This is a genomic window from Peribacillus sp. NPDC097284, assembly GCF_044761765.1.
Taxonomy (GTDB): domain Bacteria; phylum Bacillota; class Bacilli; order Bacillales; family DSM-1321; genus Peribacillus.
Map to the genome: position 1 here is coordinate 173,014 of NZ_JBIWCZ010000001.1, position 56,808 is coordinate 229,821.

A 56,808-nucleotide genomic window follows, 5' to 3' on the forward strand; every position below is an offset into this window, starting at 1 on the left:
GGAACCCGTCAACATCCTTCTCAGGTGAAATTGCTTCAATAATCGCTTTTTCCTGAATATGTCCAGGTAACGGCAGCTGCACCAAAATCCCATGAATGCTGTCATCCTGGTTTAATTCATCGATGTTCTGTATTAATTCCTGCTGTGTTAAATCCGCAGGTTTTTGGATTAACACGGAATGCATGCCTAAATCTTCACAAGCTTTTTGCTTATTTCGCACATAGGTTTGTGAAGCCTGATTGTCACCGACTAATATAACGGCCAATCCGGGCACAACATTTTTTTCACGTAATTGTTGGACTTCCTTGCTAATATCCTGCCTTACCGACTCTGCAATTTCTTTACCATTAATGATTTGAGCTGACATGTGTAGTTCCTCCCAAGTTAACTTTTGCTAAAGAAATTGCGGAGACCCATACCTAAAATAGCTTTAGTTGCCGACTTTTTCTTTGACTTTGGATAAAACGGCATTCACAAAGCTGCTTGATTGGTCATCACCGAATTTCTTAGCAATTTCAATAGCTTCATTCATCGCAACACTTACCGGGACATCATCACAATGGATCATTTCATAAACTGCGATACGCAGTAGATTCCGATCGATATTTGCGAGTCTTTCCAATGTCCAGTTTTCCAAATTATCTCTGATCATTCCATCAATCTGTTCACGCTTTTCCGCTATCCCTGTAACTAATGTTTCGAAATACTCGTCAGTGGGTGCACCGTTCAGCACACTTTCCATAGCTTCTTCCGGTTCTGACTTGGCGATATCTATTTGGTATAGTGCTTGAAGGGATTTTTCACGGGCTACTCTTCTTTTCATAATCTTACTCCTTTGACATCTACTATTATATATGAAAATGCTAGTACAGACGAACAATAATCAACAATTTATCGAAAATATTAAGTTCTTTATCGTAATTTCTATAGATTCATCTATTTTCCGCTAACAAAAACGTCAAAATACTCTCCATGACATGAACCTCTATGCAATTTCTCATGAGGATTCACGTTAAATTGATTTTTCGCCATTTAACTTTTGTACAACGGATCATGTTATATTTTTTCGAAACTGCCAAAAGTCCCTGCTTAGCTTTCATGATCATATTTCATCTTTTACACTCTAACAGAAAACCCACGTAAATTAAAGGGAAACTTCCATACACCGCCTTATTATGTTCGTATAACAGAATATTATGAGAGCGGGATGGATTCATTGAATAAAGACTCAAAACAAAAACCCGACATATAGTCGGGTTTTTGCAGGTTTTAGTTAGAATGATGCCGATTACACTTCTTGCTCGTAATCCGTTTCATTTTTTGCATTTTCGAAAGCTATTCCAACAACATGAATGTTTACTTCTCCCGCGTCGATAGCAGTCATATTTAGTAACGCTTCACGAATATTGTCTTGAACTTCCTGTGCAATTTTCGGAATAGACACACCAAATTTCATCACACAATATAGATCGACTTTGATCGTTTCACCTGTTAAGTCTACTTTAACACCTTTGCCGTGGTTCTTCTTGCCAAGCTTTTCTACTACGCCTGTCGCAAAATTCCCCCGCATATGTGCTACACCTTCCACTTCCGATGCAGCAATACCCGCGATAACTTCTATAACCTCAGGTGCAATCTCAACTTTACCAAGTCCACTATTGTACTCATCCATTTCGAGTAACTTGCCTTCCAATTCACTCATTCTAAAAGCACCTCCTGTCTTCCTTTACATTATGAGTTCATTACATCATAAATTTCAAGGAATTTGGTATTAAATTCTCCAGAAACAAATTGTTCATGCTGAAGTAACTTAATATGGAAAGGAATTGTAGTCTTAATTCCCTCAATGACAAACTCGCCTAAAGCTCGTTTCATTTTCTCGATTGCTTCTTCTCTTGTCGGTGCATGGACAATTAATTTAGCAATCATGGAATCGTAATATGGCGGTATTGTATATCCTGGGTATGCTGCAGAATCCACACGGACGCCATATCCACCTGGTGGTAAATACATCTGGATTTTCCCTGCGGAAGGCATGAAATTCTTTTCAGGATTTTCCGCATTGATCCTGCATTCGATTGACCAACCGTTAAAGGTCACTTCCTCCTGTGAAAGAGAAAGCTTATTGCCAGAAGCGACTTTGATTTGTTCTTTAATCAAGTCTACACCTGTGACCATTTCCGTAACAGGATGTTCCACTTGGATACGTGTATTCATTTCCATGAAATAGTACTTCCTATTCACATAATCATAAATGAATTCCACCGTACCTGCACCGGAATAATTAACGGCAAGAGCAGCCGTAACGGCAGCTTGTCCCATTTCCGCACGTGTCTCCCCATCAAGGGCCGGAGATGGTGTTTCTTCAACAAGCTTTTGTAAACGTCGTTGAACCGAGCAGTCACGCTCTCCTAAATGAATGGCATTCCCGTGGTTATCAGCCATCACCTGAATTTCAACATGACGGAAGTCCTCGATATACTTTTCAATATATACGCCCGGGTTGCCGAAGGCCGTTGCTGCCTCTTGTTGCGTGATATTAATGCCTTTGACGAGCTCTTCTTCCGTTCTCGCAACACGGATCCCTTTACCGCCGCCACCAGCTGTAGCTTTAATGATGACTGGGTAGCCCATTTCCTTGGCAAGTGCCACACCTTCATCCGTGTCCTTAATGATTCCTTTTGAACCTGGTACGATAGGAACACCAGCTTTACGCATGGTCTCCCTTGCCACGTCCTTAGTTCCCATTTTATTGATGGCCTCAGGACTTGGTCCTATGAATATAATATTACATTCACGACATAGCTCCGCAAAGTTAGCATTTTCTGCAAGGAAACCATATCCAGGATGGATGGCATCCGCACCTGTTTTCTTGGCTGTGCTGATAATGTTCGTTGTATTTAAATAACTATCTTTTGATAGTTTAGGACCAATACAGTAAGCTTCGTCAGCAATTTGTACATGTAGTGCCTCTTTGTCGGCTTCTGAATAAACCGCTACAGTTTCAATACCAAGCTCCTTGCAAGCCCTAATAATCCGGACTGCAATTTCACCGCGATTTGCAATTAATACCTTCTTAATCATTTAGAAACAGCTCCTCATTCAGGCTTTACTAAAAATAATGGTTGACCATATTCTACAAGTTGGCCTTCTTTTACAAGTACTTCTACAATTTCCCCGTTTACTTCCGCTTCAATTTCATTGAAAAGTTTCATAGCTTCCACGATGCAGACAATTTTGTCCGCCGTTACTTTGGAGCCTACTTTCACGTATGCATCAGCATCAGGAGAAGGAGATTGATAGAACGTTCCCACCATTGGGGATGTGATTTTATGTAAGTTTTCTTGCTCATTTATAGGAGTTGCTGGTGTTGCTGCTTCTGGCACTTTAGCTACTGGCTGGGCTGCTGGTGTAGGTGTGACTTCCACAGCCGCTTTAGCTTGTACGACTTCTTGAGCAGGTGCTGGATAAGCTACTGTACCCGCTTCCGTTTTCTTCAGCAAAATTTTGGTTCCTTCATTTTCATAAACAAATTCACCGATGTTAGATTGATCGACTAACTTAATAATTTCACGAATTTCTTGGACCTTCATTTTAGGCACCCCTTGTCTGATTTAATGGAAATTTGAGACAATTCAATATGTATATGTAATTTGCCCATCGTCTTTGGCCTCTGCCGTCTCTAGCACCGGAGCCGTTTCTTTTAAAACACCGAAAGACATTTCACATATCCCTTCTGTAATATAACAGAAGTAAATCCCTCAAAAAATATGTCTAGCAGGAAGTTTCGAATTTTTTAATACCTGCTTCTAATATCATACAATATTAGCTTGTATATATTCAATGATAGATTAGTTGGGACTTGCTATTTACAGTTCTATATTACACTTTTATCTTAAGATTGTGAATTTTTTAAATTTATTTTTAAAATATAATTCGGAATTTTTCCCTATTAAAACGGTAAAAACCATGTAAAACCGCCTTTTTTATTACTTTAAAGGGATTACATTGGATAATGCCGAGGGGAGGTATTTTTATTTTTTGTCTCCTTTTTTTGGAACCACCAAATCGATACCATCCATTTTTTTCCGAAAAAAAAGGCCTTTTCTACTAAAGAAAAGACCCAGCATGCATATTTCCTTTTTCGAAAAACTGTTGTGTATCAGTTTCCACTCACTTTAAAATTATTTTTCCGGTTGGAAATTCACGACTACATTTTGTGCATTCTCCACTTCTTTACGTACAAGGCGTATGATGTTATTAGCTTCCGTCTTCGTTTGTTTATCAGCTTTTACACTCACTTTTACATCCGTTCCATCAACCCGGACAAGCGCAGCATTATAATCCATCGCTACAATTAAGTTTTCAATGATATTTTCCTTCACTTTCGTCTCACTTAATTGTTCGATTTTAGCATAAGCTTCATCTCTTTCTTCAGCGGATAGATCGGTATCCCCCATTTTAACCGTTAACTCTTCATTCAATTTCGCACGTTCGTCCTCAATTTGCATTCTTAATGCCTCAAATTCGTCACCGGAAGCAATGGTTACAGAAGAACCATTATCCCCTGTGGAAGTCTCCGTTTCCTTTTTGCTTTCTTCTTTACTGTCTCCTTTGCTTTCCGTTTGACTTTCTGTCTGATTTTTTTGTTCTTCCGTTGCCGGCAAATCTGCTGCATTTTCTTCAGGAGCCGTTAAATAGTAGACCGAGAGCACCACTACTAGACTTAACATCGTCAATAACCAAACCGTTTGTTTTTTCAATAACATGTTCGTTTTCCCCCTTATTTTTTAGGCATGACAGAAACCCGGTGACTTGACACATCAAGCGAGCGTGTTACAGCTTCGACAATCCATTTCTTAATTTGTATATTATCTGCCCCTTTAGCGACAACGAGGACCCCTCGTACGCTTGGCTTTTGGGTTTCGGAAATGATTGGTCCCTCTTTTTCCCCGTTTTTAATCAGGACAAGCTGTTCATCTACCGAGGTGTCTTCGACCGTTCTTTTTCCGCCTTCCTGGTCGGTTTCTTGAGTCACTTGTTTTTGAGTGGTTTTATTTCTTTCATAGACTTTTTTCTCGGATGCATCCACATAGATTACGACTTTTACATCTTCCACACCTACAATGGATTCCAGGGCTTCCTTCATTTCGTTCGCCAGGTATACTTCATAATCTTTTGTCGACTTGAAGTCGGTCTGGTTTTTCTGACCGAATGTTTCCACATCCTCTTCTTCCTGCTTATTATTACTGAATACCGCTTTATCGCCCGTTATCTTCCCGGCCTGGTTCGTGGTGGTCAATAGATTCCCGGCCATCATGATTCCCACACCCAATAGGACAACAATTAAGGCATAGATATACATCGAAGGTTTTTTATCTTGGGGATCTTTTTGGTCCGGATCTTTGTTCAATAGTTTGTTTAGCCAGGATAATGGACCCTTATCTTTATTCATATCTCAGTCACTCCTCTCCCCGGCGATTTCAATGATTTCTTCATCGACAGACCAACTTGCTGCCAGAAACTTCTTGACGGCTTCGAGGTTCAACATAGTAGGTGTGGTCTTTTCCCGGGTGCTGATGTCCACCTTAGCCACCGTCTCTATCGCGGAGGATGAGTCTCTTTTTTCCGCCTCCTCCAATGAAATATTGATATGCTGTAGTTCTTCTAAGCTCGGACTTTCTTCATTCGTGACTCCGACTTCAATCGAACTGATCTTTACTTGGTACTCCTCCACCAACTCCTCTTCCACTTCTGTCTGTAGGTCAACAGCCATTTGTTCTAAAATATATGCACCTTGGGTAGCTTGTATTTCTTTTTTCTTCATTTCTGTTAAATTTCCTAAATCTTTTTTATTTGGGTTTTCAAATTCACTTGTCACAGTGGAAAGAATTTTATCAAAATCCGTATGAAATAGTCCCAAAATTGGAGTAAGAATTATCGCGATCAATAATAGTCCGATGACCATTTTTGCATATTTTTGCAGTGCTGAACTGGGAAGCAGCATATCGATCACGGTTGCCAGCAATACAAATACGATAATATTTGTTATCCAACCAGCTAAAAAGCTCACTCACACTTCATCCTTCCTAGCGGACCATCAGCGTTATATTCCCGGCTGCGATAATTACGGTGATGCATAAAAAGAACATGAGAGATACGATGGCCAGCGCTGCAAAAATATAAATCATACTCTTACTGATAATGTCGAGACAATTGATGACGGGTCCTCCTCCAAGTGGTTGCAAAAGACTGGCAGCCAACTTATAGACAAAAGCGATCATTAAGATCTTTATGGCGGGGAAAGCAATGATGAGCAGAAGGATGACGACACCTGCCAAGCCCACCGTATTTTTAAGAAGGACTGATGCACTAATGACTGTATCAGTCGCATCAGTGAACATACGCCCTATCACCGGAATGAAATTACCGGTAATGAATTTTGCCGTCCTGATCGTCACTCCATCGGCAACGGCGGATGAGGCACCCTGGACGGAAATCACACCGAGAAATATCGTCATGAAGGCACCCAGGATCCCGATAGCAAAATTACGAAGCAATTGCGCGAGTTGGGTCACTTTGTAATGTTCAGACAATGTGCTGACAATACTTAAAATGGCAGCGAAGAATAAGAGAGGCAGGACGACATATTGGATCAAGATCCCACTGGTATTCATCAGGAACATTAAGATTGGATGAAAGAATGCAGCGGATACAAGACCACCTGAAGCCGCTATTAAAGCTAATAACAAAGGTAGGAGCGCCATTAGAAAGGAAATCATTAGATCAATCGTATCTTTTGTATATTCAATGGCCACATGGAAACTATTCAGTGCCAATATGATCAATACCATATAAACGATCGCATAGGCCACCTTACTCACTGAGCTCTGTTCAAAAGCATTCTGTAGTGCTTGCAGAAACATGCTGAACACGGTCAAAAGAATGAGCGATCCCAGTAATTTACCGTTTACAAGGAGTTCATGAAAGACGAATTTCATTATGCCTTTAAACCATTGTTCGAATGAAAATTTCTTCTCACCGCTCACAAAATCCATAAAACTACCCTTTTGGCTTTCCGGTAAGAAACCGCCATATTCCGTTACGATGTCATCCCAATATTGCTTGAGCTCGTCAACGCCTAATCTTTCAATTTGGGCTTGTACCAGTTCTGATTGCATGATTGGTTCCTGGTTATCCCTCCATGTCTGTTCTTCCTCAGATTGCTTAATGGGTTCATTCTTGATTTCACCATTTTCGGCAGCATGTCCAACAGATGTATGCAGGAAAAAGAATAAAACGAATAGGAAGAATAAGAAAGGCATCTGCTGCTTCATACATTCACCTCAATTGACTAGTTGGAATAGTCCATTAACTAGGGAGCATCTGTATTACCGTTTCAATAATGACCGTCAAAATGGGAATGGCCATGGCCAAGATCAAAATCTTCCCGCTCAGTTCTATTTTGGAAGCTAATGACCCTTGACCTGCATCTTTTGTAATTTGAGAAGCAAATTCAGCGATATAAGCAATTCCGATAATTTTCAAGATTGTCTCTAAATAAACTGTATTCACATTCGCATTCACAGCTATCTTTTCAAGCATCAAAATGATTTCGTATATTTTATCCGCCAGAAAGAGAAAGATTGTACAACCTACAAAAACGACTAACAAAAAAGCAAAATTTGGCTTCTGCTCCTTGACTATCAAGGCTAAAAAGGTGGCTACTAGGGCAATTCCGACGATTTTTATGATTTCAATCGCGATTACCCCCTTTACTGGAATAGGAATACGGACTTAATTTTTTGAAATAGATCCTCTACCACGGAAGCTACCATAAACAAAATATAGATAAAGCCAAAAAGTGTCACCCACTGAGCATATTCCTTTTTCCCTACCTGATCGAGAATCGTATGAAGAAACGCCACGACAAGCCCCACACCCGCTATCTTGAATATGATGTCCACATCAATGCCCATGTTTATCCCTCCCGCATATGCCCTACATCAGCAAAATGATTAATAATAATCCTGATAAAAAGCCTAGGCTCTTCATCATCTTTTCATACTTTCTCTGTCGTTCCAGTGCATCGTTCTCTTCCCGTTCCAAGTGTGCCATCGTTAGCATGATTTGTTTTTGCTGATGATATTTATCACTTCTCCCGAGGGTTTCACCGAACTGAGATAGGATTTCAAACTCCCCTTGCTTTAAAGCAAGGGACTGCCATATCTTTTTCAAGCTAGCGTCCCAAGCCTCTTTTACAGTGGTTTCGCCTGATTCAAGTCGATTGGCAAACGTATGGAAAAAGTGGGAAAGTGGTTTTGGCATTTGCTTGGAGAGCTTCTGGGCTGCTTCTTTCAAAGGGGTCTGCCCATACATGATTTCAGCTTCAAGCGATTGCATGGCGACTTTCAGTTGACGTAACTGGCGGGGGCGCATACTCAATTTCTTGGCGGCTTCAAAGCCCGCCCATGTTGTGGCTAAAATAATGATGGCCGCTCCAATCATCTTAAACATGAGGACTCACGGCTCCACCTAAGAATAATTGGCCACCCGCCGCATCGAACACCCTATAACTCCGGTCTCCTGTCTTACTTCTTTGTAATTCAATAAAGCGTTCAAAAATATTCTGTCTTAAGATTTCCGATACAAAAGGACGTTTTTTCACTTCCTCCAGTGTATGGCCATGCGTAGTGATGATCAGTTTAATTCCTGCGTTTACGGCTTCGAGTACCGCTTGTGTATCCTCTGCCCGTCCAATTTCATCCACAACCAATACATCCGGGGACATAGAACGAATCATCATCATCATCCCTTCCGCTTTGGGGCAGCCATCAAGGACATCCACCCTTGGGCCGAATTCAAGTTGAGGAACTCCATGAACACAACCAGCTATTTCCGATCGTTCATCCACAATCCCCACTTTTTGAGGAGGGATGCCCTTCCGATCGATTCCACTCGAGATCATTCTGGCAATATCACGCAAAATGGTCGTTTTCCCTGACTGGGGGGCACCGATTAAAAGGGTATGCTGCCATTCCCCATTATATAAATAAGCCGTGAGTGGTTCAGCTGCCCCTATCTTTTCACGTGCTACCCGAATATTAAAGGAAGAGATATCCCTTATCGCCTTGACCATCCCATTTTCCAGTATGACCTTGCCCGCTAGTCCTACACGATGTCCCCCGGCTATAGTGATATAACCGCGCTTTAATTCTTCTTCTAGCGTATATAGCGAAAATTGGCCTATAGAATTCAGTAATTGCTCTGCATCACTCGGGGTCACTTCATAAGGGAAAAAGAAAGGATTTCCCCCTACTATCACTTCTAACGGCCTGCCGACTCGAATCCTCAGCTCTTCTATTTTTTCTATCATCATCGGGGTCATCCCTTGGAGATGTGCGCATAGTTTTTTCGGTAGAAAAGAAAGTACCATTTCCATTTAGGCAATCCTCCTGTATACACCACTTTCAATAAAATGTATGCCGGGAATCATATAATGATGACAAGCTAATCAAAGAAGCATCGCCTGAATTCATCTTTGTGACTAAAAAAACATAAAAAAAGCCCGGGATGATTAATCCCGGACTTCTTATGACTTAGGTTAACTTAGGCACGTGATACGTATGAACCTTCGTTTGTGTTAATCAATAATTTGTCGCCTTGGTTGATGAAGAATGGCACTTGAACGGAAAGGCCCGTTTCAAGTACAGCAGTTTTTGTTCCACCTGAAGATGTATCGCCTTTAATGCCTGGCTCTGTTTCAGCAACTTCAAGTTCAACTGTATTAGGAAGCTCGACGCCTAGTGTTTCCGCTTGGAAAGTCAAGATATGTACTTCCATGTTTTCCTTTAAGAATTTCAATTCGCGTTCGATACTTGATGCTGGAAGTTCGATTTGGTCGTATGTTTCGTTATCCATGAATACATGGCTGTCTCCACTTGCATAAAGATACTGCATTTTGCGGTTCTCGATATGTGCTTTCGCCACTTTTTCACCGGCGCGGAAAGTTTTTTCTTGGATGGAACCTGTACGAAGATTACGTAATTTAGAACGTACAAATGCCGCTCCCTTACCTGGTTTAACGTGTTGGAATTCAATAACCTGCCAAATTCCATTATCTACTTCAATGGTTACACCTGTGCGAAAATCGTTTACTGAAATCATAAATTTGTCCTCCTACATGTACATGTTTACAGAATGATTAACTCTTTTGATGAATGAGTAAGTGCTTCGTTACCACTTAATGTAACGATTGTATCATCTTCAATGCGTACTCCGCCAATTCCCGGTAGGTAAATCCCCGGTTCAACGGTAACTGCCATGCCTGGTTCTAAAATGATATCAGACCTTACGGATAATGCGGGACCTTCATGGACTTCAAGACCAATTCCATGTCCCGTCGAGTGTCCAAAGTATTGTCCAAACCCTTTTTCTTCAATTAAATTGCGAGTTAGTGCATCCGCTTCCCTACCCGTCATCCCAGGTTTAATCCCAGCCATGCCGCGTAATTGAGCTTCTAAAACAATGTCATAAATATTAATAAGTTCTTCACTTGGCTTACCGACTGCTAATGTGCGGGTGATATCCGATACATATCCATTATAGTACGCACCATAATCCAATGTGATGAAGTCACCTTTTTCGATAGTCTTATCCGTTGCAACACCATGTGGAAGAGCAGATCGAACACCTGATGCGACAATGATATCGAAAGAAGATGAAGTTGCGCCTTGTTTCCTCATGAAGAATTCAAGTTCATTGGACACATCCAGCTCAGTGACGCCTGGACGAATAAAATCAAGAATATGTGTAAAGGCAGCATCAGCGATAGCAGCCGCTTCCTTTAATATCTTAATCTCTGAAGAAGTCTTTATCAAGCGTAAATTCTCAATTACTCCCGACAACGGCAAAAGTTGAGCTTTGATAGCCTTTTCATAAGCCTTATATGTGGCAAATGTCATATGGTCTTGTTCAAAGCCCAATTTGGTAATTTTCATCTCTTCAACTTGTTTCCCGACTTCTTCAAGGAGTGTTCCTTTATGTTGAACGATTTCAAAACCCTTAGCCTGGGTCCCGGCCTGTTCTACATATCGGAAGTCAGTGATGAACTTAGCCTCTTTCTGTGAAACCAGCACGACACCGGTACTTCCCGTGAAGTTAGTCATAAACCGGCGGTTATATGTACTTGTAATTAATAACCCATCAACGTTCACTTTTTCCATTGATTCGCGCAACCGTTCCAGTTTATTCATTTAATTCTCCCCCTTGCAATTTTCGTAATGGCCTGTAATGCCAATTCATATCCATGTATTCCCAATCCGACAATCTGTCCAGCTGATACCGGGGCAGTAACCGATTCGTGACGGAAACTCTCACGGGCATGTATATTCGAAATATGCACCTCAATAACCGGAACATCAATACCGGCAATCGCATCACGAATCGCATAGCTGTAATGCGTGAATGCTCCTGGATTAATGATGACCCCATCGAATCCATGATCTTCTGACCAATGTAGTTTATCGATGATCGCACCTTCATGATTAGATTGAAAACAGCTCAAGTCCACATCTAACCCTTCTGCTTGCTCATTCAATTGGGCTTCCACATCTTCTAGGGTAGAGGAGCCATAATGAACCGGTTCCCGTTTACCTAATCGATTAAGGTTCGGACCATTAATTAATAAAATTTTTATCATCTTTCCAACACCTGCTCATGGTTAAATAATGCTTTCCATGAATATTCTATCATAATTACAAATTGTCTTACTACTTTTTTACAAACGGCCCGATCAGCTTCCCGATTGATTTTCAGCGATTTCTTTTTGACGCAGATATTCCTGATGGTCATAGGATATAGAATATCCTACAAAAAGACCGTATAATATAAAAATGCAAACACTGGTTATGATGGAATTGGATGACATCTTCGAAACAGCGGGCAAATCTGAAAACATTGGCTTGAAAACAAAAACCAGTAATGCCCAACAAATCACACCATAAATCAGACCAGCAAAAATGCTTTTAATTTTTTTTAAAAGCCCATAATATATGAAAGCAACACCAATGGAGAGGATTCCGAACACTAGCAAAGTCATCATCGTTCCCTGCCAACGGTCAATCCAGGACATATCCGACCAGGAAGTTAAGATGAATTTCGGACTAAACTCCATAAACTTAAAATAATGTGCCGCCACTCCGGCTAAACTAGCAAAGATTCCCCCAAAAATACCAATGGCAAATACATTGGCAAGCAACAAACTTTTATTCTCTTGCTGATGATTACCTGTTTCATTTGTAGACACCTTAAACACCTCCGATATATAGTATGTCCTTTCTTAAATAGGAATATTTTCTTTTTTGGGCCTTCGAGGGTAGATTTACTAGAGGTTTTTGTTATTATTCTGTATGATTAACTCATAAATAATGTACTTTTCTCAAAGGATAATATCCATTCAATGTTGAAGTTTATATGTATAAGAATGTTTCTTCCTGAGATGGTTCATTTATGTTCGTGTTTAGGAATAAGTTCCCCGCTCATCATCAATAGATTGATGAAAGGTCGATTTATAAAAACCTGAACATATTTTGGCTATACATGTTAGCATTCATGAGAGAGCTACGTGAAAAACTATTTAGGTTGGTGTAGAAATGTCTGAGGTTCAAAAACCCGTTTATGGAGGGCAGGCTGTCGTGGAAGGCGTCATGTTTGGCGGCAAGCATCACACAGTCACCGCTGTCCGTCGCAAGGATTCAACGATCGTGTATTACCATTTACCACGAGAATCAAAGCCTGTGATGAATCGGCTAAAAAAAATCCCATTTGTACGGGGAATCGTTGCCCTTATACAATCAAGTGCAAATGGCTCTAAACATCTTAATTTTTCCACAGAACAGTATGAAGAGGAAGCTGAAGGAACCAAAGTAGAAAAGAAAAAAGAAGTCAAGGAGTCTTCAAGGTTTAGTGTATGGTTAAGTGTGGCTGTTATCGGTGTTCTATCATTCCTATTCGGGAAATTGCTGTTCACCCTCGTTCCCGTTTTCCTTGCAGAATTGACAAGACCCATTTTCTCTAGTCACCTGGCCCAGATCCTAGTGGAAAGTTTATTTAAATTGATACTACTGCTCGTATATATTTACGTAGTATCCATGACCCCATTAATCAAGCGCGTGTTCCAATATCATGGGGCAGAGCATAAAGTGATTAATTGCTTTGAAAGTGGCAAAGAATTGAATGTGGCCAATGTCCAGGCAAGTTCAAGGCTTCATTACCGTTGCGGCAGTAGCTTTATTCTATTTACTGTCATTGTCGGCATGTTTGTGTACCTTCTCGTCCCGACCGATCCTCTTTGGCTCCGTGTCGTGGATCGCGTTTTACTTATCCCTGTCGTCCTAGGCATAGCTTTTGAGGTATTGCAGTTGACGAATAAAGTGAGAGATATTCCTGTTCTTCGTTACCTTGGATATCCTGGTCTTTGGCTTCAATTGTTAACCACAAAATCCCCTTCAGACGATCAGGTCGAGGTTGCACTCGCTTCCTTCAATGAGCTCTTAAAGATGGAAAAAAGTACGGAGGAAGGTTTAGACTCGGATGTTATTGTGTAAAACACTTATAACTGACTTTCGGAATAATATGATAAGTATTACTCCCTCTTTACTTTTTGGGAATATTTTGAATGGATAATGTTTAAAATAAGCTAAAAATGCTTATGATGCTCTTAAGGAGGTGTCTTTGTTGAAACGTTTCATATCTATTTTGATATACGGAATCATCGCCCTCGGAGTCTTCGGACTGATAAGCAGAATGGTTACTGACCCAATCGGACTCCTAAAGAATATTCTGATTATTGCCGCGGTCGCTGGGATTATTTATATGATCTACACCGGATTAACAAAGAGTAAGCCAGTGAAAAAAGAGCAACAGGCATTTCGTAAGGCTGCACGTCAGTCGAAAAAGCGGCTAAAGAGCAAAACTTCGAAAAAGGATAATGTGGCTAGCTTTTCGGCAGCGAAAACGTCCAAGAAAGGTTTAGCACGTAAGAAAACGGAGAGTCACTTGACGGTCATTGAAGGAAAAAAAAATAAAAAGAAAAATCGGGCCTCATTTTAGGAGCCCGATTTTTTTCTTTTTAATAGGTCCATCGTTTTAAAAACTCCCTTGTGTAAATTCGTCCACGTTCTATTAATTCCCCCTTCATCTCATCATTCATATTGAAATCCATCGCGGAAATACCCTTCATCGGAATAAACACGATGTTGTTAACATGTTTTTTGGATATATAACGTGAATCGTGAGCATCCTTCATCGTTTTGAACAGGGCCGAGAATAACTCCACTGCGTTTCCTACCTCATGTGGCTTCCATATTTCATCCGCACTCAATCGCAAACCGATGACGGGTCGTTCCTTTCGTATATGTTCAGAATTGAATAACCACATGGGGAAGTTGCTCAATACTCCTCCATCAACGAATAGGGCCGTACTTTTCCCTACATTCAGCTTGACTGGTTCAAAAAAATAGGGAATGCTGCAGCTCATCCTTACCGCTTTAGCCACTGAAAAAGTATGAGGGTCAATCCCATAGTTCTTCAAATCATCAGGTAGGACGACCAACTTCCCATTTGTGATATCCGAAGCGATTATGCGAAGAGATTGAGGGGGAAGATCTTTGAAGGTAACCACATTTCTGATAGCCAGTTTTTGAGCTACCCATTTTTCTAATGCCTCCCCCTTGTATAATCCCAATTTCCAATAAACTAAAAGCCATTTTGCAAAAGGAATCGGTATAAGACCGTGTCTCCTATCCAATAAACCAGATAGGTTTATATCAATAAAGAGTTTCTCCATTTCTTCCCCTGTATACCCAGCTGCTATGAAGGCAGCTATAATAGAACCCGCACTTGTTCCTGCAGTTCTATGAAATGTAAATCCACGTTCCTCCAACTCTTGGAATCCACCCAATAATCCATAGCCTTTTATCCCGCCTCCGGAAAATACGCCGTCAATGATCATAGCTGCCCTCCCCACCCGGTCTATTCATTTTTAAGCAGGAGCAGGGCTTATTATGACTGTTTTGGCGAAACTTTTCTCTTTAAGTAAAGTACTGAACTACAGCTTTCGGAAAAAATTCCTCTATATACTCTCTTATTGTCGTTTCCAACTCTTTTGCTTCTTCATTTTGATAAACGTATTTACCGATTCCATAACGGCCCCATTTATATTTCCGTTTGGTTTCATCCAGTTCCAACTTTGTTTTGGGATAATTTTTTTGAATCACTCTTTTAGCAGGCCCCGTAAAGCGATGTTGTATTAATTCAAACGTTAAATCCGGTATGTCGACTCCTTTTAAGCCCTCGCTCAATCGTTGGAAGAGTTCATAATACCCTCCCTGCCAATCTTCATGCCTATAAATGGGAGCGACGATGAATCCTAATGGGTAGCCCGCACCCGCCACTTTTCGTGCTGCCTCTATCCTCTCGTCAAAGCTTGAGGTACCAGGTTCAAAATTCTTGATCACATACCTTGAATTGATGCTGAACCTGAATCTTGTCTTACCATTATGCTTTGCATCCAAGAGATGATCGACATGATGAAATTTGGTTACAAACCGAAGCACACCATATTCACTTTTGCCAAAGTATTCGATAGCCCGTTTTAATGAATGTGTCAAATGGTCAATGCCGACGATGTCAGATGTACAAGCGGCCTCGAAACGGGTAATTTCTGGTTTTCTTTCGTTCATGTAGTTTTCTGCAGCCTCAAAAATCTCATCCAGATTAACATAGGTCCTTATATATGGTTTGGTACCAAGCGTTGTCTGTAAATAGCAATAATGACAGTGCCCCATACAGCCTGTGGCCAAAGGAATGGCATACTCGGCCGAAGGTTTAGAGGTATCGAATTTCAATGTCTTTCTGATACCTACAACCAGTGTGGATTTAGCTACACGATACTTTTGAAGATCATTATCTCCGGGTAAGTCCCGAATTTGATTATGAGAGGTCGTTTCACGGATTTCGATACCCATGTCCTCGAACTTCTTTTTCAGTTCTCTTCCTAAGGGGTATTCAAGGGCCCGTGGTTCGATATAAACAAGCTGTGGGATAAAGGGTTTCATATCCATCTCCATTCATTGACCGATCCGGTCATAGTTTTAGTTAAACTAGACAACCTATATATAAGGATAGCTTTTGCCACTTCTAAAATCCTCATGATGGTTTTTATTCTGTAAATAATGGAAAGGAGATGCAATATGTCAAAGAAGCAAAATGCATTCCGAAAAGTAACCGAAAATAAAGAAATGACTGTCACAGTTAATGAAAATCCAACTTTACAGCGTATCCCTGGAGACTCTGTCGACAAGTACTCCATTTTAAGAAGTGCAAATCTTGAGCTGGCCGAAAAAGAAATCGGCCAACAAATGGAAAACAACTGACAGATACAACAAAGAGAAAGCCGATTCCTTTAGGATTCGGCTTTCTTGTCGTCCGGTTTCAATGTTTTTTTATTAATGATTTTAAAGACGAGGAATAGCAAGATGAGACCAATCACGGCGGAAATAATATAACTCATGTTTAAATGATTTTTCATTAACACAGACATGAGCGGTGGTCCTGCCGCGACACCGATAAACCTGGCCGCGCTATAAAAAGACGAGATGGTTCCTCGTTGTTCCTTTTCGATATTCTCAGTGATGAGCGCATCCAATGTTGGAAGTAGCGCCCCAATGGCAATCCCCAATATACTCACTAGAATGAGCATGATCACGAGTTTGTCCTTTGTATATCCTACAAATGCCACGCTTGCCGACATCAGTATTAAACTGACCAAAATGATCTTTCTCATCAAAGGAATGCTTCCTTTGATTTTCCTCCCCGCTATATAAGAGGAGATACACAGGAATAATAAAGGGATAGCCAATATAAAGCCTTTTTTCACTCCTTTTAGATGATGCAATTTCTCCAGATTATCCGATAAGAAAAATAGCACCGCAAAAAGAATGAGCATGACGAAAACACCCAATATGAAGACTACGAACAGCCATTTTCCTTCTTTCTTAAAGGTAGCCTTCGTTTTTTTAAAAAATTCCTTGAACTTAAGAGGCTCATCTTCATTTTTTGGAACCTTGATGCAAAAGAATACGAAAATGATTGAGATCAGGCTAAAAAAGGAAATGGAAAAGAACGGAAGGAACCAAAGGACAGCTGCAAACAAAGATCCTAAAATCGGACTTAAAACTTTGCCGAACGTATTTGACGTTTCGATGATGCCAAGCGTCGAGCTGGTCTTTTCATCGTCATCCTTATAAAGGTCCCCCACTAACGGAAGAATAATCGGTGACGCCCCAGATGCTCCAATCCCTTGAAGGATCCGCCCAATGATTATCCAGGTATATGGACTGTCCATTTTCCAGGATGCGAACCCTGCAACCAATCCTCCAACTAAAGCTAATATCAGACTCGGTAGTATGACTTTTTTTCTTCCTATGCGATCAGATAAGTAACCCGCCACGGGGATAAGAAAGATGGACGCGACCGAATAACTGGTGATTATCATACTCGATTGAAATGAAGTGATATTCACTTTCTCTTCAAAAACCGGTAGTACGGGTATAAGCATTGAATTCCCCAGGGTCATAACGAGAGGAATCGAAGCCATGCTTACAATACACCACACGCTAACCTTACTATTACCTTTCTGGTTTTCCATTCAAACACCTCATTAATGTTGATAATGAATAGTCTAACCATAAAACTGAAAATACTTCATAAAGACGTTTTCCAAAAAAAAGGGTTAGGGCGTGCTAATAGGGAATAACACAAAAAGTCGTCGAGGAAAGCTTCTTAGCTTACCTCGACGACTTTTTGTAGCTTTTTAATAAGTTTAAGTATGACATATAAGGTAATCAGCATGATGGGATTCTATATTTTTCGTTAGTAAAAGTTCCTTGTAGACAAACAAGTTGACGATAGTCTAATTAGACTATATAATGATGAAAGTCTAATTAGACTATATCAGTTATCCAAAGGCGTGAAAATTAAATGACAAAATCTTTTTTAATGTTAGGTCAGTCAAATATGGCAGGACGTGGATTCTTGCATGAAGTAGATCCTATCTATAATGAAAAAATAAAAATGCTACGCAATGGTCAATGGCAAATGATGACCGAACCGATTAATTACGATCGTCCTGTTGCTGGTGTAAGTCTCGCAGCATCTTTTGCAGAGGAATGGTCGAAAGTCAATCCTGATGATGAAATTGGCTTAATTCCTTGTGCGGAAGGATGCAGTTCTTTAAATGATTGGCATCCAGAAGGTACCCTTTTTAAACATGCTTTATCTGAAGCTCGATTTGCGCTTGAGTCTAGTGAAATCTGCGGTATTCTTTGGCACCAAGGCGAAAGTGATAGCAACCATGGTCTTCATGAAACATATTATGAGAAATTGGTCCTGATTATTGATACTTTAAGAAAAGAATTAGAACTTGAAGATGTCCCTTTAATCATTGGTGGACTTGGTGACTTTTTAGGGAAAATAGGTTTTGGAAAATACGCAACAGAGTCTCAACAAGTTAATGAACAGTTACTCCGATTTGCTCATACTCAGCAAAACTGTTACTTTGTAACGGCAGAAGGCTTAACAGCCAATCCGGACGGTATTCATTTGGACGCTGTTTCGCAACGAAAATTTGGTTATCGCTACTACGAGGCATTTTCGAAAAAGTGCGATGTCCTAACACCTCTTTCGAATGAAGAACAATCATTAAAAACCAATACTGACTATTCAAAAACAGAACAAATTTATATTCATAGTATGAATATGGCTTTAAGCAAAATCACATACGCTGAATTTGAAGCAAAAATGATGAAGGTGATGCAATCATAATCCCCTTGCTTATACTTGGCCTGCTGATCCAAAATCCTGGAGCGCATGGCTACGAACTACTAACTTTAATGGAAAAACGACATTATAAGTATATCGTTAACTTTACGAAGGGTTCATTTTATTACAACTTACAACAACTTGATGAAAAAGGCTTGATTGAACAAGTTCATCAAACAATTTCAAGCAATGGGCGCGAAACCCACCGTTTTATTATCACAAATTCAGGAATGGAAGAATTCGAAAAATTAATGGTGAAGTTTGGAACTAAATCCGAATATGTCAACTTACAATGCTATGTGGCGTTACTCTTTGCAGATGATTTCGATAAATATAAATTATTAAAATTAATTCAAGCACAAATTGACCAGACTGAAGCTCGAATTGCTCTCCTCGATGATTATCTAGCCATCACAAAAGAATTTCCTGGTAAAATCGATTATTTTCGCCGCATGAACGAAAATTCTCGTTCTCATCATCAAGTGAACTTAAAATGGTTTAAAGAATTGAAAGAAGAAATAGAAGAGCCCAATGCATAAATATAATATCCCCTATCAATATTACTTAGTAAAATTGATAGGGGATATTTATTTAAGGAATCCATAAAAAGGTTTTCAATAATAGAACATTCCTCTACTTGAAATCACACTGAAATCCTCTAGACATTAAAAAACAGCCCTTTGGACTATCTTAATCCAAAGGGCTGTTTTTTTATGAACGATACATCTTTTCATTACTGGTTTAAAGCCCGCACTTCAATTGGGCACCACAATTCGTACAAGTATTGCATCCGCCCATTTCCTGGACTTCACCCTTACGGCAAACTGGACACGTGTTACCCACTTCCGAACCTATCGTTACATTAGTCGAACGCAGTTCATTGATGGTATCAACCAGAACGACTTTTTTCTTTTCTTCCACATCTGTTAAGCCATCCATTTCAAGCTGCTGTTCCATTTGGTTTTCTTCAGCTTTTAATGTAAGAACCTGGCTGTCACGGCTTCCATCTACATAAACCGTTCCACCTTTTGCGCCGCCTTTATATAAGCGCTCGTACACTTTTTGGACCTGCTCGACGGTATACCCTTTTGGGGCGTTAACCGTTTTACTGATTGAGCTATCAATCCAACGTTGAATGATGCATTGAACATCCGCATGGGCTTCAGGAGCCAATTCCATCGCCGAAATAAACCATTCAGGAAGGTTATCAGGATCGGCTTCAGGATGACGATCCAAGTATTCCTGAACGATGTCCGCTTTGACTTCAATGAATTTCCCTAAACGTCCGCTACGGAAATATGTGAACGAGAAGTATGGTTCAAGACCTGTCGAAACGCCGACCATCGTACCTGTGCTGCCCGTAGGAGCCACGGTCAATAAATGGGAGTTCCGGATACCGTGCTCGGCAATGCTTGTACGAATATCCTCAGGCATCTTCTTCATGAATCCAGTATTCGTGAAGCGCGTTCTAAGCTCATTCGTTTCTTCATCCGACGTTCCCTTCAGGAACGGGAAGCTGCCTTTTTCTTTTGCAAGTTCAACCGAAGCCCTGTAAGAAGACGTAGCAATCGTTTCAAACACTTTGTCGACCAGGATTTTTCCTTCTTCTGATCCATACTCGGTTTCACAATAAATTAGCAAATCATGCAGTCCCATGACACCTAATCCAACCCGTCTCTCGCCGAGTGCTTGTTTTTTGTTTTCCTCTAGGAAATAAGGGGTTGCATCAATGACGTTATCTTGCATCCGCACGCCCACTTCAACTGTTTTCTTAAGTTTTTCGAAGTTAACGGTCTTATTATCTTTATCCGCCATCTCAGCTAAATTGACCGCTGCCAGGTTACACACTGAAAATGGAGCCAATGGCTGTTCACCACATGGATTCGTAGCAACGACTTGCTGTCCATAAGCTTTTGCATTCGTCATCTCATTGGCATTATCAATAAAGAATATTCCCGGTTCTGCTGAGTACGTCGCACAAATGTTAATCAGGTTCCAAAGCTCCTTAGCACGGATCTTACGGTAAACCCGGACTTTATGGCCCATTTTTTCCCACTCGCGTACGTCTCCTACATTGTGCCACTCATCATTATAAATCGCCATTTCTTCCGCGTCGTAGCTTTCGACATCAGGGAAGCGCAACTCATACTCCGTATCTTTTTCGACGGCTTCCATGAACTCTTTGGTTAAGCAGATTGAGATATTGGCACCAGTCAAAAAGTCCGGATTGTGGACGCTATACGTTCCGCCTACGCGAACTTTTTCTTCAGCATCCCTAATGATTTTTTCACTGAATCCACCTAGACCCGGAATCTCTTTATAATTAATGATTCCTTGGTACATCGCCGTTTCTTGTTCGGTATGCGGTGTGAACTTCAATTTATCCGATGCATATTTCTTTATGGTTTCATCTTTTGTGTTCTCCATTAGGTAACGAAGAATCCTCGGATTTTGCATTTTTGAAATAATGAACTCCGCAATATCTGGATGCCAATCAGTAAGCATGATCATTTGGGCACCGCGTCTACTTCCACCCTGTTCAACCAAATGAGTCAATTTCGCTATATCATCAAGCCATGAAACAGAACCTGAAGACTTGCCATTGACCCCTTTCGCAAGGGTGTTTCTTGGACGGAGAGTAGAGCCATTCGTACCGACTCCACCACCACGGCTCATGATCTCCATGACTTGCTTTCTATGCTCGGAAATCCCTTCGCGTGAATCTGGTACAAACGGCATGACATAACAATTAAAGTACGTTACATCCGTGTTAGAACCAGCGCCATATAATACCCGGCCGGCCGGCACGAAATTAAGGTCCTTTAATTCTTCATAAAATTTATTGAACCATTCCGTTCTTTTTTCTTCAGTCGTTTCCACTGAAGCCAAACCAGTTGCATTACGCTTGGCAATTTGCTCGTAATATATTTCAAGCGGCTTTTCGATGATATCAAGCGGCCGATTAATGATTCCTGTTTCCACTTCTTCCGGATTATCCAGCACTCCGCGGAACTCTTCATCCACTAAAACCTTTGCCTTTTTCGATTCCCAATCTATTTCGACGATATGGCCAAGACCACGTGCAGGAAATTTCGGATCTTCTTTAATTGTCAATACTACAAAATCGCCAGCAGAGAGTGTGATTTTTTCAGTATCCTTAAAAGAATAACGGTCAAGCATAACTAGACGGGACACGCCCTTATGCATCATTTTCATATCAGCCGTTACAGGATGAACTTGGGGAAATAAAGATATATCTTTATTCAACCTTTCTAGATCAACCTTTAAAGCTTCTTTAATTACAACCGACATAATTCCCTCTCCTTTACATGTTTCAGATCCGTTCTTGTTGCAAAAATCAATATGTAACCTACATGTCCGTTTCGCTTAACAAGTTACACTAAATTTATCATAGCGAAACACAAAATTCAACATGTAGTGTTTAAGTATTTATTTTAACCACTATATATTGTGTTGTGGTTGATTGTCTTTTAATTTTGTCAAACGGTGAATCAATTAATTGAGTTAGTAAAAGGGAGGAAAATGTCGATTTATAATAAAAATTAGACAGATTTCAATGAATTTGAACATTGCATTTTGCCCGCCTCTTTCAAAGCACTGACGTTACAAGGAATACATGCTTGTTCACACAAATCTGAAAAAACTTATTTATTCCCGACTCTCGCTTCCCCTCTTTTTCTACCTCAAAAAATTCCAGTCATCACTTTCATATTTATTTTTGGCGATGTCCTTCACTTCCTGTAATTGCTTTTCACTCAGCACATATGGTTTCAAATCAATCGACAGACCCTCAGAAAAACCGTTTTCAAAGGCTACCTTCGCCTCGGAAATAGTTATTTTTCTACCAGCAATGTCATTGATGGCCACTGCTTTGTTTCTCAGATTGTTTTTCATCTTCTCTTTTACTTTATCATCGGAGAACTTGAATACACTAAATAGCTTCTCCTCATCAAGTTCAAGCAGGATGGCTCCATGCTGAAGGATAACACCTTTTTGTCTCGTTTGTGCGCTGCCCGCAACTTTCCTTCCCTCAACCACCAGTTCATACCAGCTTGGCGCATCAAAGCAAACTGAGGACTTTGGAGATTTCAGCATCTCTTTATCCTGGTCAGTTTCAGGCACAGAGAAATAGGCATCCAGTCCGAGGTTTCTGAACCCCTTTAATATTCCTTCAGAAATCACCCGATATGCTTCGGTCACTGTATTCGGCATTCCCGGATAAGACTCTGGGACAATGACGCTATAGGTGAGTTCATGTTCATGCAAAACAGCCCGACCGCCTGTAGGCCTACGGACAAAACCTAAGCCTTGCCTTTCAACTTCCGCCAAATCGATTTCGGTCTCAGCCCTTTGAAAATACCCGATGGATAATGTAGCCGGGTTCCACCCGTAAAACCGGATCATGGGAGGGATTTCCCCATTACTCTGCCAATTCAAGAGTGCTTCGTCCATTGCCATATTATAAGCAGGTGAACAATCGCCTGAATCAATGAATCCCCATTTTTCTTTCGTCACGATTACCCCTCTTTTCACGTAGGCTTATTAAACCCTCTAAAAAAACTCACAAGTAGTAGTTTACCAGAGTTTAGCAACGTAAAAAAGAAAGTAAGCTATTCCACCAAATATTTATAAAATTTTTTTTGATTATTGGAGAAACCAATTATATAATAGACATTGTCTGTATTCGTTTAGGTAGAAGGGAGTTTTTATGGTTGGATATCTTATATACACTGATTATCATCATAGTAGCCATCGTTGCATATTCACTATTTAATTGGTTCCGTCAACGTAAAATCGTTAAAACCTTAACACAGGAAGAATTTATCTCTAATTACAGAAAAGTTCAATTAATTGACGTACGGGAACCTAATGATTTTGATAATGGACATATCTTAGGGGCAAGAAATATCCCTATGACACAAATGAAGACCCGCTTAGTGGAGATTAGGCAGGACAAGCCTGTATACTTGTATGCTCAAAGTGAAATCATTAGCGGAAGAGCGGCAGCCATGCTATATAAAAAAGGCTACAGAGAACTTTTTCACTTAAAAGGCGGTTTCAAAATGTGGACAGGGAAGATCAAGGCGAAGAAATAAGGCCAATTGCCTAAACCTTCCATCTTATCCGGTTTTGAAACATATCATACTGTTCAATAGGGAACTCATGCTTAACAGGCCAAGCATGTTATTTCCCGAGATACATATGAATTTCACCAACTAAAAAACCCCCCGCCATCTGGCAGGGGTTTTTTCAGCATCATGCTTGATAACGAAGAATTGGTTTTCTAGCGGCCAATGTTTCATCCAGGCGTTTAATAACCGTGGTATGGGGTGCCTCCTGAACGATTTCAGGGGTTTCTTCGGCTTCCTTGGCTATTTGTATCATTGCATCTATGAAAGCGTCCAGTGTTTCTTTTGACTCCGTTTCCGTCGGTTCGATCATCATTCCTTCTTCTACATTTAACGGAAAATATATGGTAGGTGGATGATACCCAAAATCAAGTAGTCTTTTCGCAATATCTAATGTACGGACTCCCAACTGCTTTTGCCTCCGACCACTCAATACAAATTCATGCTTACAATGGCGATTATATGGCAAATCGAAAAATGGTTCCAAACGTCGCATCATATAATTTGCATTGATGACGGCATTCTCCGTAACGGCCTTAAGTCCATCCGGTCCCATTGACCTTATGTACGTATAAGCCCTTACATTGATGCCGAAGTTCCCATAATAGGGTTTGACCCTTCCAATGGATTGTGGACGGTCATAATCAAGGACAAACTGATCGCCCTCTTTTGTCACGATCGGTTTAGGCAAATAGGGAATTAAATCCGACTTCACCCCAACCGGACCTGAACCAGGTCCTCCTCCGCCATGGGGTCCAGTGAATGTTTTATGGAGATTTAAATGAACAACGTCAAAACCCATATCTCCTGGACGCACTTTGGAAAGAACAGCATTCAGGTTAGCCCCGTCATAATATAGCTTTCCACCGGCATCATGGACAAGTTGTGCCATCTCCAGGATGTTCTCTTCGAATAAGCCTAATGTATTTGGATTTGTAAGCATTAATGCTGCTGTATCTGGTCCTACCACTCGCTTCAAGTCTTCAAGGTCCACGAGCCCGAATTCATTGGATTTCACCGTAATCGTCTCTAGTCCGGCAACTGTTGCCGAAGCCGGGTTCGTTCCATGGGCCGAATCGGGGACGATGACTTTCGTACGTTTTACATCTCCATTCGCTTCATGGAAAGCCCTGATCATCATGAGCCCAGTCCATTCACCATGCGCCCCGGCAGCAGGCTGCAAGGTCACTTGATCCATTCCTGTAATTTCCGTCAAATGTTCCTGAAGGTCAAATAACAACTCTAGGGCACCTTGGACGGTTTCTGGGTCCTGGTATGGATGGATATGGGCAAAACCATTGTACCTGGCGACATTTTCATTAATTTTCGGATTATATTTCATCGTACAGGAGCCGAGTGGATAAAACCCAGAGTCCACTCCATGGTTCCGTTTGGATAAAGCCGTATAATGACGCATGATATCAAGCTCGGAAACTTCCGGAAGCTCGGCTTCCTCCGTACGTATATATTCCACAGGCAGGATTTCTTCTAGTGGAGTATCCGCTACATCCATTTCAGGAAGGCTATACCCGATTCGACCGGCTGTACTGATTTCAAAAATGAGTGATTGATCTTGATTATTCATAGTTGATCCCCCAGTTCCTGCGCAAATGCATCGATTTCTTCTTTTGTTCTTAGTTCCGTTACAGCCACTAGCATATGATTTTTCAACTCGGGATAAACGGAGCCCAGGTCAAAACCACCAATCATTTCTTTTTCAAAGAGCCTCTTATTGATATCTTTGTAGGGAAGAGGCAACTTAATGACAAATTCATTAAACGAAGGTCCTTCAAAGACCACTTCAATTCCTTGTGCTTGGAGCGTCTTTTTTGCGTAATGGGCTTTTTGAATATTCTGGACGGCCATTTCTCTGACGCCTTTTTTCCCTAGAGCAGTCATGGCTACAGAGGCTGCCAATGCGTTCAATGCCTGATTGGAACAAATATTGGATGTAGCTTTGTCACGGCGTATATGTTGCTCACGTGCTTGGAGCGTCAGTACGAAGCCCCGTTTTCCATCCTCATCCACTGTCTGACCGACTAAACGGCCCGGCACTTTCCGTAGCAGTTTTTTCGTGACCGCGAAATATCCGCAATGAGGTCCGCCGAATGCGGCTGGAATGCCGAATGGCTGAGCATCACCCGTCACGATATCGGCACCGAGTTTTCCCGGCGGAGTCAATGCACCAAGTGCAAGCGGATTACTCGATACGATAAACATCGATTTCTCGTTATGTATGATTGCTTCCATTTCCTTCAACGGTTCGATGCCTCCAAAGAAGTTGGGGTACTGTACGATGACGCCTGCAATATCATCCGAAGCCAGGTCTTTTAAAGCAGCAATATCTGTGACTCCGTCTTTATGAGGAATCTCGATGACCTCCACCCGTTGACCCTTTGCGTAGGTTTTCACCACTTCCCTTGATTCAGGATGGACAGTAGATGATAATAGAATCTTTTTCCGGCGCGTTTGTCCGGCGGCAAGCATGGCCGCTTCGGCTAAGGCTGTTCCACCGTCATACATCGAGGAATTCGCCACCTCCATACCCGTCAATTCACATATCATCGTTTGATATTCAAAGATGGCCTGAAGCTCTCCTTGAGAAATTTCCGGTTGATAGGGAGTGTAGGCTGTATAAAACTCCGAACGGGATAGGACGTGATCGACGATGACAGGCGAATAATGATCATACACGCCAGCCCCAAGGAAAGATGCATAGTTTTTCAAATCCGCATTTTTGGAAGCCAGTTTCGATAGTTCCTTCATTAAGGCTGGCTCTGATTTTGCTGGTTTTATGTCATATTCACCTTGAAATCGGACATTTTCTGGTATATCGCTGAAGAGATCATCGACGGATGTGACCCCTATAACTTCCAACATTTCTTTTTTATCCTGCTCTGTCATCGGTAAGTAACGATGTTTCATCTTATGGACCATTCCCTTCTATTTTCGTGTATTTTTATAAAAAGGTGTTTGGATAACAATGGCTTTCAGTCTCTTAGAACGGATTTCCACTTCTACTTCCGTGGATAGACTTGAGTGATTTTTATCGATAAGGACCAATCCAACATTTTTATTCAATGTTGGTGACTGAGTCCCTGTCGTCACTTCGCCAATGAGTTTCTCCCCGTTATATACTTTATAGCCATGCCGAGGTATGCCTCTGTCAATCATTTCGATGCCAACAAGCTTACGTGGTGCCCCTTTTTCCTTTTGTTCGGCAAGCACGGCTTTTCCAAAAAAGTCTGACGCCTTATCCGGTTTAACCGCAAAACCAATCCCCGCTTCGATTGGGGTGATGTCCGGCGAAAGCTCTTGACCATAAAGCGGTAGTTTCGCTTCGAATCGAAGGGTATCACGGGCCCCCAGTCCAATCGGTTGTATCCCATCATCTTTACCAGCTTCCAAAATTTTTCTCCAGAGGGCTGGACCATCCTCACTTCGGCAATATATCTCGAAACCATCTTCCCCCGTATACCCTGTACGTGAAACCATCGTGGATATATTATGAATGTGGACATCTTCTTTAAATTTAAAAAAGCCAATTGTGCTTAAATCGGTTTGGTCGGTAATCTTCTGCAATACTTTCTCCGCTCGAGGACCCTGCAGAGCAAGTTGCGCATAATCGTTTGAAACATTATTGATGCTGACACCTTCCACACCATTCGCTTGAAGCCAATTGAAGTCTTTCTCGATGTTGGCTGCATTGACCACAAGCAGATAATCCTCTTCCGCTTTTTGGTAAACGATAAGATCGTCCACGGTCCCCCCATTTTCATAACACATCGCTGTGTATAGCGCTCCTCCCTGTTTCAGCTTGGCTACGTCATTCGTCAGCATCTTTTGTAAAAAAGAAAGGCTCCCGAAACCTTTTACCTCAATCTCTCCCATATGCGACACATCAAATAAGCCACCTCTTGTACGCACAGCTTCGTGTTCATCTTTTATGCCGGTAAACTGCACAGGTAGTTCCCACCCACCAAAATCGATCGTTTTTCCACCGTGCTCACTGTAAACCTCGAATAATGGCGTTCTTTTTAAATTGCTCAAAAAATGACCTCCTTCAATTTTTTTGCTTGTTCTCTTTCACCTGATATTCCTTAAAAAAAGACACAAAAAAGGACAGAGAAAGCCAAAATGGCTTTTTCTCTGTCCTGAAACCTGAAAGTTTACCTATATTATAGGTTTTCCCCTTTGGTGGCCGTCATTAAATAATTGGCGCTCTCCAGAGTCGCGTCCGATAAGAGTTCATTTGCCTGAGAGATTCACTGCTAAGTTTGCTCCTTCGGCGCTACATATGTAGATGGTAGTCTCTCCCCTTATCCTCACCCGCATATTGATGGAAAAGACTGAAAATTCCCCACCTGATGGTCATCCATTTGCGTGAAATGGGTACCAATCTGCTCATTGTTGATCTTTGGATAAAGCACTATCCAAATGCTAATACTATAATAACTAAAATTATTATCCAAGAAGAATATTTTCCTTCTAACTTCAGTACTATTGCAATTTTCTAAATATATTTACATCCTACCCTAAGATACTTTACTCTGCAATAACTTTCGTGGAGAAAGATTTTATTAACCTATAAAAAAGTTCATGGTCTAAAGAAACTAAGAAAATTATGTTTTAAGAAGGAGCAAGAATCAATGAAAATCAATATATCCTTCAGTTCTGATTGGAATGATGAATTTCTGCAAAAGATGGAAAACGACGGTCCATGGGGAAATTGGGATCTTTATAAACTGGCCATCCAAATGGAAGAGAACCTAATTATTCCTGATTTCGAAGGCTTACAAGCGCCTAAGCACCTTCAACAACTGACTCCCCTTCCCCATCAATTAGAGGCTGCACGTCAGGTGGTTGAACAGATGAATGGCAAAGCCATATTGGCTGATGAGGTCGGTCTTGGTAAGACTATCGAAGCGGGATTGATTTTAAAAGAATATATGATTCGGGGACTGGTTAAAAAGGTTTTGATCCTTGTACCCGCATCACTTGTCACCCAATGGGCTTTCGAACTGAATACGAAGTTTCATATTCCTGCAGTCGTTCAAAGGAAGAGTTATGTATGGGAATCATGCGATATCGTCATATCATCCATCGATACGGCTAAGCGAGCCCCCCATCGGGATATCATTTTCAATCAAGAATATGACTTTATCATTATTGATGAAGCTCATAAACTTAAAAATAATAAAACGAAAAATTATGAATTTGTCCAAAATCTTAAAAAGAAATTCTGTTTATTGCTGACTGCTACACCCATTCAGAATAAAATCGAGGAAATCTTTAATCTCGTTTCATTATTAAAGCCTGGACACCTAGGAAATGCCGCACTCTTTTCCGAAAAATACAAAGGGAAAGGCCGGAACATTCTAGAAGATGAGCACTTAAAGGAGCTTGTCAATACGGTCATGATAAGAAACCGACGTGCCGATACTGGAATTGAATGGACGAAACGGCGTGTAGAGACGATCATCATTGAATTTTCACCAACTGAACAAGCCTTGTATGATGCCGTAACGAAGTTTAAACCAATATCAGACGGAACAAAAGGAAGTGCTTTTTCTTCACTCACCCTTCAAAGGGAAGCATGCAGCAGCCGAGAAGCAGTCTACTATACATTGAAGAATATGAAGGAAAAATACAAAGAACCATCGGCTGACTTTGAAGCAAGATTGGATGATCTGTTTGAGAAAGTAAACCTCACCGAACAAAATTCAAAGGCAGAGAAGGCTTTGGAACTTATTAAGAAAATTGATGACAAGGTCATTATTTTCACCGAATATCGCGCTACACAGCTTTATCTACAATGGTACCTGCAACAGCATGGCATTTCATCCGTTCCATTCCGCGGAGGGTTTAAGCGTGGTAAAAAAGATTGGATGAAGGAACTATTCCAGAAGAAAATCCAGGTATTGATTGCCACCGAAGCCGGAGGAGAAGGAATCAACCTACAGTTTTGCCATCACTTGATCAATTTTGATTTGCCTTGGAATCCAATGAGGTTGGAACAAAGGATTGGACGGATTCATCGACTTGGTCAAGAAGAAGACGTCATGATTTATAACTTTGCCACTAAAAATACAGTCGAAGAACATATTTTGAAATTGCTATATGAAAAAATCCACTTATTTGAAAAGGTAATTGGAGAATTGGATGATATTTTAACGAAGTTGGATATTAACAATATCGAGGAATATTTAATTGATGTTGTCGGAGAGTCCAAATCAGAAGGAGAAATGAAAATTAAAATGGATAATTTGTCTTCCATGATTCAGTTCGCACAAGCTATGAAGGATGGTGAAATCCATGCAGCAACAGGAAATTCATGATTTTTTAATAACCTACTTTCAATCCAACGCATGTGAGGTGTTGGAAAATACCTCTTCATATCTCACTGTTCAGTTAACGATCGAAATGGATAAGGAACTCATGAACAGACCTTTTTACTGGCACTATCTCGAAAAAACCGGTGGGATACCGAATCCTGGCATGCTTACGTTCATCACCCATCCCGAACTGGCACCGCCTGATTTGAAAGGGGAAATCATTCATTTTGGTTCGCCACGGCTCCACCAAATTATCCAGTCGACCAAGAGGCTGGCAGGTTTCATCAGGCTTTTTGAGGATAGGCCTCCCTTGAAGACGGGCCAAAGTCCACTTTTTCCTTGGCTCACCCAAAATGTAAAAATCTCTTATCAGTGTGACAGAAAAAAAGATATCTTCATGTCCATAGGACTTAATTTAATTTCCGGTGAATTCATAGAAGGATTTCATGAGCGTCTCCTGTCGGTCAAGGTCACTCCCAAAATACCGGATTATTCTTTTACACTTTCCCCCTTGATCATGCCTAAAAGCGGGCTATCCAGACTCGATACATATATTCGTAAAAGCTTCGAGAATGATGATCATACCTGGGCGGAAGAAGCGATGGAACGGTGGCAGACAGACTTGAATCTATTGGAACATTTTTATAAGGATATGGAAGATAAAAGCGAAAGCTATTTTACTGAGAAACAGGCATTGCAAGCCCAATATGAGCCAAATATCCAAATTACCATCATCAATGGCGGGCTATTCTATTTATCCGACCAATCATTAGCATAATGGTCTCTTTAGCAATCATTAAGAAAAGCAGATGTCTATGAATTCAAGACATCTGCTTTCTTTTTTTGACTTTTTTAATGAACATGGACACGGCGAAAGGGACAATCCCAAACCAGTGAGAAACTCTAGGCTCCTTATCCTCTTTCCGATGACGGCGCTTTTCTTTTCTTTCTCTCTTGGTTAAATTGAAATACTGTACGATTTGCTGTGTAATATATTTGATATAAGCGTTCGTAGACATACATTATCACCCATGACCAAGTATGCCCCATATTCGTATTCCATATTCGTATTCACCATAAATCGACATGTTAGTCCTTCAGTTTTTCTATCCATTCTATCACTCTACCTAGTTTTTTATCATATAGAATGATGATTCGGCCTGCTCGCTTATTTTTGGTGATAGAAGAAAATTCGATATAGGCATATCGCACATCCTGCTTCGTTAACCTATAGTGAACATCACCATTAGGATAGGCGATTTCCCCCTGAATGCTTTTGGGTACCTCATCCTCCCATTCGGCTGTCACTTCATTAACGGCCAGATGCACTAAGTGATCGGAAAGTAAGGTCTCTTCTACTTCTTTATAAAATTTTTTATCAATAATGAATTGATCAATCATCAGTATCGTGAACATGATAAAAACACTAGCTATAATCATAACCATTGGGAATATGACTCCTTTTTGATTATTCATCAGCCACCAACTCACTTTTAATGAAGGGATGGAACCTTCGTATAAAGGTCTGACCTGCTTTATCCGTTATATTGAGCACGATGACGTTGCCATCCTTTTCAACCTTCACATTCGAAATGTTCTGGAGTATGACCTCATGGCCCTCCCCGTTAACCCGTCTTCTAAGCTTGTCATTATATTGCTCGATTAAAGACAAATCCTCTCCTGAAAGTAAATATAATTTATTCCCCACAACATCCTGGCTTTTGGAGCTTCTGACTTCCTGTTGCATTTGCAACGTAAAGATCTCCCACTCTTTAGGATGTATTCTATTTTTTGTTCCTATCTGGGATTGAATGATTGAGAAAAACTGGAGGATAAAAAGGGAAAGGGTCAGCAGGATCATTAAGGAAAAGAGCATTTCAATCATGGTAAACCCTTCACTTTTTCGCAACATCACAAATCGATTCATACTTCCCCTTTGCATTTTCATATCGGACACATCCTTCAACCATATCCGGAAACTCCTTTTGGACATTCCAGGTCAATTCATACGATTTTTCCTGGTACGTAATTTCTTCGTGGATAGCCTGTATTTCCCCATCCATATATGCCAACAATCTTTCATACAGCAAATGATGGGCATCCGCCCTCAAAACTACGTTCTTACGATTGGACATCGAATCTTCAAGAATAGGAAGCATGGAAATCACTAGGAATACACAAATGGAAAAAGAGGCTATCATTTCTAAGTAGACGTATCCTTTACTGTTTCTCAATCCTGAACCTCCCTTTACCGATATTGACCACCAGCTTGTATTTCCCCTTTGAAGTATCAATGGTCATCGTACCGGCTTTTGAAGCATTTCCATATTGATTGAAATAAAAAGAAGCCCCTAATGTCCCATTCATGAACTGTACGTCCGGCGGTATCTTTCTCTCTAGTATCACTTCTTCCTTATAAGAGTAAATCGTGTAAATATCGTTATCCACATAGAAATAAATCAAGCTTTCGTGACTTATTGCATACTGTTGTGCATAAAAAATATCTTCATTCAATTGATTAAGGAACATCTTATTTTGCATTCCCTTTGAAAAACTTGGATATAGGTTAAGGCCTAGAGTGCTTAATAGAATAAATACCACAAGGACAATCAGGGTCTCGGACATGGTGAATCCTCCGGAGGAAGGGCTATCCTCCCCGAATTTTCTACTCAACGACTGTAACCTTTCCTTTATTGTCAATGCTGATGCCGTCCCCATTCGGACAGGATTTCTGTTTAAGGTATCCTTGAGTTTCCAAATCATTAATACCGGAAGGCAACTTGGAATTGTCTATCTCATAAGCTTGGACTTGGGCCTGAACCATTTTGACAAAAGCCTCACACCCCTTAGAATGGATGGTCGATTGATGCTTCGTGATGTTCGGTATGGTGATAATCAGCAGAATCGAGATGACGAGCAATACAATAAGCATTTCAATTAACGTAAAGCCTTTTTCGTTTAAATATTTCTTCATATTAATCTGCTAATTACGAAAATAACAAGAATGCACTCAATATTTTCTGAGCAGATTCACCTCCCATTTTTTCTTGTACCTTATATTCCATCTAGTAGAGAAAACATCGGCAATAAGACAGCCATATAAATAGAAATAATCAATAGCCCGATTATAGAAAAAAGAAGAGGTTGTATGACTTTCATGATGGTGTTCATCCTCTCTTCAATCTTTTCCAATAAAAAACGGCTGTAATGGAGTAACTCAGAATCAAGCCTGCCATACTTTTGTCCATTCGCTGCGATAATCGACAAGTTCTTATCAAAGTAGGGTTGCTCTTGAAAGATGGTTTCTAGCGACCTGCCCTCCATTAAATCATCTTTAATGATGGAGCAAAGCTTTTGATAAAATGGTTGCTGCTGGTTTACGGAGAATAATTTAATGCTCTCATTAATAGAAAGTCCACCAGCGAGGAGACCGCTGAACTGACTTGCAAAAAAATACGTTTCATACAACTTGATGAAGGGTCCTGCCAACGGAATCTTCATCAATAATCGCCGTTGTCTTAATGGACATAGTTTGTCGAACCAGAATTGTTTGAATAAATAGAAGATAAGGAGCATTCCAAGTAGGATGAAGGGGATCAGCGGGAGGATGACTGAGGATGCAGCCAACACATTCAGGATCATATTCTGTTTAACATTCATCGTCTGAAAAATCGTCTGAAACTTGGGGAGAAGGACACTTTGCAGTACATAAAATACAATGCTCACAAAAAAGAACAGGAAAATCGGATAGATCATGAGTTTTTTCACTTTTTCTGTATCTTCCGTCCGTTTCTTCCAGTAGTCCCCACCTTCCTTCAATGCTCGATCAAGGTCGCCATATTGTTCGCCATAAAATATAAAACTTACAAGCTCTGGATGAAACGTAAGATTCGTCAACACTTGATGCAAAGGGTGCCCACTCCTTAAATCCTGAATGGCCTGATTGAAATCCCCGGCCTTTTTCCTGGATTCCTGAAATTCCAGGAAGTGGATCGCCTCGGCTAATGGATAACCATGAGCTAATAATTCGCCCAGCTTCGTTATAAAGACAGCTTGTTCTTTCAACGTCCATTTACTTTTTGGTTTCTTCGTAAACCAACCGTTCAAATTCATCGAGATTCACATAGCCCATCGCTACCGCTTTCCCAATTTCGTCTTTCAGCTGACGATAGGTGGCTTTCCCCTTTCCTTTTTCCTCTTTCGTCAACTTCAAGACTTCCGCTAGACTTTTTCCAGTCAGCAACTCATATACGCTGGCCCTTTTATTTCGGTAGGTCATGGAACAATCGGGTGCACACTCGCCCTCACAATGCGGGCATTTCAATTCCACCAGTCTTTGCGCCGTCACACCAATCAAACTCTGTTCAATCTCCAGCCAGCTTACACCGAACTCTAGAAGCCTAGAAATGGCTCCTTGAGCATCCCTTGTATGCATAGTAGTAAGGATTAGATGCCCGGTCAATGCGGCCCGTACTGCAATCTTTGCCGTTTCGGAATCCCTAATTTCCCCGACCATGATAATATCGGGATCATGTCTAAGTACCGCTTTTAAACCGACTGAATACGTAATGCCGGCCTTTTCATTAATTTGGACCTGTAACACTTTATCAGATTCATTTTCTATAGGATCCTCAAGCGTGATGACATTTCGGTTAATCATTTCTTGTGCATGATGAAGCAAGGAGTATAATGTTGTCGTTTTCCCACTTCCAGTAGGACCCGTGAAAATGATCATCCCATGGGAATGTTTCAAAAGCGCTAGCAGTTTTTGAGCGGTATTGGGAAATAAGGATAACTGTTCTAGAGGTAGGATATTCTGTTGAGGAATTAAACGGATAACCAAACTCTCGAAGTGAGCTGTGGGTAGGGTGGAAAGGCGAAGTCCAACCACTTTATTGGCGAGATTGACGGTAATGGCTCCGCTTTGGGGCCTTCTTTTCTCGCCAATATCCATTGCGGCAAGAAATTTAAGATGGGAAATAAGCCTCTCGGTTTCAAAAAAGGATAGGGTTTCTTGTGGTACGAGCTTGTTGTCGATTCTAAATTGAATAAGTGGGCCTTCCTTGCGTGGTAAAACGTGGATGTCCGATGCCGAGAGTCTAATGGCACTGGTAAGGATTTTTTCTGCTGTTTTTTCAGTTGATATCAATCATTCATCACCTCCAGATTTTCTTGTAGTAGAATTTCGACGTTATAAGACAAATTCCTTCTAAATAAAAAAAATTCTCGAAAAAAAATTCGAGAATAGACTTATATGCTCATTTTCAATTCTGAGTTATGGGAAACCAAATTTCGTAAAGCATCTTCATTATGACCAATCACTAACTTTTCACCGTCTATGAGAATCGGACGTCTCAATAATTTAGGCTCATTCGTCAATAGATGGAGTACATCGGAAAGCATCATCTCATCAATGTTCACGTTTAATTTTTTGTACGCTTCGCTTCTTGTTGCCAATACCTCATCCATTCCTTCGGTTGTTAATTCAAGTATTCTCTTCAATTCTTCTTCATTCGGTGTATCTTTGAATAAATGACGCTCATCAAAGCTAACATGGTTGGCTTTCAACCACTTCTTTGTTTTACGGCAAGAAGTACAACTTGGATAAGAATAGAAAGTTAATCGATTCATCCTTCATCACTCTCCGTTCACAAATTATTGTTTTTGATTTCCATAATGGAATTGTACAACATTTGTATAATGTTTGTATATACATTTGCACTATAAATCCAATTGAAATGTGAACTTTTTCTTAAATAAGGGAAATTTGTTCTTTCTTTCATTCCAATTTTTTTTGCCTGTATTATAATATAATTAGTTAAACTTGGAATTTTAGGAGGGCACAATGGAACAAACGTTAAGAATTACCAACGTATTAGCCGATCCAACCCGATATTATATCTATCAATATATCGTGAATAATCATCAAGGAGTCTCCGTCCAGCAAATTGCAGACTCCTTTGAAATCCATCCAAATGTTGCCCGTCTTCATTTATCAAAACTTGAAGATGTTGATATGCTTACTTCAGAGGCACGGAAAACTGGAAAAGGTGGCCGTCCGAGCAGGATTTACCACTTATCGGATAAAGTCATTCAACTTCATTTTCCTTTCAGGGATTATCAGTTACTTTCAAAAATTGCCATCCAGACTATGATGACACTCGGCGAAGCAGGCATACAGGCGCTCTATGAAACTGGAAAAACATTTGGAGAAGAGTTGATCCACCAACAAATCAAACTTAAATCAACCTCCATCGATGACTTGACCTTTGATGAAAAAGTCAACATGCTTAAAAATGCAGCATCAATTGCAGGGTTCTCTCCTGAAATACAGGCAGATGAGGCGGAAAATAAAATTCACTTCAGAATTTATAACTGTCCCTTTAAAGAAGTTGCCAAAATTGACCCTAGCACTATCTGCACCATGCATAACTCCTTCTTAAAAGGAATGTTTGAGTCGTTGTTTACCAATGTCCACATCGTGGAATTGGATAATATGATGGAAAATTGCGTAACATGTTCTTATAAGGCATCCATCCTCGCCTAGAAACAAAAGGCATCCTTTACATTACCTTACAATTTCATTTATAATTATTTAGTATGAACACGACTAGACACAGGGAGGTATTCAGATGGAACGCATGTTTAGAGTTTGTGGATTTTGGACAGGGGTTATGGCAATTTTCTTTTATCTTGGCGATATGTACCAAACATCTTTACTTTTCTTCGCACAAACCGGATTTTTTGTACTATTGAGTTACCTGAAGTTGTCTGAACGCATGTATATTTACGTTTTCGGTGCCTATCTTACCGTTTTCTTTGCAGGATTTTCCTACTGGAGCGTATTTATGATGACCCCAGGCGCTGCACATTAAGAGCAAAATACATAACCCATGGACTCTTGGTCCATGGGTTTTATCATGTCTCATTCACGAAACAATTTCACCTTTTCGTCTATATTCTTTGTTTGTACTAAAACCCTAAAGTATTCACTTTGGCCTCCAGGCATGATTAAGCTTCGTATCGCACGGTTACGCTTAGCATGTTCGGAGAATGGGTTTGTTCCTTCGTGATCCCTCAGCCCTTCAAGAATTCCCCCTTTCAGTAAAAAGTCCCGTTGCACCAGGAGATCTCTCAAGGATAGACCCCGGTTAGTCCCAAGTTTGATTAGGGTATCAAAATGGATATGCGTAGTCAGATCCGCTTCCCCTGGTCGTTGGAGTATGTCATTGACCATGTTATGTTGATAAAAACCTCTTAAGCTACCTTGCTGATGAGCTGGTTCGCCCCATTCCAGTTCCGTATAGCCATAATCAAAGGTAAGGAGGATACCCGCATGGAGGCGATTAACGATTCTCTCAAATTCCTCTACCATCTTTAAAGGTACCTCATAACGCTGATTTTCTTTCAATGCAATATTATGCTCCTCCAGGTAGGAGTGGATTTCCTGATTTTCAAGGGATTCCTTTATTTCCACTAATTTATCTTCTTTCACCGTGATGAATATTTCTACAAGCTCTCCATTTTTCTTTTCGATAACATGGACCGGCAATGCATCAAAAAGTTCATTAGAAAACAAGATTCCCTTCACTATTGGGAAGTCTTCGAGATCAGTGGCAAAAACGACCTGTTCGCATGGACGTATCCGCATTTGTTGCAGTTTCCTATGATAAGGACTGCTATCCACTAGGATATATGTAAAATCCTCCCACATCATTGGTTCTTCTTCTCTTATATACTTAAGAATGTCATGGGCCAGCTTTCCATTTCCAGCCCCCATTTCAACGACACAAGGCGGCAACCCCCTTTCCTTCATTAAGAAGACAAACCACCTAGCAAGAGTCCTACCAAATGCATCGCCAACATTACCAGATGTATAAAAGTCACCGTTCATACCAATCTTCTCTTTTTCACGCATATAATAGCCTAAAGTAGGTGAATAAAGAACAGCTTCCATATAGTCCTGATAGGATATTTTTTTATGTGGACTATTTCCTATCAGTTCATACAGGAACTTTTCCAAATTCCCACCTCCTTTTTTCGAGTACCTTCAGTATAATTACACGAGTCAAAATATTCAATCAATTATAATTCAAAGAAAAACAGGTGCCTGATCCGGCACCTGTAGCATCTCTTATTTCAGAAAGGGATTCGTATTCTTTTCATCTAAAATGGTCGTAATGGGACCGTGCCCTGGAAAGACAATTGTATCATCAGAAAGGGGCAATAATTTCGTATCAATACTTTTTAAAAGCACTGATTCACTGCCACCTATCAAGTCCGTTCTTCCTACACTTCCCTGAAACAAGACGTCCCCGGAAAAGAGAAGCCGCTCTTCCTTTGCATAATAGGAGACGCTGCCCGGCGAGTGCCCCGGTGTTTCAAGCACTTCAAAAGTGAATCCGCCAATAGTAAGCTCCTGTTCGTTGGCAAGGATATGGTCAGCCGGCTTCATGCGCATCGGATTATCGGGGAACCAGTTCTGTGAACCATTCAGGGCAGGGTCAAGCAGCCATTTGGCCTCCCTTTCATGGATATACGCAGGAATTTCATAATGATCGCGGATGGCATCCAGTGCTCCGATATGATCAAAATGCGCGTGGGTTAATAAAATGGCCAGCGGTTTAAACTTTTTAGTTTGTATGTACTGAATTATTTTCTGCGGCTCCTCGCCCGGGTCAATAATTAAGCAATTCTGTCCGTCGGAAACGATATAACAATTCGTTTGCAACGGTCCTAGAGGTATTTGAGTCCATTTCATCTTCAACAACTCCCATATTTTCATTACCCTTATCTTACACCAATTTGGCTCTTTTGTTGATACAGTTTACCCATGACATAGAAGTGTCATCTTTTAGGCCTCGACAAATAATTGAAAAAATATTAAAATATTAACAAATGCAATCTTTTCTACATATTTTTGGTAGTTACTTAAATCTCTGGGTATATTATTAGGGATTGGGTTTTCAATTAGGGAAAAGGGGGTTTTGATATGGTATTAATGGTCATTTTCGGACTTGTGGCGATACTTGGTTTAGCAGCGGTAGTTACCACAATAAAAAAAAGAAACTTCTTGGGATTCATTTTCGCAGCAGGCAGTGCCGCCGTATTTGGCTGGTTTACTGTCATGACTATCATCAACAGCGGTTTTCCAGTTGCACATTAAAAGAAAAAGCTCGCCATGTGGCGAGCTTTTGATTTAGTCATTATATTTCTTAGAATAATTTTTTTATTTGATGGGTTTTCATATCAATGATTTTTTCAAATTGATTCCCATATAAGCATAGACTGCCATCAAGCGAACAGCTCAATGGTTCATTTTCCATGTCCTTCATCAATTCTTCTTGTGTACCCGTTTCCCAATTCAATTTAGTTAAAGTAAACTTACTTTCATATTGGTCAGCGTCTTTTGATTCTACAGGAACGAACGTTAAAAGTTCCTTATTCTTTTCAATCATGTCGTAGGCTGGTATAACCCAATCTGAAAAGCTTTTCAATAGTGGTACGGAAAAAGAATGGATCGGTTTGTTTGTCTCATCATAAAATGCGTATGTACCTCGATCTTGTTTTTCTGTCTCCACTTGAATAGTCATAAGCGCGTGTTTCACTTTTTTAAAATGAATGACATCCAGCATTAAGTTTTCCACTGTCCCATCATTCAACGCTTTTCTTTCTAAAGGAGCCGTCAAAGCGGGTTCTTCCCTATCCCAATCAAGAAACATCAACCCATTTCCACTATCCCATTGAGCGAAAGGCTGTGGAAAATCAAGGGAATGAACCGTTTGCTCTTCTGGGTTTATCACATAACTGCTGTATGTCCAATCTTCATAAAAACTGGTTAGAAACAACATATCCTCTTGGAACGAATTCCACTCAAAAGATAATTCGTAGGCAGGTAACACGAGAGAATATTGTGGGTTACCCGTTCGGTCCAAGATTGTAATCGCCGTTTTACCTGCTGATGTGAAGGAAGAAATCAACACATGTGCCCCTGTTGGACTGATTGACACTTCACTAAAATCCGAAGAAGGCTGATAAAAAACAGCTGAAGTATTCGTTTTCAAATTCCATTCCATCAGCTGTGGTGAATCCATACCATCTTTCTTTTCGGAAAACAAAATGGTGTTGGAATCGAGCCAACCATAAATAGCTTCGATTTTTCCCTTTTCTGAAGCCGGGATTTCTAATGTGCTCAATGAAGATTCCTGATTGTGTTGGGATTTTTCTTTTTCCGTATCAGCTACGGGTTTACTAAGGTCATTGGAAGGCTCACAAGCCGAGAGAAGAAGGGTAGTGGAGATACACAACAAAACGATACTTACCATCTTACAGATAGGCAGCAATTGAGTGAGGGCTGCATTAAACACTTTAATCTCCACACACCTTCCTTTGAAACTAAACGCCTGGCATATGTGTGAGCAAGACATTAGAAAGAGTAAGAGATTACAAATGAACCTCTTATGTTCTTCATTATAAAGTAAAAAAGAAGAAATGTGGCGATTAATCACCTTATATTTATTTGGAAGTATATTCCGACAAAAATCATGGTCACATATATAATGCCGCCATTAAAATATGCACAGATTCTCCATATATAGAAGGAAACTGGGATAAAGGAAGTGGGTTGATCCCCTTGCCCAACTCTATTGTATAGGCCTCTTTCCTGAATTCTTGAATGAACCAATCTTTATAGCCTGCATGACTATCAACATATTGAACGGCACGGTACCCGCTTCTCGCTTCAAACTCTTTAGCGATTTCCTCACTTTGCTTAGGCTCCCATCCTTCATACCCCCAGTAAAACTCTTTACCTTGCGTATGGAGTGCCAAGACTCTGCAAAAGTTCCGCTTCTCTGCCAATTCTTTCATGGCAATTGCTTCCGGCTCCGACAAACACACCTCACCGGGAAAATCCCTCGGTGCAGGTGCCTGTGGTACTTTTCTTTGTTTTTCTATCTCCCACTTGGCAGGGTATTGATTATTCAAATCAACCCCGCGTATATTGGCCTTCCAGGCATAAAAAGCAGGGTTGCCATTATTCATTTCGAGCACATCTATGCACCCCTCCGCCGCTTCCTCCCCCTTAAGTACAAGGTCTACGCCATCAGGGTTGACCATAGGAACGACCGAAATGGTCACTTCCTGAAAAAAAGGCAAACACGCTATGCCGCATATGCGATCATCGTTGCTTAGGGCGAGAAGCAAATCATTAAGCCATTTCATTAAAATGGCCGAGGTGATCCATTCATTTGCATGAAATGAACCATTAAAATGGATGACTTTTTCACCTTGGCCGATTCTTACTTCCAACAGCTCTTTGCCTAACACACTCTTTCCAATCGACTCCACCTTGATAAATGGGTAATGTACGGTTAAAGCCTCCAAATCATCCAGAAGTGACTGATAATCATAGAACTTGACCGGATTAAGCAGAGGGCCCATGATTCGAACGGGTACTGAAAAAGGTCCTTGGTTTGACTGATTAACCAGGATCAATGCATCCAGCGGCAAATGATAGTGTTTGGAGATTGTCACCAGATCAAAATCGTTCCTTGACTCCTTCTGAAGAATAAACCCCGGTATGTTCACATAAAGTCCTTCCTGCAGAATGCCTTGGATATCTCTGTTAGCCTCCTCCACCAACACCTGTGGGATTTGAAACAGTTTACTGTAATAGTCCAAACTGTCACCATTCCTACTTATGATTATCATCCACTATCGTCCCCTTTCATTCCTTAATATTTATGAAATGAAAAAGGGAAACATGTAAGAACCTCCCCTTTTAAAGGACCCTTTCTTTTCCATGGACATTGACCGAGCCAAACAATACCTACATTCAGTTCCCGTCACTTCTTTTGCAATATTCCATCTATACATCATCCACCCATGCCTATATAATCGGTTGAATCATTACAAGTAAGATCATGATGGATTTAACCGATTTTTAATAAGCCAGGCAGCCCCTATGACCCCGGCATCATTTCCAAGGGTTGCTAGATGGATTTTTGTCGATTTGCGAACTCGTTTAAAAGAATAAAGTTCAAATGCCTTACGGACTGGTTCCAGGAGTATATCTCCAGCATTAGAAACCCCTCCGCCGATAACGATTTTTTCAGGATTCATGACATTGCCAACATGAGATAATGCCAGTCCTAAATAATTGCCCACACGGTCCACCACAGATTTAGACAAAGAATCTCCTGCTAGTGCGCATTGAAAAAGCAATTTGGAGGATAGCGGATTTCCCTCTTGTATTCTTTCTTGTAGCAGAGAGGGTTCGTCCGCCATTCCCAATGCTTCTGATGCAAGTCGGACAATTCCAGTTGCCGAAGCAACCGTTTCCAAGCAGCCAACCTTGCCACAGTTACAGGGAGCCCCTCCTTCTGTAACGACGGTCATATGACCAATTTCCCCAGCTGCTCCGCTTATACCATGTACGATTTTGCCATTATGGATGACCCCTCCGCCTACCCCTGTTCCAAGCGTTACACACACAAGGTCTTTAGCTCCTTCTCCAGCGCCTTTCCACATCTCGCCCAATGCCGCCATATTAGCATCATTGTCGATCACGGCCGGAAGAGATGTCTCCACTTCCAATAAATCCTTCAATGGGTAATCTTTCCAACCGAGATTGACCGCTTCATAAATGGATCCGTTGGTAAAGTTGACGGGGCCCGGGGCACCCATTCCGATACCTAGCATTTTACTTTTCGGTTCATTGAGTTCCTCAAGCTTTGCATCAATCGCCTTTGCAATATTCATGGTGATGTTCTTTCCATTTTCGGAAATGTCAGTCGCAATTTCCCACTTATGAATAATCTCTCCGTAAACATTGATTAAGGCAAGCTTGGTTGTGGTTCCGCCCAAGTCAACCCCTAACAGCACCTTTTCCATCGTATCACCTTTTTTTATCATTTTTTTCTCTTTCAATAGCCAATTGCTGCCTAATCAAGAGTATCGCCATCTGGTAATCCTTCGTGTCCATCATTTGCATTTGATGGATTTCCCTGATTTCAGATTCCATCATTTCCAACTCAGCCACACGATCACCGAAATAAATGAATGTCCCAAACTTTTTCAAGTATTGTTGTAAATCATAGTATGTTTTCATATTAAACCTCTTTACTATTTTCTCCATACAGCATAATCAATTTGCCATGTGAATCCTCTAATGTTATTTTTCAGTACTTCTTGTCCAGCACCATTCATATGATGAAACAGTGGGTATTTCCATCTAGCATTCCGTTTATTCATTTTTCTTTTTAAATGAACTTGTTTATAGCATACAGCCAAAAACGGAGGCGAAAAATGAAACTACAATTGAAGTATACCGTTTTTTTAATGGTAGCTGCCATCTTTATTATCCTATATTTTTCGGACACACACCAGGTAGAGGAAACGATCATTTATTTCCCAATTGACTCTTCCCTCCAATTTGAACATGCTTCTACTCATTTGGTAGCGAAAGAAACAGGAAAGGACGCCTATTCCCTTACATGGAAAGTTCACTCCTCATTGGATCAGACAGCCTATTTGCGTCAGGACGTTTCACTCCTTTACAAGAATGGGAATCTAGAAGGCACGTTAAAAGACTGGAAACAAAATCGACAAGAGCTCTCACAGTCAGACAAATTCAAGGAAAAAGAAAGTGGGCGTTATGATGCGATAACCTTTCATTATGCCGAATTACACCCTTCTGATACCATTTTCACAAGCGCACAACAATTAAGTAAAGACAAACTATATGCCATATCCACACCTGATTTTCAATCTTTCCATAATCCCCTTTCCGAGGAACAGAAGGAGTGGAAACATGTCCTGGACAATGTAACCAAGAATATTACCCAAAATAGTTTACAAAAAGCCGAAGAACACTTTGATATTGACCCAAATCAATATAAAGTGATCTCTCTAACCGATTTACCGGCCAGAAAAAATCAGTGGCTTTCAAGCTTTCCTTCATTCCAGCGGGAAGAAATTGTCGGTAAACTTTGGGAAGGCCTTTATAAAAATTATGTAATAAGCATAAAAAAAGAGGACGGTACCACCTTGAGTCCACAAGGCAGCACCATCCCCCTATTGTTAGTAGCCAAAGATAAAAGGGAAGTCCTCGTCTTATTTTCCGGTAAAGACGGCACCCCATATTTGCTAAGGCAAAAATTATAGACTTCCTATTCCAATTCTTCTAGCAATTCCTTATATGATTTTTCCTTTGGAGCAAGCTCAACGGCCTTTTGAGCCTGCTCTTTAGCTTCATCCATCAGGTTGAGCTTGGCATACGCCAAAGCGAGATTGTAATGTGCTTCATGTAACTTAGAGTTTTGTTCAATCGCTTTTTCAAAGTAGTGGCGAGCGTCTTCGAATTCCTCATTATCAAAGGATAGGTTCCCAAGGATGAAATGAGATATCGGTGCATCAGAATTATCCTCCACATAGTCCGCCAACATTTCCTCCGCTTTCGCTTCCTCACCATCTTCAATGTAATCCTGTGCCAACATGGCCATTGTTTCATCATCATTTTTCTGATGAGTATAGCCAAATTGCAGCAAAAAGTAAGTCAGTACGGCAGTTCCAACTAAAAAAGCCATCTGACGTAATACCTTTTGCGTCTTCGGTAGGTGGACCACCCCGGCCGCTAGGAAACCACCGATCAAACCACCGATATGTCCTGCATTATCGATTCCCGATACGGTAAAACCATATACCAGGTTAATGACGATGAGAAGAATGACGGTAGAACCCATCGTACGCATAAATAACTTTGGATACACCATCCCAAAATACAACAGGGCCCCAAAACAACCAAAAATAGCTCCGCTGGCTCCTGCTGAAAGGTTTGGAGTCATAATGAAGCTACCTAGAGTTCCTGCAAAACCTGCAAAGATATAGATGAATAGAAACCTAGCATTCCCATATATCCTTTCAACTTCCGCCCCTATCAAGTACAACGAAAATGTATTCATGAGTAAGTGGATAAAACCAATGTGGACAACCATCGGAGTAAAGAACCTCCACCACTCCCCTTGAAGGATGTAAGGCGAGTATTTAGCTCCAAACTCGATTAAAGTCCTGGAATCGGTGCTCCCTCCACTAAACCCCATCAAGATGAATACAGCAACCTGTATCGCTATCAATATATAGGTAAAGAATGGTTTAGCCTGCTGGAATACTTTTTGTTCAGCCTTAGCCTTTTTGACGGAAGCTGAGATGGCTACCTTCTTTAACTCGAGCACTTGCCCTTCATCAATTTCTTCATCCTCCGGTACAGAAATCGAAAGTGGTGTTTTCAGGGTAGCCTCCAAATTTTGTTTGGAAGTCTGAAAAGACTCGCTTGCAAATATAAAGGTGTTCACTTTCGTTTTTTGAAGCATAGCTGGTTGTGCGCTGAATTCAAAATCATCAACAGGAGCAAATTTACTCACATAGATACTTAAAATGCTCATTGGTTTTTTATATAATTTTTTCCTGACTTGTTCGCCGTTTTTCAAGGTCCGGTCTATATCCCTTTTAAGCCAATTTGCCCAATCAAGATCATGACGAATCAATCTTATCACGGGGAAATCCGTGTTTTTTTCGCTTTCTAGCCATATTTCCTCATGATTTTCCGTGACAGTGATCATGCGGTAATCATATTGAACTGACAATAGCCGGACAATCTCCCAAAATAAATACTCCTCTTTATACCCCAAAACATTCCCCACTTTCCAAATCATTTCCTGATGAAATCCTTATATTATCTAATTCAAACTATAGACGAAATGATCAAAAAAGTAAAAAAAAGAAGTGTACCTCCCATAAAAAAAGGAACCCTCTCATTAGGTTCCTTCTACTCACTCATCATTTGGTTTGTGAAAACATACTTTGCATCATTTTATCCCTCAATATCGGCATGTTTAAGGACTTGGTCACTAGATATTTTCTTATCATGCCATTCGATAGGGCTATATTCATCAAACGATACCGATTTTTGAAACCTGCATAAATCACTAAACCAATCAAAAATATTTGTACAATTACTCGTAACATAAAAATCCCTCCTACCATTAGTGTGATACAGGAAAGGAATTTTATGAGTGAAAAATAATAATGGAACCTCTTCTTGCTCTAATGAGCATATGTACGTAAAACTTTCGTGGGAGTAATCAGTTTACCAACGGCGATATCATGCACCTCTATTGGCAAGTCATCCAGTATTTGAACATCGTAGGCAAGCGCTAACGTCTTTCCACTGTAATGAGAAAGGAAACGATCATAATAACCTCCGCCAAATCCTAGACGATATCCTTCATTCGAAAATGCCAAACCCGGGACAACCAAAAGATCCAATTCACGGACGGATGCTTTTTTCGTATCCTCCATTGGTTCAAGAAGACCATAATAAACGGACTCTAACTGATTGAAAGAAGTGATTTTCTTAAAATCCATTGTCTTCTCTTCTGGATAGCACTTCGGTACGGCAATCGACTTGCCTTCTCTCCATGCCTGTTCAATGATCCTGACCGTTGAAATTTCAGGGTAGATAGAAATGGTAATGCCGATGGTTTTGGCCTGTTTCCACTCGTCAAGTGAAAATAGATTTTCGGCAATCTTATTTGATAGCTCCTCATGCTCTTCATTGCTCATTTCCATTAAATGAGTTCGAATGCGTTGCCTGATTATCTTTTTATTCTCTCTCATCATTTTATACTCCTTTAAGTCTACTACTATCAGTATCTCATAAAATGAACTCATTTACGAAAGCCGAAATAGAAAGTTGTCGAATTTTAGGATTAATGGCTAAAATGGAAAAAAGCAAAAAAAAAACAACAGGAAAATCCTGTTGCTTACTTTGTTTCGCGGTGAGTTGTGCTGCGTTTTTCTCTTGAGCAGTATTTTTTAAGCTCAAGACGGTCTGGATTGTTACGTTTATTTTTTTTAGAAATATAGTTACGGTCTCCACATTCAGTGCAAGCTAATGTAATATTTACGCGCATGTGTATTTCCCTCCAAACATATTGACTTTTTCACATAGGACTTTTCTATAATAGCATTATTTATTGTGAAATGCTAGTATGTTTTTCGGGAAAAATTAATTTAACTTTTTTTTTCCTAGTTCTCGCCGTTTTTCATGGTTTGAAGAAGATTGTGATTCAGGAGTTTTGCTTCTTCTTTTGTTTCAGCATGTATGGCCCATGCCACTACTTCCACACATTCCTTTGGCAGGATTTCCGTTTCCAGGGTGAACATACTGGTGACCTCCCCTTTGGCAAGTGGTGAGTAAGCAAGGATCCCTTCTTTCAACGATTTAAAACATCCTTCTTGATAGAGACTCCCTTTCCCCTGAATACAGTATTGTGAAATACCTTTCCCCTTTACAACTCCTCCTAATAGGGCAATCGACTGCGTCGCAACATGTAGGATTGCCCGCTCACCCGGACTGTAAAAAGCGACCGCTTGCTTTTCGAAAGCGTTTTCATAATGAAAGAACATCTTTGGATATTTAGGCTCAAAGGACGTATTTCTTATCGTGAACTTTGAAAATGTTATTTTTCCTTGGGTAAACGTTTGTAAAAGCGACCTTATTTCCCCGCCGGGATGACTCATCATATCCTCTTCAGGATACCAATCAAAACTCTCGTCCATCCATAGCCCCGCCTTTAACCCCTTTCGAAATACTTCCCGGTTATCCTGTGGCATATATGCGGATAATGAACTCATAAAAATCATCCCTTTCTCTTTTCGAATTTATATCACACTTAACGATAGGCGCTGACAGTGACACTCAATCTCTCATAATCCTACACACTAATTTTAAGAAAGGCTTTACCTTGTTTAAGAAATAAAACTATTTGATTTTTCAGTTTATTTTATTACATTTATGTTAGCATTGAATTCGCCAATGAACAATAAACACATTTTGTCGAAATTTATTTACTTTAGAAATAAAGGGATTTACATCAAAATTATTATCCATATTTATTTTTTTTTATAAAAACGAGTGCATTTTCGACAAATAGCGAATGAAAATCCGTCAGATTAGGAAAAGAAATGCTATTTTAAAAATATAATAAAAGGAAAATCACCAAATTTTTAATAAATATGTGTAAAATAGATGTAAATGTCGAAAATTTTCTCCCTGAGGTGAAAACATGCAAATCTTAATTATTCTATTATTCTCATTGGCAATCATCCTTCTTATTATTTCTTTTTTCAAACAAGACAAGGTTGCTAAATTAGAAGAAGATCTAGAACAAATGACTATAACCTATATGCAGGATATCTACCAATTGAAGAAAAAGGTGAAGATTCTTGAAGAGGAATTTGTGATCCAGGACGGGCCAGACCACTCTGAGGCAAACCGTCTCAAAGCAACCACTCCTTCAAATGACAGGGAGTCCATTCATAAAATCTTAAAGAGCCAGGTTCTTTCTTTATACAACCAAGGACTTTCACTGGACCAGATCGCCAAACAATCCTCTTTGACGAAAGAACAAACCCTTTCAGTCATTGAAGAATATGGATTGCGGGGAAAAGAAGATGAATAAAGTGACTCTTCAGGCCTTTTCAGCAGGCATCATTGTTTCCACAACAATCTTTGCTGGTTTTTATTATATGACGGAGCCCAACGAAGAAACTGGACCGACTGTGGAAGAAGCTAAGAAATTGCTGAATGAAAAAGGCTATCTCGTATCCTTGCAGAAAGACGAAAGGCTAAATTCCGAAAAAGAAGAAAAAAGGATCGACAAGGAGGAGAAGAAACAAGAGAAAGAGGTTCCCAAAAAGAATAATCCTGTTGTTTCCTATACCTTAGAAGTGAAAGCCAATATGACTACACTAGAAATAGCAACGAAACTGGAAAAGGAAAAAATCATCGATGACGCTGCACGTTTTGAGTCTTACGTTGAAGATCAGGGCTTCTCCAAGAACATTCAGATTGGCGAATTTGTCGTCACGGATAACATGACCTATCGACAATTGGCCAAGACACTGACACAATAATGATAAAAGAGAGACTTTGAATGGCTGCCGGCCAGGCAAAGTCTCTCTATTAAAACTACCTATATTCAATCCCTGCGGCTGATATAACGCCCCCTCACAAGGAAGTATATATTTTCGGCAATATTCGTTGTATGATCAGCCGTTCGTTCTAGATAGCGGGCAATGAAGGAAAGTTGAGTCACCTGTTGTAGGTTCTTTTCATCCGACAATCTTAGGAGACTTCGGATCATATCCCCATAGAAACGATCGACCTCATCGTCCATTTCAATGATTTCTCGCGCTAAAGTAATATCTTCCCTCTCAAAGGCATCAATGGAAAGTTCAATCATCTTCAGTGTGATATCATACATCTCTTTCAATGAAGTTATCGGAAGAATGAAAGGCTGATCACCGATTCGTATGGCCGATTTGGCTATATTAACGCCAAAGTCTGCCATTCTCTCCATATCGGATGCAATTTTGATGGCAGCAATGATCCTCCGTAAATCGATGGCAACCGGTTGTTGTTTAGCAATTAGGAGAATGGCGAAGTCGTTAATTTCCTCTTCCAATAAATCTGCTTTCGTATCATCCTCGATGACTCCAAGCGCTTCTTCAAAATTCCTGTTCTCGAGTGCCGTAAATGATTTAGTGATTGCGCCTGATGCCAATTCAGCCAACTCAACGATTTTCCCTTGTAATTCTTTTAACTGAAGTTCGAAATTTTCGCGTACAATCATGCATCTGCCCCCTTTTCTCTCATCCAAACCGACCTGTAATATAATCTTCGGTCCTCTTATCATGCGGGTTCGAGAAGATGGTATCGGTGTCGTCATACTCGATGACTTCTCCATTTAGAAAGAAAGCCGTTTTATCAGAGATTCGGGCCGCTTGCTGCATATTATGGGTAACGATTATAATACTAAAATCTTTTTTTAGCTCTTGGATCAATTCTTCAATTTTTAATGTGGAAATCGGATCGAGCGCTGATGTCGGTTCATCCATTAAAATGACATCAGGTTCAATGGCGAGACACCGAGCGATACAAAGTCGCTGTTGTTGCCCACCTGAGAGTCCATATGCATTTTCTTGAAGACGGTCTTTTACTTCATCCCAGATGGCAGCACCTCTTAAACTTTTTTCCACTATTTCGTCCAAAATCTTTTTATTCTTGATGCCATGAAGTTTCGGTCCATATATCACATTCTCATAGATTGATTTAGGGAAAGGGTTCGGTTTTTGAAAAACCATACCCACCTGCGTTCTCAAATCCTCCACTTTATAAGATTGATCCAGGATATTACGGTTCCGGTATTTAATCTGTCCTGTCGTCCTTACGCCTGGAACAAGTTCGATCATCCGGTTCAACGTTTTGATAAAGGTGGATTTCCCACATCCTGACGGACCGATGATTGCGGTCACCTCATTCTCATGCATATCAAGATCAATATTTTTCAATGCATGGTTTTCCCCATACCATAGATTGAGCCCTGCCGTTTTATATACGGGAGCCCTTGAAGAAACAGGCTTTTTTTCATTTTTAATTAGTGGAACCTCTTGATTCGCTAAGGTCATGTTCATATTATCTTCTCCCCCCATCAGTATCTTTTCTGAAATTTATTTCGGATTACCACAGCAATTGAATTCATGAAAATGAGCAGAATGAGCAACACGATGATTCCTGCTGCAGCCACCTGTTGAAATTCTTCCTGAGGACGCGATGTCCAGTTATAGATTTGCATAGGGAGCACCGTAAACGTATCCATGACTGATTGCGGTAAAAAGGCAATGAATAATGGAATGCCGACCACCACCAATGGAGCGGTTTCTCCGATTGCCCGGGATAAAGCAAGGATCCCACCTGTTAAAATCCCTGGTATCGCTGCTGGCAGGACCACTTTCCAGATGGTCTGCCATTTGGTGGCACCCATTCCATAAGAAGCATCTCGTAATTCACGAGGTACAGCCCTAATGGCTTCCTGTGCCGCTACAATGATGACTGGCAGGACGAGTAGGCTCATCGTTAGTCCTGCTGCCAAAATGGAGCGATCCAAGGCCAAAGCCCTGACGAAAACCGTCAAACCAAGCAATCCGAATACAATGGAGGGAACTCCCGCCAGGTTAGATATATTAACTTTGATGAATGTGGTGATCCAATTCCTTTTCGCATATTCCTCCAAATAGATGGCCGTCCCCCCCCCCAACATAAGAGCAACCGGTGCAACGACGGCCATCAGCCATAATGAACCAATGAGAGCAGCCTTTACCCCAGCTTCTTCAGGTTTTCGGGAAGCGAAGTTCTGGAGGAAATCCCCATTCAAGTGACCAATCCCTTGAGTAAATATCCGATAGAATAAGATGGCTAAGATCAGGAGCCCAAATAAGGTTGCCAAGAAGAATAACCCTTTACAGATTGAGTTAATCGCCAGTCGGACAGGCATTTTCTTTGCTACAAGACCTTTATTTATCAGTTTCATGTCAATATTCCTCCCTGTACCTGCGGGAGATGAACTGCGCCAGCAGATTCATGATTAGCGTAAAAGCGAACAGTGTCATTCCGACCGCATAGATGCTGTAGTATATCGTTGTTCCATACCCAGCATCCCCACTACTGACCTGCACGATATAGGCTGTCATCGTTTGAATCGATGAGGTGACGTCCATGCTCACGCTAGGAGTCGAACCACCTGCCACACTCACGATCATCGTCTCTCCTATTGCTCTCGAGATAGCCAGGACGATGGAAGCCACAATGCCGGATACAGCAGCTGGCAGGACCACCTTTATCGTCGTTTCAAGCTTTGTGGCACCTAGAGCATATGCACCCTCACGGATCGATTTCGGTACCGAGATAAGTGCATCTTCCGATAAAGAGGCTATCATCGGCATGATCATGATTCCTACGACGATCCCAGGGCTTAGCGCATTGAACATTTCCAGGAAGGGGAAGAGATCACGCAAAACCGGTGTAACGAAGGTCAAGGCAAAGAATCCGTAAACGATAGTGGGAATCCCCGCTAACACTTCTAGAATCGGCTTTATCACTCTCCGCGTTTTCTCCGATGCATATTCACTCAAGAAAATGGCAGTGGCAAGTCCTACGGGGACCGCAACTAGCGAGGCTATTACCGCTATCTTCAGTGTACCTACAACAAGTGGCATAATTCCATAAGAAGGAGTGGCGGCAAAAGGTAACCACTTACCATTTGTAAAAAATTCAACTATCGATACCTTCTCAAAAAATATAAACGTCTCAAAAATAAGGGTAAAGACAATTCCAATGGTCGTGAAGACCGATATGGCCGCTGTTAGGAACAGCATGACCGGAATCAGCTTTTCCAGATTGAACCTTTTTTTATTTTTTCTCTCCAGGATCATTCGCTGTACAGAATAGGCTTCTGCTTGTTTCAGTTCCAAAATGCATCCTCCATTTCAAACACGCAATATTTGAATGACCATCCGTTCCCCGCTCTGAATTCAGATGAGGAGACGGAAAGGAGTGACATGATTAAACCGTCTATTCCTTTAGTTCTTTCAATTTATCAAGATCCTTTTTATACTCCTCTTCCGGAAGGCTGATGTACCCTACTTCTTCAGATAGTTCTCCCGCATTTTCAATCATGAATTCCGTATAATCCGCTACTTGTTCCTTCTCTGCTACTGATTTGTTCGCTACATAGGTAAATAAGGGACGAGACAAAGGAGCATAGTCCCCACTTTTAATCGTTTCATGGGTTGGCTCAACGGCCCCATTTCCATTATCGATGGAGATGACCTTTAATTTATCCTTATTCTCTGCATAGTACGCGAATCCAAAGAACCCTATGGCATTCTTATCCCCCTCTACTCCTTGAACCAAGACATTATCATCTTCGGAAAGTGTCGCGTTCTCCACCATCGGTTTTTCCTCGAGTATGACTTCATTGAAATAATCGTATGTGCCTGAGTCTGTACCCGGGGAATAAAACTTAATCTCTTCCTTTGGCCATTCCGGACGTATATCAGACCATTTCTTCACGGTTCCATTATCAACCCATAGTTCTTTTAGTTCCTCGACTGTCATGTGTTCAATAAAATCATTATCTTTGTTGACCACTATCGAGATGCCATCAAACGCTAATTTCAATTCTGTATATTCAATACCTTTTTCATCGATCAATTTACTTTCTTCCTCTTTGACAGGTCGGGACGCATTCGTTAAATCCGTTTCACCGGCAATGAATTTTTTAAATCCCCCGCCCGTTCCTGAAGATCCTACAGAAACTTTCACATCCGGTTGTTCAGCCATATATTCTTCCGCAACTGCCTCTACTATGGGAAATACAGTAGAAGAACCATCCATGATGACTTCCCCTGCCAATGAAGATGAGCTAGAGCCTTCCCCTTTTGCACCGCTTGTTTTAGTCGAATCATCCGCACCACAACCAGCCGCAATGGCTATCACTCCACCCATTACTACAGTCATCGCCATCCCCTTTAAATATCTCATGCGTAAGTCCCCCTAATATTTTTTTATGATTAATTTGTCCTACATACAAATCATACGATTACTCTGTAAACCTCGTATAAAGGAATTGTAAATATTCAGTAAATGATTGTTCACCTAGTGTAAAGATGCTAAGAGAAAAGTGGTTGCACCCTGAACATCCCCATTTGAACATAAAAAAACACGCTTTGGGTTGATCCCAAAAGCGTGTATCTTTTCTTTATTCGTCTTGACTATCTCTTATTTCAGCTTGCTCTTTTTGAATCTCTTTACCGTTCTCAACTTTCAAATCGGTTGATGCATTCGTATCTTTTTTCTCGGTCCGCTCTTTTTTCAGCTTGAAATAAGTATCCATGATTTCCGCACCAATTTCTTTACTCATGGAATGACCTGAATGTCCCTGATATGCCCAAGGAACGACAACAGCAAATGCAACTTCCGGGTTTTCGGCTGGAGCATAACCCACAAGCGTGATATTCATCGTGGCTTGAGGCTCGCTATAATCCAATCTACTCGGACCATCATAGAATGCTTCCGCCGTACCTGTTTTGGCCGCTACTGTATAAGACTTATTTCCAAAGTAAGAATAAGCGGTTCCGCCTACTTCCATCGTTACCTTTTCAAAGCCCTTTTGTACACGGGTAATCCATTCATCCTTCATATCAAGACGATTCAGGACAGTTGGTGAAACTTCTTCGGAAATGGGACCCAATTCATCATTTTCATCAACCGGATCACGTATTTCCTTAACAATGTGGGGTTCCATACGGTTCCCGCCATTGGCAATCGTGGACACATACTGCGCAAGTTGCATAGGAGTGTATGTATCATACTGACCGATAGCAAAATCCAGTAATTTACCCGGAGTTGTTTCGGAACCCTTGAAACCATTCATTTCCATCGGGAGATCGATTCCCGTACGAACCCCTAAACCAAACTGGGCAAACGAATTTCGCATCGTTGAAAATGCACTGGATTTAATGTTTAAAGGCTCATTCGGCACATAATGTGCACCTGCAATATTAATGGCGGTCCTGAACATATAAACGTTGGAAGAGACTTTTAAAGCCGTTAAATCGTTTATGTTCCCGAAATTGCTATAAGATCCTTTTTCCTTTGTACCTTTGATCTTCAACTTTGTATCATAGAAGAATGTTCCGGGCTGAATGGCTCCTTGTTGATAACCAGTCAAAACAGTCGCACCCTTCACAGCAGAACCCATCGTATAAGAAGTCGTGATGTTTCCTAATGCGAAATCATTAATGGACCTTTTTCCCGTCTTTTCATCCTTGTCATATTTTTTACCTGCCATCGTTAAAACTTCTCCCGTTTTCGGATCCATCATCACGACAAACGCTCTATCCAAGAATTTTGTGTTCCCCATCTTTTTCTTGCTGATTAAATGCTTTTCAATGATTTCCTCTGTTGCCAACTGTAAATCCATATCAACCGTCAACACCAGGTCTTTCCCACGCTGTCCTTCAGTAATGACTTCTGAATCCACAACGTTTCCTGATTTATCGGTTACATTCTTCACTTTTGCCTTTTGGCCTTGGAGGACATCTTCATATTGCAACTCAATATAACTTTTACCCACACGGTCATTCCGGCTGTAATCACGTGCTAAATAATAATCAAGGCTTTCGCTAGGCAATCCTTCTTCTGAAGAAGACACCTTTCCTAACACAGACTTAAGCGTTTTATTATAGGTATAGAACCTATCCCAATCGGTTGAAATATCCACACCTGGAAGCGAATCGAGATTTTCACTCACCCTTGCAAACTCTTCCTTGGTTACTTTCTTGTTTTTCACGATTTGTGGAGTCAGTGCATAACCACTGGCGAACTCCCTATAAATCGCCAGGACTTCCATTTCCTTTTTGGAAAGCTTCATTTCTTCTTCTGTAATACGTTCGAGCTGTAGCTTGTACAAATCAGCTTCTTCAAGCTCTCCCTCTTCTACCTTTTTTCTTTCTTTATCCGTAATCTTTTTCTCCGCAAGCTCTGGATTACGCAGGATCCAAAAATCCTTTTTATCACGATCCGTGACCTTATCGGCTTCTTTATCAATCAACTTAGCTAGCTTCTCGGCCGTTTCAACCATTTCTATTTGTTTCGTACCTTGCTTTCTTGTATATGTAATTGCATCCAGCGGCTGATTGTCGACCATCAATTTCAAATTCCGGTCATACATTTTGCCACGAGGCACCGAATTATTCACGGTTACTTCTTCTGTTCTTTCAATCTCGCGTCGGTAATCATCGCCGTATACGATCTGTACGACACCCAAACGCAAAATCAGACCAGAAAACAAAACAAATACTAAAAAGAAAAGAACATTCAATCTGAAAGGTACATGCGTCTTTTTCTTTTTCTTTGTATTTACCACACCAAGCCACACTTCCTTTATCCATAGTCATGATAGTCCTATACTATTCTATAGAACAATTTTGTTTTTTTCTACCTTCATGTTCTAGAAATATTAGACACATAAAGAAAATCTAGCCCAAAAGCACGCTCAAGCCGTTCATTCGCGTTTTTTTACCACCATCTTACAATAAAAAAAGGCCCTCCAAGGCCTTTTTTCATTCTCGATCATAGATATCGATATTCCTCACAAACCAATAAATGATGAAATGTCCCGCACCAACGATTAACAAATAGAAGGGCAAGCTCTCTTTTAAATCAAAGCTCATGACCATCCAGATAAAACCTACTACAGAAACAATCCTTCCAAGATGAACGAACAGTTCACGGACAACCACGTATTCAATTCGCATTTTAGCTGCATCCTTAGCCCTTCCTATGATGTCATAGGTCAAAGAAATATATGGAACAAGCAACAGCGGATATGCTCCTGCAACGATGGCCCCATAAACGAGAAGCTTACCGAATGTCACATCGAAAGCGATGAGCCAGACTCCCATATAAAGAAAGATGCCTCCGATAAGGATTGCTTTCTTCCGCATGGGTTGTTTTATGTACCGCGAAACAAAAA

The 56,808-nt window shown here is 40.7% G+C and carries 66 protein-coding genes and 2 riboswitches (2 of these 68 cut by a window edge); of the genes, 14 read left to right on the forward strand and 52 right to left on the reverse strand.

The genetic code is table 11. The annotated features are described in order from the left end of the window. The 17 genes from folD to ACIQXU_RS00970 all read right to left on the reverse strand — a co-directional run. On the reverse strand, positions 1–367 hold the beginning of the coding sequence (folD, locus tag ACIQXU_RS00890; protein WP_402986194.1) for a bifunctional methylenetetrahydrofolate dehydrogenase/methenyltetrahydrofolate cyclohydrolase FolD. 509 nt of this gene lie to the left of the window's left edge; only the first 367 of its 876 coding nucleotides appear in the window; it begins with the start codon at positions 365–367; its stop codon lies off the left edge, out of view. A gap of 63 nt (positions 368–430) precedes the next feature. Next, positions 431–823: a transcription antitermination factor NusB gene (nusB, locus tag ACIQXU_RS00895; RefSeq protein ID WP_402869411.1), complete on the reverse strand. Its 393-nt coding sequence runs from the start codon at positions 821–823 to the stop codon at positions 431–433. Between the two features lie 465 nt (positions 824–1,288). After that, positions 1,289–1,702, reverse strand: a complete 414-nt coding sequence (locus ACIQXU_RS00900) for an Asp23/Gls24 family envelope stress response protein (RefSeq protein WP_402869413.1) — start codon at positions 1,700–1,702, stop codon at positions 1,289–1,291. Positions 1,703–1,731: 29 nt separating this feature from the next. Continuing rightward, positions 1,732–3,084 (reverse strand): acetyl-CoA carboxylase biotin carboxylase subunit, encoded by a 1,353-nt coding sequence (accC, locus tag ACIQXU_RS00905; RefSeq protein WP_402986196.1) that lies wholly within the window; start codon positions 3,082–3,084, stop codon positions 1,732–1,734. Positions 3,085–3,098: 14 nt separating this feature from the next. Further along, positions 3,099–3,593, reverse strand: a complete 495-nt coding sequence (gene accB, locus ACIQXU_RS00910; protein WP_402986198.1) for an acetyl-CoA carboxylase biotin carboxyl carrier protein — start codon at positions 3,591–3,593, stop codon at positions 3,099–3,101. A 591-nt stretch (positions 3,594–4,184) separates the two neighbouring features. Then, a complete protein-coding gene (locus ACIQXU_RS00915; protein ID WP_402869419.1) occupies positions 4,185–4,769 on the reverse strand; it encodes a SpoIIIAH-like family protein in 585 nt (194 codons plus the stop codon). A 14-nt stretch (positions 4,770–4,783) separates the two neighbouring features. Beyond that, on the reverse strand, positions 4,784–5,455 hold the full coding sequence (gene spoIIIAG / locus ACIQXU_RS00920; RefSeq protein WP_402869421.1) for a stage III sporulation protein AG: 672 nt from the start codon (positions 5,453–5,455) through the stop codon (positions 4,784–4,786). 3 nt (positions 5,456–5,458) lie between these two features. Beyond that, positions 5,459–6,073 carry a stage III sporulation protein AF gene (gene spoIIIAF, locus ACIQXU_RS00925; RefSeq protein WP_402869423.1) on the reverse strand — a complete coding sequence of 205 codons (615 nt, stop codon included), beginning with the start codon at positions 6,071–6,073 and terminating at the stop codon, positions 5,459–5,461. A 16-nt stretch (positions 6,074–6,089) separates the two neighbouring features. Next, positions 6,090–7,337: a stage III sporulation protein AE gene (gene spoIIIAE / locus ACIQXU_RS00930; RefSeq protein WP_402986200.1), complete on the reverse strand. Its 1,248-nt coding sequence runs from the start codon at positions 7,335–7,337 to the stop codon at positions 6,090–6,092. A gap of 34 nt (positions 7,338–7,371) precedes the next feature. Then, positions 7,372–7,752: a stage III sporulation protein AD gene (gene spoIIIAD / locus ACIQXU_RS00935; RefSeq protein ID WP_402869884.1), complete on the reverse strand. Its 381-nt coding sequence runs from the start codon at positions 7,750–7,752 to the stop codon at positions 7,372–7,374. A gap of 23 nt (positions 7,753–7,775) precedes the next feature. Further along, positions 7,776–7,979 (reverse strand): stage III sporulation protein AC, encoded by a 204-nt coding sequence (spoIIIAC, locus tag ACIQXU_RS00940; RefSeq protein ID WP_034308319.1) that lies wholly within the window; start codon positions 7,977–7,979, stop codon positions 7,776–7,778. Positions 7,980–8,001: 22 nt separating this feature from the next. Continuing rightward, complete coding sequence (gene spoIIIAB / locus ACIQXU_RS00945) at positions 8,002–8,517, reverse strand: stage III sporulation protein SpoIIIAB (RefSeq protein ID WP_402869429.1); 516 nt, start codon at positions 8,515–8,517, stop codon at positions 8,002–8,004. Beyond that, complete coding sequence (spoIIIAA, locus tag ACIQXU_RS00950; RefSeq protein ID WP_402869432.1) at positions 8,510–9,442, reverse strand: stage III sporulation protein AA; 933 nt, start codon at positions 9,440–9,442, stop codon at positions 8,510–8,512. The genes spoIIIAB and spoIIIAA overlap by 8 nt, the downstream gene beginning before the upstream one ends. A 167-nt stretch (positions 9,443–9,609) precedes the next feature. Next, positions 9,610–10,167 (reverse strand): elongation factor P, encoded by a 558-nt coding sequence (gene efp, locus ACIQXU_RS00955; protein ID WP_402869434.1) that lies wholly within the window; start codon positions 10,165–10,167, stop codon positions 9,610–9,612. Positions 10,168–10,193: 26 nt separating this feature from the next. Beyond that, on the reverse strand, positions 10,194–11,255 hold the full coding sequence (locus ACIQXU_RS00960; protein WP_402986203.1) for a M24 family metallopeptidase: 1,062 nt from the start codon (positions 11,253–11,255) through the stop codon (positions 10,194–10,196). Next, the gene (gene aroQ, locus ACIQXU_RS00965; protein WP_402986205.1) at positions 11,252–11,701 is read right to left on the reverse strand and encodes a type II 3-dehydroquinate dehydratase; all 450 of its coding nucleotides are present in this window, start codon (positions 11,699–11,701) and stop codon (positions 11,252–11,254) included. Before aroQ ends, ACIQXU_RS00960 begins: the two co-directional genes overlap by 4 nt. Positions 11,702–11,794: 93 nt before the next feature. Next, positions 11,795–12,307 (reverse strand): YqhR family membrane protein, encoded by a 513-nt coding sequence (locus ACIQXU_RS00970; protein ID WP_402869440.1) that lies wholly within the window; start codon positions 12,305–12,307, stop codon positions 11,795–11,797. 346 nt (positions 12,308–12,653) lie between these two features. Here ACIQXU_RS00970 and ACIQXU_RS00975 point away from each other — a divergent pair, with 346 nt between their 5' ends. Continuing rightward, positions 12,654–13,607 (forward strand): DUF1385 domain-containing protein, encoded by a 954-nt coding sequence (locus tag ACIQXU_RS00975; protein ID WP_402986208.1) that lies wholly within the window; start codon positions 12,654–12,656, stop codon positions 13,605–13,607. Between the two features lie 130 nt (positions 13,608–13,737). Then, complete coding sequence (locus tag ACIQXU_RS00980) at positions 13,738–14,112, forward strand: SA1362 family protein (RefSeq protein ID WP_402869444.1); 375 nt, start codon at positions 13,738–13,740, stop codon at positions 14,110–14,112. A 19-nt stretch (positions 14,113–14,131) separates the two neighbouring features. Here ACIQXU_RS00980 and ACIQXU_RS00985 read toward each other — a convergent pair whose 3' ends face one another. Together ACIQXU_RS00985 and splB are read right to left on the reverse strand one after the other, a co-directional pair. Further along, entirely contained in the window at positions 14,132–15,013 is an 882-nt protein-coding gene (locus ACIQXU_RS00985; protein ID WP_402986211.1) for a patatin-like phospholipase family protein, read from the reverse strand. Between the two features lie 79 nt (positions 15,014–15,092). Continuing rightward, complete coding sequence (gene splB, locus ACIQXU_RS00990) at positions 15,093–16,118, reverse strand: spore photoproduct lyase (RefSeq protein WP_402986212.1); 1,026 nt, start codon at positions 16,116–16,118, stop codon at positions 15,093–15,095. Positions 16,119–16,253: 135 nt separating this feature from the next. On the opposite strand from splB, the gene ACIQXU_RS00995 reads away from it, so the two are divergent. Then, positions 16,254–16,436 (forward strand): hypothetical protein, encoded by a 183-nt coding sequence (locus tag ACIQXU_RS00995; protein WP_402986213.1) that lies wholly within the window; start codon positions 16,254–16,256, stop codon positions 16,434–16,436. 29 nt (positions 16,437–16,465) lie between these two features. Here ACIQXU_RS00995 and ACIQXU_RS01000 read toward each other — a convergent pair whose 3' ends face one another. Then, the gene (locus tag ACIQXU_RS01000) at positions 16,466–17,710 is read right to left on the reverse strand and encodes an MFS transporter (RefSeq protein ID WP_402986215.1); all 1,245 of its coding nucleotides are present in this window, start codon (positions 17,708–17,710) and stop codon (positions 16,466–16,468) included. Positions 17,711–18,042: 332 nt separating this feature from the next. Here ACIQXU_RS01000 and ACIQXU_RS01005 point away from each other — a divergent pair, with 332 nt between their 5' ends. Continuing rightward, a complete protein-coding gene (locus tag ACIQXU_RS01005) occupies positions 18,043–18,885 on the forward strand; it encodes a sialate O-acetylesterase (protein ID WP_402986217.1) in 843 nt (280 codons plus the stop codon). Next, positions 18,882–19,421 (forward strand): PadR family transcriptional regulator, encoded by a 540-nt coding sequence (locus ACIQXU_RS01010; protein WP_402987331.1) that lies wholly within the window; start codon positions 18,882–18,884, stop codon positions 19,419–19,421. Before ACIQXU_RS01005 ends, ACIQXU_RS01010 begins: the two co-directional genes overlap by 4 nt. Positions 19,422–19,623: 202 nt before the next feature. Here the strand turns inward: ACIQXU_RS01010 and ACIQXU_RS01015 are convergent, their stop codons facing one another. After that, the gene (locus ACIQXU_RS01015) at positions 19,624–22,194 is read right to left on the reverse strand and encodes a vitamin B12-dependent ribonucleotide reductase (RefSeq protein WP_402986219.1); all 2,571 of its coding nucleotides are present in this window, start codon (positions 22,192–22,194) and stop codon (positions 19,624–19,626) included. A gap of 387 nt (positions 22,195–22,581) precedes the next feature. After that, positions 22,582–23,418 (reverse strand): lipoate--protein ligase family protein, encoded by an 837-nt coding sequence (locus ACIQXU_RS01020; RefSeq protein ID WP_402986220.1) that lies wholly within the window; start codon positions 23,416–23,418, stop codon positions 22,582–22,584. A gap of 197 nt (positions 23,419–23,615) precedes the next feature. Between ACIQXU_RS01020 and ACIQXU_RS01025 the strand changes: the two genes are divergently transcribed. Then, entirely contained in the window at positions 23,616–23,999 is a 384-nt protein-coding gene (locus ACIQXU_RS01025; RefSeq protein ID WP_402986223.1) for a rhodanese-like domain-containing protein, read from the forward strand. Between the two features lie 160 nt (positions 24,000–24,159). Here the strand turns inward: ACIQXU_RS01025 and gcvPB are convergent, their stop codons facing one another. From gcvPB to gcvT, 3 genes are read right to left on the reverse strand one after another with little or no spacing between them, the layout of a single operon-like run. Then, the gene (gene gcvPB, locus ACIQXU_RS01030; protein ID WP_402986224.1) at positions 24,160–25,617 is read right to left on the reverse strand and encodes an aminomethyl-transferring glycine dehydrogenase subunit GcvPB; all 1,458 of its coding nucleotides are present in this window, start codon (positions 25,615–25,617) and stop codon (positions 24,160–24,162) included. Beyond that, the gene (gene gcvPA / locus ACIQXU_RS01035) at positions 25,614–26,957 is read right to left on the reverse strand and encodes an aminomethyl-transferring glycine dehydrogenase subunit GcvPA (RefSeq protein WP_402986226.1); all 1,344 of its coding nucleotides are present in this window, start codon (positions 26,955–26,957) and stop codon (positions 25,614–25,616) included. Before gcvPA ends, gcvPB begins: the two co-directional genes overlap by 4 nt. Positions 26,958–26,975: 18 nt before the next feature. Then, positions 26,976–28,082: a glycine cleavage system aminomethyltransferase GcvT gene (gene gcvT / locus ACIQXU_RS01040; RefSeq protein WP_402986229.1), complete on the reverse strand. Its 1,107-nt coding sequence runs from the start codon at positions 28,080–28,082 to the stop codon at positions 26,976–26,978. 97 nt (positions 28,083–28,179) lie between these two features. Next, a riboswitch (glycine riboswitch) is annotated at positions 28,180–28,263 on the reverse strand. 3 nt (positions 28,264–28,266) lie between these two features. Then, positions 28,267–28,361, reverse strand: a riboswitch (glycine riboswitch). 320 nt (positions 28,362–28,681) lie between these two features. On the opposite strand from gcvT, the gene ACIQXU_RS01045 reads away from it, so the two are divergent. Together ACIQXU_RS01045 and ACIQXU_RS01050 are read left to right on the forward strand one after the other, a co-directional pair. Then, positions 28,682–30,370: a DEAD/DEAH box helicase gene (locus ACIQXU_RS01045; RefSeq protein ID WP_402956549.1), complete on the forward strand. Its 1,689-nt coding sequence runs from the start codon at positions 28,682–28,684 to the stop codon at positions 30,368–30,370. Beyond that, positions 30,348–31,145, forward strand: a complete 798-nt coding sequence (locus ACIQXU_RS01050) for a YqhG family protein (protein ID WP_402869467.1) — start codon at positions 30,348–30,350, stop codon at positions 31,143–31,145. The genes ACIQXU_RS01045 and ACIQXU_RS01050 overlap by 23 nt, the downstream gene beginning before the upstream one ends. 43 nt (positions 31,146–31,188) lie before the next feature. On the opposite strand, the gene ACIQXU_RS01055 is transcribed toward ACIQXU_RS01050, so the two are convergent. The 9 genes from ACIQXU_RS01055 to ACIQXU_RS01095 form a co-directional block, all read right to left on the reverse strand. Then, the gene (locus ACIQXU_RS01055; RefSeq protein ID WP_402869469.1) at positions 31,189–31,386 is read right to left on the reverse strand and encodes a YqzE family protein; all 198 of its coding nucleotides are present in this window, start codon (positions 31,384–31,386) and stop codon (positions 31,189–31,191) included. 70 nt (positions 31,387–31,456) lie between these two features. Next, positions 31,457–31,813: a competence type IV pilus minor pilin ComGG gene (gene comGG, locus ACIQXU_RS01060; RefSeq protein WP_402986232.1), complete on the reverse strand. Its 357-nt coding sequence runs from the start codon at positions 31,811–31,813 to the stop codon at positions 31,457–31,459. A gap of 22 nt (positions 31,814–31,835) precedes the next feature. Continuing rightward, positions 31,836–32,315: a competence type IV pilus minor pilin ComGF gene (comGF, locus tag ACIQXU_RS01065; RefSeq protein WP_402869473.1), complete on the reverse strand. Its 480-nt coding sequence runs from the start codon at positions 32,313–32,315 to the stop codon at positions 31,836–31,838. Beyond that, positions 32,263–32,601, reverse strand: coding sequence for a hypothetical protein (locus ACIQXU_RS01070; protein WP_402869475.1), 339 nt, complete (start codon positions 32,599–32,601; stop codon positions 32,263–32,265). Before ACIQXU_RS01070 ends, comGF begins: the two co-directional genes overlap by 53 nt. Beyond that, the gene (gene comGD, locus ACIQXU_RS01075) at positions 32,588–32,992 is read right to left on the reverse strand and encodes a competence type IV pilus minor pilin ComGD (protein WP_402869477.1); all 405 of its coding nucleotides are present in this window, start codon (positions 32,990–32,992) and stop codon (positions 32,588–32,590) included. The genes ACIQXU_RS01070 and comGD overlap by 14 nt, the downstream gene beginning before the upstream one ends. 40 nt (positions 32,993–33,032) lie before the next feature. Next, complete coding sequence (gene comGC / locus ACIQXU_RS01080) at positions 33,033–33,341, reverse strand: competence type IV pilus major pilin ComGC (RefSeq protein ID WP_402986235.1); 309 nt, start codon at positions 33,339–33,341, stop codon at positions 33,033–33,035. Between the two features lie 80 nt (positions 33,342–33,421). Further along, positions 33,422–34,480 carry a competence type IV pilus assembly protein ComGB gene (comGB, locus tag ACIQXU_RS01085; protein WP_402986237.1) on the reverse strand — a complete coding sequence of 353 codons (1,059 nt, stop codon included), beginning with the start codon at positions 34,478–34,480 and terminating at the stop codon, positions 33,422–33,424. Then, positions 34,440–35,516: a competence type IV pilus ATPase ComGA gene (comGA, locus tag ACIQXU_RS01090; RefSeq protein ID WP_402986240.1), complete on the reverse strand. Its 1,077-nt coding sequence runs from the start codon at positions 35,514–35,516 to the stop codon at positions 34,440–34,442. Before comGA ends, comGB begins: the two co-directional genes overlap by 41 nt. 101 nt (positions 35,517–35,617) lie before the next feature. Further along, entirely contained in the window at positions 35,618–35,998 is a 381-nt protein-coding gene (locus tag ACIQXU_RS01095) for a Spx/MgsR family RNA polymerase-binding regulatory protein (protein ID WP_402869485.1), read from the reverse strand. A 214-nt stretch (positions 35,999–36,212) separates the two neighbouring features. On the opposite strand from ACIQXU_RS01095, the gene ACIQXU_RS01100 reads away from it, so the two are divergent. Together ACIQXU_RS01100 and ACIQXU_RS01105 are read left to right on the forward strand one after the other, a co-directional pair. Further along, positions 36,213–36,914 (forward strand): helix-turn-helix transcriptional regulator, encoded by a 702-nt coding sequence (locus ACIQXU_RS01100; protein WP_402956539.1) that lies wholly within the window; start codon positions 36,213–36,215, stop codon positions 36,912–36,914. A gap of 85 nt (positions 36,915–36,999) precedes the next feature. Further along, positions 37,000–37,242, forward strand: coding sequence for a DUF2626 domain-containing protein (locus ACIQXU_RS01105; RefSeq protein WP_402869489.1), 243 nt, complete (start codon positions 37,000–37,002; stop codon positions 37,240–37,242). A gap of 50 nt (positions 37,243–37,292) precedes the next feature. On the opposite strand, the gene ACIQXU_RS01110 is transcribed toward ACIQXU_RS01105, so the two are convergent. Both ACIQXU_RS01110 and ACIQXU_RS01115 read right to left on the reverse strand, forming a co-directional pair. Continuing rightward, a complete protein-coding gene (locus tag ACIQXU_RS01110; protein ID WP_402986243.1) occupies positions 37,293–38,390 on the reverse strand; it encodes a class I SAM-dependent methyltransferase in 1,098 nt (365 codons plus the stop codon). 111 nt (positions 38,391–38,501) lie between these two features. Next, positions 38,502–39,128, reverse strand: a complete 627-nt coding sequence (locus ACIQXU_RS01115) for an MBL fold metallo-hydrolase (protein WP_402986246.1) — start codon at positions 39,126–39,128, stop codon at positions 38,502–38,504. A gap of 231 nt (positions 39,129–39,359) precedes the next feature. Here ACIQXU_RS01115 and ACIQXU_RS01120 point away from each other — a divergent pair, with 231 nt between their 5' ends. Beyond that, a complete protein-coding gene (locus ACIQXU_RS01120; RefSeq protein WP_402869495.1) occupies positions 39,360–39,533 on the forward strand; it encodes a DUF2759 domain-containing protein in 174 nt (57 codons plus the stop codon). A 49-nt stretch (positions 39,534–39,582) separates the two neighbouring features. Here ACIQXU_RS01120 and ACIQXU_RS01125 read toward each other — a convergent pair whose 3' ends face one another. From ACIQXU_RS01125 to ACIQXU_RS01140, 4 genes are all read right to left on the reverse strand, one after another. Continuing rightward, entirely contained in the window at positions 39,583–40,746 is a 1,164-nt protein-coding gene (locus tag ACIQXU_RS01125; protein ID WP_402956535.1) for a YqgU-like beta propeller domain-containing protein, read from the reverse strand. 169 nt (positions 40,747–40,915) lie between these two features. Further along, positions 40,916–42,079, reverse strand: coding sequence for a M14 family metallopeptidase (locus ACIQXU_RS01130; RefSeq protein WP_402986249.1), 1,164 nt, complete (start codon positions 42,077–42,079; stop codon positions 40,916–40,918). Positions 42,080–42,289: 210 nt separating this feature from the next. Continuing rightward, entirely contained in the window at positions 42,290–43,261 is a 972-nt protein-coding gene (locus ACIQXU_RS01135; RefSeq protein ID WP_402987334.1) for an ROK family glucokinase, read from the reverse strand. Positions 43,262–43,265: 4 nt separating this feature from the next. Further along, the gene (locus ACIQXU_RS01140) at positions 43,266–43,478 is read right to left on the reverse strand and encodes a YqgQ family protein (RefSeq protein WP_402869501.1); all 213 of its coding nucleotides are present in this window, start codon (positions 43,476–43,478) and stop codon (positions 43,266–43,268) included. 197 nt (positions 43,479–43,675) lie between these two features. On the opposite strand from ACIQXU_RS01140, the gene ACIQXU_RS01145 reads away from it, so the two are divergent. After that, positions 43,676–44,533: a hypothetical protein gene (locus ACIQXU_RS01145; protein ID WP_402986252.1), complete on the forward strand. Its 858-nt coding sequence runs from the start codon at positions 43,676–43,678 to the stop codon at positions 44,531–44,533. Between the two features lie 5 nt (positions 44,534–44,538). Here the strand turns inward: ACIQXU_RS01145 and ACIQXU_RS01150 are convergent, their stop codons facing one another. From ACIQXU_RS01150 to ACIQXU_RS01170, 5 genes are all read right to left on the reverse strand, one after another. Beyond that, the gene (locus ACIQXU_RS01150; RefSeq protein WP_402986254.1) at positions 44,539–46,080 is read right to left on the reverse strand and encodes a rhomboid family intramembrane serine protease; all 1,542 of its coding nucleotides are present in this window, start codon (positions 46,078–46,080) and stop codon (positions 44,539–44,541) included. A gap of 124 nt (positions 46,081–46,204) precedes the next feature. Next, positions 46,205–46,393, reverse strand: a complete 189-nt coding sequence (locus ACIQXU_RS01155; protein WP_402869507.1) for a hypothetical protein — start codon at positions 46,391–46,393, stop codon at positions 46,205–46,207. 78 nt (positions 46,394–46,471) lie between these two features. Continuing rightward, on the reverse strand, positions 46,472–47,044 hold the full coding sequence (locus ACIQXU_RS01160) for a 5-formyltetrahydrofolate cyclo-ligase (protein ID WP_402956529.1): 573 nt from the start codon (positions 47,042–47,044) through the stop codon (positions 46,472–46,474). 146 nt (positions 47,045–47,190) lie between these two features. Then, positions 47,191–47,340, reverse strand: coding sequence for a 50S ribosomal protein L33 (gene rpmG / locus ACIQXU_RS01165; RefSeq protein ID WP_028391797.1), 150 nt, complete (start codon positions 47,338–47,340; stop codon positions 47,191–47,193). 115 nt (positions 47,341–47,455) lie between these two features. Next, on the reverse strand, positions 47,456–48,064 hold the full coding sequence (locus ACIQXU_RS01170) for a hypothetical protein (RefSeq protein ID WP_402869511.1): 609 nt from the start codon (positions 48,062–48,064) through the stop codon (positions 47,456–47,458). Positions 48,065–48,495: 431 nt separating this feature from the next. Between ACIQXU_RS01170 and ACIQXU_RS01175 the strand changes: the two genes are divergently transcribed. After that, positions 48,496–48,891 carry a hypothetical protein gene (locus ACIQXU_RS01175; RefSeq protein ID WP_402956525.1) on the forward strand — a complete coding sequence of 132 codons (396 nt, stop codon included), beginning with the start codon at positions 48,496–48,498 and terminating at the stop codon, positions 48,889–48,891. Beyond that, positions 48,884–49,345 carry a hypothetical protein gene (locus ACIQXU_RS01180; protein WP_402986257.1) on the forward strand — a complete coding sequence of 154 codons (462 nt, stop codon included), beginning with the start codon at positions 48,884–48,886 and terminating at the stop codon, positions 49,343–49,345. The genes ACIQXU_RS01175 and ACIQXU_RS01180 overlap by 8 nt, the downstream gene beginning before the upstream one ends. A gap of 65 nt (positions 49,346–49,410) precedes the next feature. On the opposite strand, the gene phoU is transcribed toward ACIQXU_RS01180, so the two are convergent. The 7 genes from phoU to ACIQXU_RS01215 form a co-directional block, all read right to left on the reverse strand. Then, the gene (gene phoU / locus ACIQXU_RS01185; protein WP_402986259.1) at positions 49,411–50,064 is read right to left on the reverse strand and encodes a phosphate signaling complex protein PhoU; all 654 of its coding nucleotides are present in this window, start codon (positions 50,062–50,064) and stop codon (positions 49,411–49,413) included. A gap of 19 nt (positions 50,065–50,083) precedes the next feature. After that, positions 50,084–50,923 carry a phosphate ABC transporter ATP-binding protein PstB gene (pstB, locus tag ACIQXU_RS01190; RefSeq protein WP_402869518.1) on the reverse strand — a complete coding sequence of 280 codons (840 nt, stop codon included), beginning with the start codon at positions 50,921–50,923 and terminating at the stop codon, positions 50,084–50,086. Further along, the gene (gene pstA / locus ACIQXU_RS01195) at positions 50,923–51,801 is read right to left on the reverse strand and encodes a phosphate ABC transporter permease PstA (protein ID WP_402986261.1); all 879 of its coding nucleotides are present in this window, start codon (positions 51,799–51,801) and stop codon (positions 50,923–50,925) included. The genes pstB and pstA overlap by 1 nt, the downstream gene beginning before the upstream one ends. A 1-nt stretch (position 51,802) precedes the next feature. Then, positions 51,803–52,702, reverse strand: a complete 900-nt coding sequence (gene pstC, locus ACIQXU_RS01200; protein ID WP_402869889.1) for a phosphate ABC transporter permease subunit PstC — start codon at positions 52,700–52,702, stop codon at positions 51,803–51,805. 139 nt (positions 52,703–52,841) lie between these two features. Then, a complete protein-coding gene (locus ACIQXU_RS01205) occupies positions 52,842–53,813 on the reverse strand; it encodes a PstS family phosphate ABC transporter substrate-binding protein (protein ID WP_402986263.1) in 972 nt (323 codons plus the stop codon). A 217-nt stretch (positions 53,814–54,030) separates the two neighbouring features. Next, entirely contained in the window at positions 54,031–56,199 is a 2,169-nt protein-coding gene (locus tag ACIQXU_RS01210) for a peptidoglycan D,D-transpeptidase FtsI family protein (protein WP_402869523.1), read from the reverse strand. A gap of 196 nt (positions 56,200–56,395) precedes the next feature. Further along, positions 56,396–56,808, reverse strand: the end of a protein-coding gene (locus ACIQXU_RS01215) for an MFS transporter (RefSeq protein ID WP_402986265.1). Its footprint extends 808 nt past the window's final position; the window shows 413 of its 1,221 coding nt (coding positions 809–1,221); its start codon lies beyond the right edge, outside the window — the gene reads right to left on this strand; it ends in the stop codon at positions 56,396–56,398.

Bases quoted from the DNA above. Each gene is read 5' to 3' on its own strand.
- nusB (WP_402869411.1), bottom strand. From the start codon at position 823: ATGAAAAGAAGAGTAGCCCGTGAAAAATCCCTTCAAGCACTATACCAA.
- ACIQXU_RS00900 (WP_402869413.1), bottom strand. From the start codon at position 1,702: ATGAGTGAATTGGAAGGCAAGTTACTCGAAATGGATGAGTACAATAGT.
- accC (WP_402986196.1), bottom strand. From the start codon at position 3,084: ATGATTAAGAAGGTATTAATTGCAAATCGCGGTGAAATTGCAGTCCGG.
- accB (WP_402986198.1), bottom strand. From the start codon at position 3,593: ATGAAGGTCCAAGAAATTCGTGAAATTATTAAGTTAGTCGATCAATCT.
- ACIQXU_RS00915 (WP_402869419.1), bottom strand. From the start codon at position 4,769: ATGTTATTGAAAAAACAAACGGTTTGGTTATTGACGATGTTAAGTCTA.
- spoIIIAG (WP_402869421.1), bottom strand. From the start codon at position 5,455: ATGAATAAAGATAAGGGTCCATTATCCTGGCTAAACAAACTATTGAAC.
- spoIIIAE (WP_402986200.1), bottom strand. From the start codon at position 7,337: ATGAAGCAGCAGATGCCTTTCTTATTCTTCCTATTCGTTTTATTCTTT.
- spoIIIAC (WP_034308319.1), bottom strand. From the start codon at position 7,979: ATGGGCATTGATGTGGACATCATATTCAAGATAGCGGGTGTGGGGCTT.
- spoIIIAB (WP_402869429.1), bottom strand. From the start codon at position 8,517: ATGTTTAAGATGATTGGAGCGGCCATCATTATTTTAGCCACAACATGG.
- spoIIIAA (WP_402869432.1), bottom strand. From the start codon at position 9,442: ATGGAAATGGTACTTTCTTTTCTACCGAAAAAACTATGCGCACATCTC.
- efp (WP_402869434.1), bottom strand. From the start codon at position 10,167: ATGATTTCAGTAAACGATTTTCGCACAGGTGTAACCATTGAAGTAGAT.
- ACIQXU_RS00960 (WP_402986203.1), bottom strand. From the start codon at position 11,255: ATGAATAAACTGGAACGGTTGCGCGAATCAATGGAAAAAGTGAACGTT.
- aroQ (WP_402986205.1), bottom strand. From the start codon at position 11,701: ATGATAAAAATTTTATTAATTAATGGTCCGAACCTTAATCGATTAGGT.
- ACIQXU_RS00975 (WP_402986208.1), top strand. From the start codon at position 12,654: ATGTCTGAGGTTCAAAAACCCGTTTATGGAGGGCAGGCTGTCGTGGAA.
- ACIQXU_RS00985 (WP_402986211.1), bottom strand. From the start codon at position 15,013: ATGATCATTGACGGCGTATTTTCCGGAGGCGGGATAAAAGGCTATGGA.
- splB (WP_402986212.1), bottom strand. From the start codon at position 16,118: ATGAAACCCTTTATCCCACAGCTTGTTTATATCGAACCACGGGCCCTT.
- ACIQXU_RS00995 (WP_402986213.1), top strand. From the start codon at position 16,254: ATGTCAAAGAAGCAAAATGCATTCCGAAAAGTAACCGAAAATAAAGAA.
- ACIQXU_RS01000 (WP_402986215.1), bottom strand. From the start codon at position 17,710: ATGGAAAACCAGAAAGGTAATAGTAAGGTTAGCGTGTGGTGTATTGTA.
- ACIQXU_RS01005 (WP_402986217.1), top strand. From the start codon at position 18,043: ATGACAAAATCTTTTTTAATGTTAGGTCAGTCAAATATGGCAGGACGT.
- ACIQXU_RS01015 (WP_402986219.1), bottom strand. From the start codon at position 22,194: ATGTCGGTTGTAATTAAAGAAGCTTTAAAGGTTGATCTAGAAAGGTTG.
- gcvPB (WP_402986224.1), bottom strand. From the start codon at position 25,617: ATGAATAATCAAGATCAATCACTCATTTTTGAAATCAGTACAGCCGGT.
- gcvPA (WP_402986226.1), bottom strand. From the start codon at position 26,957: ATGAAACATCGTTACTTACCGATGACAGAGCAGGATAAAAAAGAAATG.
- ACIQXU_RS01045 (WP_402956549.1), top strand. From the start codon at position 28,682: ATGAAAATCAATATATCCTTCAGTTCTGATTGGAATGATGAATTTCTG.
- ACIQXU_RS01050 (WP_402869467.1), top strand. From the start codon at position 30,348: ATGCAGCAACAGGAAATTCATGATTTTTTAATAACCTACTTTCAATCC.
- ACIQXU_RS01055 (WP_402869469.1), bottom strand. From the start codon at position 31,386: ATGTCTACGAACGCTTATATCAAATATATTACACAGCAAATCGTACAG.
- comGG (WP_402986232.1), bottom strand. From the start codon at position 31,813: ATGGTTATGATTATAGCTAGTGTTTTTATCATGTTCACGATACTGATG.
- comGF (WP_402869473.1), bottom strand. From the start codon at position 32,315: ATGAAAATGCAAAGGGGAAGTATGAATCGATTTGTGATGTTGCGAAAA.
- comGD (WP_402869477.1), bottom strand. From the start codon at position 32,992: ATGTCCGAGACCCTGATTGTCCTTGTGGTATTTATTCTATTAAGCACT.
- comGC (WP_402986235.1), bottom strand. From the start codon at position 33,341: ATGAAGAAATATTTAAACGAAAAAGGCTTTACGTTAATTGAAATGCTT.
- comGB (WP_402986237.1), bottom strand. From the start codon at position 34,480: ATGAATTTGAACGGTTGGTTTACGAAGAAACCAAAAAGTAAATGGACG.
- ACIQXU_RS01095 (WP_402869485.1), bottom strand. From the start codon at position 35,998: ATGAATCGATTAACTTTCTATTCTTATCCAAGTTGTACTTCTTGCCGT.
- ACIQXU_RS01100 (WP_402956539.1), top strand. From the start codon at position 36,213: ATGGAACAAACGTTAAGAATTACCAACGTATTAGCCGATCCAACCCGA.
- ACIQXU_RS01105 (WP_402869489.1), top strand. From the start codon at position 37,000: ATGGAACGCATGTTTAGAGTTTGTGGATTTTGGACAGGGGTTATGGCA.
- ACIQXU_RS01115 (WP_402986246.1), bottom strand. From the start codon at position 39,128: ATGAAATGGACTCAAATACCTCTAGGACCGTTGCAAACGAATTGTTAT.
- ACIQXU_RS01120 (WP_402869495.1), top strand. From the start codon at position 39,360: ATGGTATTAATGGTCATTTTCGGACTTGTGGCGATACTTGGTTTAGCA.
- ACIQXU_RS01130 (WP_402986249.1), bottom strand. From the start codon at position 42,079: ATGATAATCATAAGTAGGAATGGTGACAGTTTGGACTATTACAGTAAA.
- ACIQXU_RS01135 (WP_402987334.1), bottom strand. From the start codon at position 43,261: ATGGAAAAGGTGCTGTTAGGGGTTGACTTGGGCGGAACCACAACCAAG.
- ACIQXU_RS01140 (WP_402869501.1), bottom strand. From the start codon at position 43,478: ATGAAAACATACTATGATTTACAACAATACTTGAAAAAGTTTGGGACA.
- ACIQXU_RS01145 (WP_402986252.1), top strand. From the start codon at position 43,676: ATGAAACTACAATTGAAGTATACCGTTTTTTTAATGGTAGCTGCCATC.
- ACIQXU_RS01150 (WP_402986254.1), bottom strand. From the start codon at position 46,080: ATGATTTGGAAAGTGGGGAATGTTTTGGGGTATAAAGAGGAGTATTTA.
- ACIQXU_RS01155 (WP_402869507.1), bottom strand. From the start codon at position 46,393: ATGTTACGAGTAATTGTACAAATATTTTTGATTGGTTTAGTGATTTAT.
- ACIQXU_RS01160 (WP_402956529.1), bottom strand. From the start codon at position 47,044: ATGAGAGAGAATAAAAAGATAATCAGGCAACGCATTCGAACTCATTTA.
- rpmG (WP_028391797.1), bottom strand. From the start codon at position 47,340: ATGCGCGTAAATATTACATTAGCTTGCACTGAATGTGGAGACCGTAAC.
- ACIQXU_RS01170 (WP_402869511.1), bottom strand. From the start codon at position 48,064: ATGAGTTCATTATCCGCATATATGCCACAGGATAACCGGGAAGTATTT.
- ACIQXU_RS01175 (WP_402956525.1), top strand. From the start codon at position 48,496: ATGCAAATCTTAATTATTCTATTATTCTCATTGGCAATCATCCTTCTT.
- ACIQXU_RS01180 (WP_402986257.1), top strand. From the start codon at position 48,884: ATGAATAAAGTGACTCTTCAGGCCTTTTCAGCAGGCATCATTGTTTCC.
- phoU (WP_402986259.1), bottom strand. From the start codon at position 50,064: ATGATTGTACGCGAAAATTTCGAACTTCAGTTAAAAGAATTACAAGGG.
- pstB (WP_402869518.1), bottom strand. From the start codon at position 50,923: ATGGGGGGAGAAGATAATATGAACATGACCTTAGCGAATCAAGAGGTT.
- pstA (WP_402986261.1), bottom strand. From the start codon at position 51,801: ATGAAACTGATAAATAAAGGTCTTGTAGCAAAGAAAATGCCTGTCCGA.
- pstC (WP_402869889.1), bottom strand. From the start codon at position 52,702: ATGATCCTGGAGAGAAAAAATAAAAAAAGGTTCAATCTGGAAAAGCTG.
- ACIQXU_RS01205 (WP_402986263.1), bottom strand. From the start codon at position 53,813: ATGAGATATTTAAAGGGGATGGCGATGACTGTAGTAATGGGTGGAGTG.